At 52.1% G+C, this 47,451-nt stretch carries 36 protein-coding genes; 21 read left to right on the top strand and 15 right to left on the bottom strand.

The genetic code is table 11. From position 1 onward, the window contains the following. Positions 1–247: 247 nt before the first annotated feature. Together QME66_03050 and QME66_03045 are read right to left on the bottom strand one after the other, a co-directional pair. A complete protein-coding gene (locus QME66_03050) occupies positions 248–856 on the bottom strand; it encodes a hypothetical protein (protein ID MDI6807947.1) in 609 nt (202 codons plus the stop codon). A gap of 155 nt (positions 857–1,011) precedes the next feature. Continuing rightward, positions 1,012–3,531: a hypothetical protein gene (locus QME66_03045; GenBank protein ID MDI6807946.1), complete on the bottom strand. Its 2,520-nt coding sequence runs from the start codon at positions 3,529–3,531 to the stop codon at positions 1,012–1,014. 360 nt (positions 3,532–3,891) lie between these two features. Between QME66_03045 and QME66_03040 the strand changes: the two genes are divergently transcribed. From QME66_03040 to QME66_03020, 5 genes are all read left to right on the top strand, one after another. Next, entirely contained in the window at positions 3,892–5,931 is a 2,040-nt protein-coding gene (locus QME66_03040; GenBank protein ID MDI6807945.1) for a hypothetical protein, read from the top strand. A 13-nt stretch (positions 5,932–5,944) separates the two neighbouring features. Next, positions 5,945–9,484: a M6 family metalloprotease domain-containing protein gene (locus QME66_03035; protein ID MDI6807944.1), complete on the top strand. Its 3,540-nt coding sequence runs from the start codon at positions 5,945–5,947 to the stop codon at positions 9,482–9,484. Between the two features lie 35 nt (positions 9,485–9,519). Beyond that, positions 9,520–10,212 (top strand): DUF5668 domain-containing protein, encoded by a 693-nt coding sequence (locus QME66_03030; GenBank protein ID MDI6807943.1) that lies wholly within the window; start codon positions 9,520–9,522, stop codon positions 10,210–10,212. Between the two features lie 78 nt (positions 10,213–10,290). Next, on the top strand, positions 10,291–11,289 hold the full coding sequence (locus QME66_03025) for an efflux RND transporter periplasmic adaptor subunit (protein ID MDI6807942.1): 999 nt from the start codon (positions 10,291–10,293) through the stop codon (positions 11,287–11,289). A gap of 15 nt (positions 11,290–11,304) precedes the next feature. After that, positions 11,305–12,270, top strand: a complete 966-nt coding sequence (locus QME66_03020; GenBank protein MDI6807941.1) for an ABC transporter ATP-binding protein — start codon at positions 11,305–11,307, stop codon at positions 12,268–12,270. A gap of 75 nt (positions 12,271–12,345) precedes the next feature. On the opposite strand, the gene QME66_03015 is transcribed toward QME66_03020, so the two are convergent. The 4 genes from QME66_03015 to QME66_03000 are packed head-to-tail and all read right to left on the bottom strand — an operon-like array spanning position 12,346 to position 18,316. After that, complete coding sequence (locus QME66_03015; GenBank protein MDI6807940.1) at positions 12,346–13,659, bottom strand: TolC family protein; 1,314 nt, start codon at positions 13,657–13,659, stop codon at positions 12,346–12,348. Positions 13,660–13,674: 15 nt separating this feature from the next. After that, on the bottom strand, positions 13,675–16,743 hold the full coding sequence (locus tag QME66_03010) for an efflux RND transporter permease subunit (protein ID MDI6807939.1): 3,069 nt from the start codon (positions 16,741–16,743) through the stop codon (positions 13,675–13,677). Further along, on the bottom strand, positions 16,743–17,669 hold the full coding sequence (locus QME66_03005) for an efflux RND transporter periplasmic adaptor subunit (protein ID MDI6807938.1): 927 nt from the start codon (positions 17,667–17,669) through the stop codon (positions 16,743–16,745). The genes QME66_03010 and QME66_03005 overlap by 1 nt, the downstream gene beginning before the upstream one ends. After that, complete coding sequence (locus QME66_03000) at positions 17,666–18,316, bottom strand: TetR/AcrR family transcriptional regulator (protein MDI6807937.1); 651 nt, start codon at positions 18,314–18,316, stop codon at positions 17,666–17,668. The genes QME66_03005 and QME66_03000 overlap by 4 nt, the downstream gene beginning before the upstream one ends. A 251-nt stretch (positions 18,317–18,567) precedes the next feature. Here QME66_03000 and QME66_02995 point away from each other — a divergent pair, with 251 nt between their 5' ends. Genes QME66_02995 through QME66_02985 form a run of 3 tightly spaced genes read left to right on the top strand, consistent with a single transcriptional unit; the run spans position 18,568 to position 21,887 of the window. Next, positions 18,568–19,521, top strand: a complete 954-nt coding sequence (locus QME66_02995) for an ABC transporter ATP-binding protein (GenBank protein MDI6807936.1) — start codon at positions 18,568–18,570, stop codon at positions 19,519–19,521. A gap of 60 nt (positions 19,522–19,581) precedes the next feature. Then, entirely contained in the window at positions 19,582–20,712 is a 1,131-nt protein-coding gene (locus QME66_02990) for an ABC transporter permease (GenBank protein MDI6807935.1), read from the top strand. 32 nt (positions 20,713–20,744) lie between these two features. Then, complete coding sequence (locus tag QME66_02985; protein ID MDI6807934.1) at positions 20,745–21,887, top strand: ABC transporter permease; 1,143 nt, start codon at positions 20,745–20,747, stop codon at positions 21,885–21,887. Between the two features lie 64 nt (positions 21,888–21,951). On the opposite strand, the gene QME66_02980 is transcribed toward QME66_02985, so the two are convergent. The 3 genes from QME66_02980 to eno all read right to left on the bottom strand — a co-directional run bounded on the left by QME66_02980 (position 21,952) and on the right by eno (position 25,661). Continuing rightward, positions 21,952–23,502 (bottom strand): glycosyltransferase family 39 protein, encoded by a 1,551-nt coding sequence (locus QME66_02980; protein ID MDI6807933.1) that lies wholly within the window; start codon positions 23,500–23,502, stop codon positions 21,952–21,954. A 457-nt stretch (positions 23,503–23,959) separates the two neighbouring features. Beyond that, positions 23,960–24,304 carry a septum formation initiator family protein gene (locus QME66_02975; GenBank protein MDI6807932.1) on the bottom strand — a complete coding sequence of 115 codons (345 nt, stop codon included), beginning with the start codon at positions 24,302–24,304 and terminating at the stop codon, positions 23,960–23,962. 64 nt (positions 24,305–24,368) lie between these two features. Then, positions 24,369–25,661, bottom strand: a complete 1,293-nt coding sequence (eno, locus tag QME66_02970) for a phosphopyruvate hydratase (GenBank protein MDI6807931.1) — start codon at positions 25,659–25,661, stop codon at positions 24,369–24,371. 409 nt (positions 25,662–26,070) lie between these two features. Between eno and QME66_02965 the strand changes: the two genes are divergently transcribed. The 6 genes from QME66_02965 to QME66_02940 all read left to right on the top strand — a co-directional run bounded on the left by QME66_02965 (position 26,071) and on the right by QME66_02940 (position 32,191). Beyond that, positions 26,071–26,670: a sigma-70 family RNA polymerase sigma factor gene (locus QME66_02965; GenBank protein MDI6807930.1), complete on the top strand. Its 600-nt coding sequence runs from the start codon at positions 26,071–26,073 to the stop codon at positions 26,668–26,670. A gap of 225 nt (positions 26,671–26,895) precedes the next feature. Further along, entirely contained in the window at positions 26,896–27,981 is a 1,086-nt protein-coding gene (locus QME66_02960) for a DUF4097 family beta strand repeat-containing protein (protein MDI6807929.1), read from the top strand. A gap of 27 nt (positions 27,982–28,008) precedes the next feature. Beyond that, positions 28,009–28,635, top strand: a complete 627-nt coding sequence (locus QME66_02955; GenBank protein MDI6807928.1) for a zf-HC2 domain-containing protein — start codon at positions 28,009–28,011, stop codon at positions 28,633–28,635. Positions 28,636–28,699: 64 nt separating this feature from the next. Further along, complete coding sequence (locus QME66_02950) at positions 28,700–29,806, top strand: hypothetical protein (protein MDI6807927.1); 1,107 nt, start codon at positions 28,700–28,702, stop codon at positions 29,804–29,806. A gap of 83 nt (positions 29,807–29,889) precedes the next feature. Beyond that, entirely contained in the window at positions 29,890–31,281 is a 1,392-nt protein-coding gene (locus QME66_02945; GenBank protein ID MDI6807926.1) for a hypothetical protein, read from the top strand. Then, positions 31,190–32,191, top strand: a complete 1,002-nt coding sequence (locus tag QME66_02940; protein ID MDI6807925.1) for a T9SS type A sorting domain-containing protein — start codon at positions 31,190–31,192, stop codon at positions 32,189–32,191. Before QME66_02945 ends, QME66_02940 begins: the two co-directional genes overlap by 92 nt. A gap of 32 nt (positions 32,192–32,223) precedes the next feature. Here the strand turns inward: QME66_02940 and QME66_02935 are convergent, their stop codons facing one another. The 5 genes from QME66_02935 to rlmN form a co-directional block, all read right to left on the bottom strand. Beyond that, complete coding sequence (locus QME66_02935) at positions 32,224–32,889, bottom strand: DUF4390 domain-containing protein (GenBank protein ID MDI6807924.1); 666 nt, start codon at positions 32,887–32,889, stop codon at positions 32,224–32,226. Between the two features lie 19 nt (positions 32,890–32,908). Then, the gene (locus tag QME66_02930; protein ID MDI6807923.1) at positions 32,909–34,351 is read right to left on the bottom strand and encodes a BamA/TamA family outer membrane protein; all 1,443 of its coding nucleotides are present in this window, start codon (positions 34,349–34,351) and stop codon (positions 32,909–32,911) included. A gap of 236 nt (positions 34,352–34,587) precedes the next feature. Next, complete coding sequence (locus QME66_02925; GenBank protein MDI6807922.1) at positions 34,588–35,922, bottom strand: sigma-54 dependent transcriptional regulator; 1,335 nt, start codon at positions 35,920–35,922, stop codon at positions 34,588–34,590. Then, positions 35,912–37,576 carry an ATP-binding protein gene (locus tag QME66_02920; protein MDI6807921.1) on the bottom strand — a complete coding sequence of 555 codons (1,665 nt, stop codon included), beginning with the start codon at positions 37,574–37,576 and terminating at the stop codon, positions 35,912–35,914. Before QME66_02920 ends, QME66_02925 begins: the two co-directional genes overlap by 11 nt. After that, a complete protein-coding gene (gene rlmN, locus QME66_02915) occupies positions 37,577–38,644 on the bottom strand; it encodes a 23S rRNA (adenine(2503)-C(2))-methyltransferase RlmN (protein ID MDI6807920.1) in 1,068 nt (355 codons plus the stop codon). Positions 38,645–38,985: 341 nt separating this feature from the next. On the opposite strand from rlmN, the gene QME66_02910 reads away from it, so the two are divergent. The 6 genes from QME66_02910 to QME66_02885 all read left to right on the top strand — a co-directional run bounded on the left by QME66_02910 (position 38,986) and on the right by QME66_02885 (position 46,092). After that, positions 38,986–39,447, top strand: coding sequence for a metalloregulator ArsR/SmtB family transcription factor (locus QME66_02910; GenBank protein MDI6807919.1), 462 nt, complete (start codon positions 38,986–38,988; stop codon positions 39,445–39,447). Positions 39,448–39,479: 32 nt separating this feature from the next. Continuing rightward, positions 39,480–40,430, top strand: a complete 951-nt coding sequence (locus QME66_02905; GenBank protein MDI6807918.1) for a Ppx/GppA phosphatase family protein — start codon at positions 39,480–39,482, stop codon at positions 40,428–40,430. A gap of 244 nt (positions 40,431–40,674) precedes the next feature. Next, positions 40,675–41,055 carry a hypothetical protein gene (locus tag QME66_02900; protein MDI6807917.1) on the top strand — a complete coding sequence of 127 codons (381 nt, stop codon included), beginning with the start codon at positions 40,675–40,677 and terminating at the stop codon, positions 41,053–41,055. A gap of 54 nt (positions 41,056–41,109) precedes the next feature. After that, entirely contained in the window at positions 41,110–44,211 is a 3,102-nt protein-coding gene (locus QME66_02895; GenBank protein MDI6807916.1) for a sigma 54-interacting transcriptional regulator, read from the top strand. Positions 44,212–44,365: 154 nt separating this feature from the next. Continuing rightward, a complete protein-coding gene (locus QME66_02890) occupies positions 44,366–44,518 on the top strand; it encodes a hypothetical protein (GenBank protein ID MDI6807915.1) in 153 nt (50 codons plus the stop codon). A 644-nt stretch (positions 44,519–45,162) separates the two neighbouring features. Then, a complete protein-coding gene (locus tag QME66_02885) occupies positions 45,163–46,092 on the top strand; it encodes a PorV/PorQ family protein (protein ID MDI6807914.1) in 930 nt (309 codons plus the stop codon). Between the two features lie 6 nt (positions 46,093–46,098). Here the strand turns inward: QME66_02885 and QME66_02880 are convergent, their stop codons facing one another. After that, entirely contained in the window at positions 46,099–46,869 is a 771-nt protein-coding gene (locus tag QME66_02880) for a UDP-2,3-diacylglucosamine diphosphatase (GenBank protein MDI6807913.1), read from the bottom strand. 187 nt (positions 46,870–47,056) lie between these two features. Between QME66_02880 and QME66_02875 the strand changes: the two genes are divergently transcribed. After that, positions 47,057–47,377, top strand: coding sequence for a hypothetical protein (locus QME66_02875; GenBank protein MDI6807912.1), 321 nt, complete (start codon positions 47,057–47,059; stop codon positions 47,375–47,377). The last annotated feature ends 74 nt before the right edge of the window (positions 47,378–47,451 follow it).

Here is a 47,451-nt window from a genome sequence, read left to right as displayed (position 1 = left end):
GGCGAGAAGCCCCTATGAAAGTGTCGTGTCCGGGGACAAAGACATAGACAAGGAACTTCCGGGACACGACACTAGACTCTTCTAAGCTTTTCCCTTGTGCCTTCGAAAAGACGGACCCCGCCCCTCCGGCAAAAGAGCAAAGAATTCCCCCTTAGGCCGTTTCCATCAATTGAAACGGCCGGGCGGAACTGCTCAACATCTATTTTTGTTCTACGTCCTCACGAATCCAAAAATCAGAACTGCTCAATCATCTGTATAGAGCTTTCACCACTCCCCATGTCGGAGCTTCAGCAGAGACGGGACCTACGTACGTTAGCTTTACCGCATCTGCAACCACAAACTGGGCTGGACACACCGTGCAACGGGAACGCGTGTAACACTTGCCGTTCGAAGTGTTTGAAACCTTGATGTAGCCTGAAGTGCCTGCATAGAACTCCATCCGGCAAAGGAAAACCCACTGGTTACAGTTCTTGGGTGTACACTTGGATGTCTTCTGATCCGAAACAAACGTGACATCGCTCATCCCGTGTACCTTGAAAGTAACGTTTAGTGCGTTGGCGCCCAACCCGTTTGGGCCATCCTTCCAATCACCCCAAGCCGCATACACGTCGTAGATGCCTTCAGATGGAATATTAGGTCTGAAAGTGGCGTAGGCACTGGGGTCATCGGTAACTCTTGAACCGCTGGCACAGGTGGTGAGAACTGTCTTGGAGACACTTTGCTGCCAGAGTCCGGATTCCTGGTAGACTGTGGGGTCGCAGCCGGCATTGATGATGATGTCAGTGGCCGCCTCCACGCCAGAAACTGAAAAAAGCACGAACAGCAATAAAAAAAGAGCCTTCTTGAAGAGAAACATATTCTCTCCTTTCCCCCCAAAGGCCCTATGCGTACGCGGAAAATAATAGCGCACTTCCCCTTCAAAGTCAAGGAAAAGCTAGCTGGTCGAGAATTGTCGAGTAGGAGTCTAGGCTAGGCGCCCCCTTTCGGTTACCAGCAACTCTTTGATAGACATTACCTTACAAGTACGAACTTTTCGGTCTTGTGGCCGAAATCCGTCTCCAATTCTGCAAAATATACACCGCTGGGAAGCCTTCGCCCTTCGACAAACCTCGTGTCGAGCTTGTAGATGGCGACACCAGCAACTAAGGTGCCTTCTTCAAGCTTTCCGAGGCTCCTTCCCATCGAGTCAAAAAGACGGACAGTGAACTTTTTGCCTTGAAGGGGGGCTCCGTTCAGACGAGCAGGTGCCCGGATCTCAAGGTGAATCTCGCCGCCGGACACTGAGGGCCAAAGTCTGAGGGACAGTCCCCGGCTGTAACCGAGATTCCCTTTCAGATCGATAACGAGAGCCGCCGACATTGACTCGTTGCCCGCCGCATCGACCAGGGCGAGTCGGTATTCCAGAAGCCCGCCCTCTCCCTCAATCTCGTCAAGATATTCATATTCCTTTGAGTTTTTTCCGACGCGTGCCACCTGCCTGAACGCAATGTCGCCCGCCCCCTTTCTGTAAAGATTGAAACAAACAAGGTTGTCGAGCGAATTCACCCTCCATTTGAGCAGCGTCCCTTTCTCATCGCGCTCAGCGACGAAATGTACAAGATTCACCGGTGATGTGTCGCTGAGAAGCAAGGTCGCGTCATCATGATCTCCGACGAACACGTTTCTTCCTGGTCCGCTGGAAAGGTACGCGGCCCATCCCGGTGTATCAAACCTTGCAGTCAGGGAAGGCGACCGAGGCAGAGACAGACTGTACTCGCACACTCCGTCGGTGCCTCCGGCAACATATAGAAAAGAATCTTTGACCAGGACATCCAGAGCTTCTTGCACGTCAAGCAGAGTTCCGGCTAAACTTGGAGACGCGGGGTTCGCAACATTGATGATTAGAACGCCCCCTGCACCGTTTGCAAGATATGCAAAGCTGTCAACCACCGCTACTCCCTGCGTTGTCTCCCAATCCTTTCTGAATCTGCCGACAATCGTTGGATTGAGTGAATCGGCGATATCGAGAACAGTCAAGGTGCTGTCTCCACAGGCAAGGTAGGCGAAGTGCCCTGAGATACTCATGCTGTAAACGGATCCGGGGATGTTCACCCTCTTCAGAACGCTGGGGGAGGATGGATCTTCAACGCTCACAACTGCCACCCCGCTGTCGCCAAGCGCGATGAAGGCAAGCTTGCGGAGCAGCGCTATCTGCTGAGCAGGTCTTCCCGCAAGAATTCTTGCCGAAGGAGTGGGGGATGAAGGAGTAGTAATATCCACCGAATAGACACCGCTGTCCCCGCAGGCCGCAAGGGCGAAGTTAGTGGCAATCCCGGAGGCCGAAAGACCGAAACCACCAAGAATTCTTGTGTGAAAAGTTGTTCCGGGAAGGCTCAGCGAGCCGATGACTTGCGGCTGGGCGGGCGAACCGACTCCGCAAAGCTTCAAGCCGCCTTGCCCATAAGCTGCACACAGCATATCTCCGGACCAGTCGGCCGAGTGAACTTTCCCGGTCACCGCGTACCTCCCGGTTTGAGCCGGAAGCGAGGGGTCCGAGACATCGAAGACATACAAGCCGTCTTCTCCGTCCGCCAGTATGACTTTCTGGGGAAACAGAGCAACCGAATAAGCCCGGCCGGCAGTTGAGGCCTCACCCAACTTAGAGAGCGACGAGGGATTCTCCCCGGATATGACCTTGAGCCCGCCCCCTTGTCCGCATGCGGCAAAGGCCTTTCTCCCCATGAGCCTAAGATTAACAACATTTCCGAGAGATCCAAGAGTGTCCTGGGACAGAATCAGTTGGGGGTTACTCACGTTGACAACCTCTACGCCGGCATATCCATTTGCAAGAAAAGCGTAGCCGTCAACTATGTCAACGCACCATGTGAAGTAGGATGGGGTGGACGGGACGTATTTCCCGAGAAAAGCCGGGTCCGCCGGATTTGACACATTCATTACCCAGAGCCCGCCGGTTCCACAGGCGAGAAAAACTTTCCCCGGCGCCGGCCTCACAGAGCTCACGAAGCTCACTCCATCGTTTGCCCTCGGATTATAGATTCCCCTGAAGATAGGCGGGCCGGACGGCATGATCTTGGCGATCTCAAATCCTTTCTCGCCGAGCGAAAGAAAAAGTACGCTGTCGAGGACGGCTACTGAAAAGATTCTTCCCGCCGCCGCATAGGCCGTCAGCTCCAAGGGATTCTGCGGATCACTTACATCTTCTATCTTGAGTAGACTATCCCCATCCGCAACGTAGGCCAAATTGCCGAAGATGCAAACTGACGATGCGGTGCCTCGCGTAGGAAACCCGCCGAGAAAAACGGGGTCCCCGGAAAGGGGAACTGAAAAGATGAGAACTCCCCACCCATTCGCAACATAGATTTTTCCTGCAAGTGAGTCACCCTGAACATCGACGCAGTCGCCAGATACAAGGAAGCTGGAGCTCATAGAAAGCCCGCTAATGGTGGGCGGCAAGTGACGGTACGATGTCTGGGAAAAGGAAAGAGAGGGAAGAATGATGAATGCCAGAATGGCTGCACATTTCTTTTTCATTTCAAGAGTCCTCCATCATATGAATTTCAGGAAGAAACGCCAAATCACTTCCCACACATTGGTCCAGCGGGAGCTTCACGTTCCCGCAATCAGGCAGTGCTGCCTGAAAGATTAGCATAATTGTCTCACACCCAGGGCTCTACTGCAATTCCGAAGAAGGCCTTACGATGTACAAGACATCTGTCCTCGCTCTTACAGGGAGGTGGATTCATGCCGGGCGGATCCACAGGCCGCCCATTCACAGCTTGCTTTTCCGTGACGTTGTTCATAAGATTGTGCAACTACTTTTGCGGCAGGACGGATCTAATTGGCATATACAATGCCGGCAGGCGGGTCTGCCAAGGAAGGCTTAGCTGAGAAATGATTGAACGAAGATCAAGTCTCTTCCGGTACTTCTCGCTTATTATATTCTCCATCCCCTTTTCCATCCTCGTATCATCTCCCCGGGCGTTCCCTCAGGAACCTCACCGCTCCGGTGGACTGTTCATTCAAGGGGAAGATAGTTCAATCCTCGCCCGGCTAAGCGGTCTTCTGGCGGATTCGATATTCCAGGAGGATAGAACCACCTCTCTTTCAAGTGTTGGACTCCGGGTGACCAACTTCGGTATATTCGGCAACAACTTGGCGACGAGAGCCCCTTCAATGGAATATCCTCTCGGTTCGGGAATAGAACATCTTGTAAGAGCCGGCCTCTGGGTCGGCGGTTTCAACACCGATATCGGAGAGACTCTCGTTACTGCCGGGACATTCGATGGCTACTGGCTCGGACCTCTGAATTCAACCACAGAGTTCACCCCTGTCCCGCACACGACGCTCCTCGAAAGATCCACTCTTCCGGGCAGCAAGTATTACGATCCCGTCCACGCGATTTCTGAGCAGGATTTTGTGGCAAGGTACAGCGATTCTCCCAGTTTCGTGAAAAGCGTCGGCGAAGCCCACCGGTCTCTTGGTATTGAGGTTACCCAGGAAACCTATGCCTGGAGTTTTGAACCGTCGGATGCCTTTATCATGGTGAGATTCTTCATAAAGAATGTCTGTGGCCCGGGATGCTATCTGAAGAACGTCTATGTTGGGCTTTATTCTCAATTCGCTTCAGGGTGGAAAGGAGCCTTTCCGACCTGGCCGCCGTCGGGTTGGTTCAGGAAGACAGACATCGACTACCTCGCCGAGAGAAATCTGTTTATGGAACATCATTACCTTTCTGAAAGAGGAGATGCCGCCACAAGCTGGGCGGGGCTGCAGCTTCTGACGCGGACGTCGAGTCCCACTTCAGACACGACGCAGCAGGTTTCATTCAACTGGTGGCAATGGGATCCCAACGGGGCAGTGATCATGCCCGACAGGCAAAGATACAGCCTCATATCCAATGGTGAAATCGACGGAACGACCGGCGTTGAGGCTCAAATGCTCGGACCTGACGGAAACCAGTATTCCCCATGCGGGGTCCTGACAGTTGGTCCGTTTCAGGAGATAGCGCCTGATTCAATGATTGTTCTGAGCTTCGCATTCGTCGCGGGCGACAACAATGATGATCTTATCAAAAACGCAAAATGGGCGCTTGAGGTGGCAAGATCCGGGTTCGTCACTTATACGCCGCCGCCTTCTCCACGCATGAAAGTTATTCCTCAGAAAGGACAGGTAACGGTCAGATGGGACGATTCGCCTGAGAGTTACGTCGATCCGAAATCCCACAGGACTGATTTTGAGGGTTACAGGATTTACATAAGCGAGGATAATCTGAATTTCAATCTCGTAAAGGAACTGGATATCGCAGCCGACACGATCGGGTACAACTCTGGATTGCTTGAGGCCGAAGGTGACCCCGTCGTGATCGACGGTGTGCCCTACAAATACCGGCTTGTTCTAACGAATCTCAAGGATGGGTTCAAGTACTGGGTGGGCACAACCGCTTTTGACACCGGCGAGGTTGACAGCTCGGGCAAACAAATGGTCGAAAGCAAAGAGAGCGGGCTTGCATTCAACAGGACAATGGTTATTCCCGGCCCGCCGGAAAGACTGTCACGCGTATCCGTTTTCCCCAATCCATACCGGGGCAGGGCGGTCTGGGATGGCTCTCTTTCGAGGGATAAGTACATTTGGTTTGTGAATGTCCCAAGGAGGGCGCTCATAAACATCTACAGCCTGGCGGGAGACCTTATCGATACGATTGATTTCGATTCCGGAAGTTACGCAGCCGGTAACGCAAGGGGAGTAATAAATCCGGGTGGGGAAGTTCCGCGGGCCGGTGAGGCGGGCGCCCCCGAGCTTTCCGGAACCATGTGTGCCTGGGACCTCATCACCAAGCACGATCAAGCTGTCGCTTCCGGACTCTACATATTCTCGGTGAAAAATCTTGAGACAGGTGAGGTCGAAATGGGGAAGTTTCTTGTCATAAAATAAGGAGGAGAAAGTAATGCTCTCGGCTAAGGAGGCAGACTCCTTTGGAAGCAGTTTGCGTGTACCGCCTCACAGAACGCTTTTCTCGACACCGTTAGCTGTTCTTGTTTTCCTGACTCTGATCCTCAATGCGAGTATCCCCGTTTTCGCTCCGGGACGATGTGAATCAGCCCCGGACAAACACAAACTAATGCCTCTGAATCCTGATGTCGTCGAATACTATTCGAGTCGCGGTCTCAAGGTCCCCTACGCGCAGACAGAGGCCTCTTTCACCTTGGCTCCGGGTTCCCGCGTAAACCGGATGGAGAGGCCGACCCGGCTTAACAAATCAGGTTCTACTACACTCAAAGCACTCGTCATCCTTGTCGAGTTTTTGTCGGCCCCGCCCGGAGGTCCGACCAGCCGGTACTCACCCGGGGTCTTCGACAGCATGCTCTTCGGCACGACCTACATACGTGGAGGAGCTGACACCACCATAAATCGCACACTGAAGAACTTCTACCAAGAGGTCTCCTACGGCACGGTTGATATAGTCACGCTGAATGCTCCCAGCACTGTCGGATGGATCACAGTATCGAATCCGTACACTTACTACTGTGAGGCTGACGGTACGCACGACCATGGTTTTGGACCCGAAGCAAGAAGCGTCCGAGGGCTTGTAGCCGATGCGTGCACTGCTGCCGATTCGTACGTGGATTTCTCAAAATATGCAGTCGGCGGGGTTGTGGAGAATCTCTTCATAGTTCATGCAGGGACTGGTGCAGAATGGAGTGGTGACCCTGCCGTCATCTGGTCCCACCAGTGGAATATTGGTGATTGGGGCGGGACCGGCCTGTACCTGGATGGAGTCAGGATAGACAGCTATTCTATGGAGCCTGAGTGTGGTGGTAACACGACCGGCTATGGTGGTCCTGTCAGCGGCCCCTTTCTTCCGACCGTGGGTGTGTACGCCCACGAGTTTGGCCACGTGCTCGGCCTCCCTGATGAGTATGACTACGGATCTGAATCGTGGGGCACTGGCCGCTTCAGTCTCATGGCAGGAGGAAGCTGGAATCGCAGTCCAGATCTTCTGGAGTGCAATGGAAATTCGCCGGCTCACCCCAGTGCCTGGGGAGTTGCGAGGCTCGGACTCGTTACACCGACAACCGTGACCGGCGCAGAAAACGGTTTTCGACTTCCGCCAATCGAAACCAACGGTACGATGCTGAAAGTAGAACAGTACGGTTCAGGAGGAAAGGAATACTGGCTCTTCGAGAATCGTCAGCAGATCGGATTCGATGAGGGATTCACAATGATGACTCAGGATGCTCACGGGCTTCTCATCTACCACGTGGACGAGAACATTCTCGGCAGATTCTACTGGCGTCCGAACGAGGCAGAATGCGTATTGGGCGGCCAGTATTACGGGAACATGAACTGCAACTGTGCCACTCTTCCGCCAAATCCTTCGACCGGGGAAAAGTGGTATGGAATCTCAGTCGAGCAGGCAGACGGCCTGTACGAGCTTGAGCTCAAGACCTCGAGGGGAAATGCGGGAGACTTCTACTCCTCGGTGACCGGTAAAACCGTTTTTGATCCCTCATCAACTCCAAACACGAGTTCCTACTATGGGTGCACCAAACTCATTGCCGCACGGAACATCTCAGAAGCTGGCGACACGATAACGCTCGATGTCACTGCCGATGTCGTTCCGCCATCGGTTACAGTGACAATCCCTAATGGCGGCGAGACGTGGATCAGAGGGAGCTATCAGGACATTGCATGGAATGCTACGGACAACATAAGCATCCGCTCGGTAAACATCCTGGTTTCCACCGACGGGGGAGCGACCTATCCCGACACCGTTGTTTCAAATCAGCCCAATGACGGGATCTACTCGTGGCTGGTCCCGGACCTGCCGTCTGAGCAGTGCCGGATAAAAGTCATTGCCTTGGATGCCGGTTTGAACACGACGGAAGATGCAAGTGACTCGGTATTCCGGATAAACCCGCAGGACCAAAGTTCATTTGTCAAGGCACTGGGAGGCAGCGACGACGACTTGGGGTTCTCAATCATCCAGGCATCCAATGGGGGACTCGTTGTGACAGGCGAGACCAAAAGTTATGGAGCAGGCGGCAATGACCTTCTGCTCATGAAGCTTGATTCTTCCGGTAATCATCTCTGGACGAGTGTCCTTGGCGGAAGCAGCGAGGATTATGGCTCTTCAGTCACTCAGACATCCGATGGCGGGTTCGCGGTCACGGGAGGAACCAACAGCCTCGGATCCGGCGACTACGATGTTCTCATTGCGAAGTTCGATTCTGCCGGTACCCATCTCTGGACCCAGACCCTTGGCGATATGTATGAGGACTATGGGTCCTGCATCATTGAGACATCCGACAGCTGCCTGGTCGTGACAGGAACGACCGGCGGCTACGGGGCAAGCAGCAATGACCTCTTGCTTGTGAAGCTTGATTCCTTGGGCAATATTCTTTGGACGAGGGTGCTTGGCGGAAATACTGAGGATTATGGCTTCTCTGTAGTTGAGACATCCGACAAGGGATTTGTCGTGACCGGAAAGACCAACAGCTTCGGCGCCGGCGGCAGCGACATCCTCCTCACAAAGTTCGATTCTGCAGGTAATCATCTCTGGACAAAAGTGTTCGGCGGGAGTTACGACGAATATGGTTCTTCTCTCGTCAAGGCGTCTGATGAAGGGTTCGTTGTAACCGGAAGGACCAATAGTTACGGAGACGGTGATTATGATCTCCTTGTGGCGAGTTTCGATTCGACCGGTAGTCATTCCTGGACGAGAACAGTTGGCGGTGTTTATGAAGATTATGGTTCCTCTGTGGTTGTGGCCTCCGGCGGGCTGGTGATGGCAGGCGGGACGTACAGCTACGGCGTCGGCTACCGTGATCTCCTGCTTACGAAATTTGATTTGGACGGCAATCACGTTTGGACGAGGGCGCTCGGCGGTACGAGCGAGGACTTCGGCTCTTCCCTGGCTGCGATGACCGATGACGGATTTGCCGTGGCAGGAGGAACTGGAAGCTACGGGACTGGCGGCTCCAACGTGCTTCTCCCAAAGTTTGATGGTCAGGGGACAAGCTGCAGCGGCGTCACACTGATATCTCCCAGCATCACGTCTCCAACACCAACGACAAGTTCTCCACCAGTGAGCGTCAATACCGGTTCGCTGACTCTGGCAGTTCAGACTCCAGCCGTTCTGTCTCCGACGCCAACGACGACGACTGTATGCGAAACTGAGACCGGGATTGAAAAAAGGCGGGACCTTGTTATTCAGCATCCAATACTTCCCTTCCACGCCAGGGTATCAAACCCTGCCTCATCCAGTATTCGGGCCCTTCTCACCGTGCCCAAGACAACAGTGCTCAAAATCGCCGTCTATGATGCGGCAGGCCGGAAGATTGGCCGGAGCCTTGTGTTTAATGACGTGAGAGCGGGGACTCATACCTTCCAGATACCTTCTTCCCGCCTTAAGAGCGGCGTGTATTTTGTCCTGTTTGAGGCAGGCGGCGCCAAAGAAGTTGTGAAGGTGGTCAAGATCAAGTAAGGTAAAGGCGCATCGCATAACCAGGAGGTGTTGTAATGGAATTTCATTGTCGCCGGAGGATATTCTTTCCTCTTTTCTTGGTATTGTTGGGTTTGCTTCTACTTCTTGACAATCTGGGGACACTTGATTTTGGGAACGTTGTCTCCACCTGGTGGCCCAGCATTCTAATCCTGATAGGCCTGAGCAAGTTGTTTGGCGACCGGTCTCGCGGTTCGAGTTTTGCCATCATCCTTATTCTTCTCGGGCTTTTTCTCCAGCTTGATCAATTTGGAGTCGTGAATTTGAGTTCAGTCTATCATCTCTGGCCCATTATTCTTATAGTGCTTGGCATCACCATGCTGTACAGGCGTCTGGGCGGAAGACACGGGAATACGGGCTCCTCATTCAGTTCGGATGTAATTGGTGTTACAGCATTTTTCGGTGGAGTGGAAGGCAGTGTCACTTCCACAGAGTTTAAAGGTGGCGATATTACGGCAATGTTTGGCGGAGCAAAACTCGATCTCACGAAGGCCCAGCTTGCCCAGGATGCGCATCTTGATGTCACGACGTGTTGTGGAGGTGTTGAACTCTTCATCCCTGAAGACTGGAATCTGATTGTCAAGGTAACGCCCCTCCTTGGCAGTGTGTCGGACAAGAGAAGAAAAAGCGGTTCAGCCGGGACTTCCGGGCAGAAAACTCTCAAAATTTCCGGGACAGTGATTATGGGCGGCATCGATATCAAGAGCTGATGCCGTACACGGGAATGAAGATATCAGACACCACTCTGTGTTCGACGAACATACAAAACTAATGAACAAAATGGTCTCATGAGGTTCACAATCTCATCATTTTGCCAACTCATTTTTCTGTCATTCATTCTGGTCCTTATCTCATCTTGCGGGCGGACCGGAAATCGCGGAGCGATAAAAGCATCCGGTACAATTGAGGCCACTGAGGTGAATGTGGCCTCCAAAGTTGGCGCTCAGGTGAACGAGTTTCGCCTCGAAGAGGGAAGTGCAGTCAAAGAGGGCGATACACTTGCCGTCATTGACCACTCAACGCTTGATTTCCAACTCAGGCAGGCTGAGGCGAACGCCGACGTTGCCGATGCACAGCTCAAGCTCCTTGTCAGCGGGTCGCGGTCCGAAGACATCGAGCAGGCCCAGGAGAATCTCAAGCAGGCAGAAGCAAATCTTGGGATTGCTAAAGATGATCTGGACCGGGTGCACGAACTGTTCGAGACGAAAGTTGCCACACAGAGAGAAAAAGACAATGCAGAAGCGCGCTACACAGTTGCTCTTGCTCAATACAATTCCTCAAGGCATGGTTTGAGGAAGGTGAAACAGTTGGCGCGGCCCGAGGAAATCCGTGCAGCGGAAGCCCGGCTCGCTCAGGCAAGGGCCTCGGCTGACCTTCTTAAGAAAACTATTTCAGACTGTCACATCACTGCGCCGGTCCCCGGTATTCTCATCCACAAAGCCGTTGAGGTGGGCGAGCTCGTGGGGCAAGGAGCGACTGTCGCGACGATTTCGAAGCTCAGCAACGTGGACTTGATGATTTATGTGAACGAAACCGAACTCGGTAGGGTGAAACTGGGCAGTGAAGCGCAGGTACGGACTGACACTGACCCCAAAAGGATATTCCGTGGGAAAGTTGTTTACATTTCTCCGGTTGCCGAGTTCACGCCGAAGAACGTGCAGACGAAGGAAGACAGAGTGAAGCTTGTTTTTGGCGTGAAGATTGCAATAGACAATCCGGACGGCGCACTCAAACCCGGCATGCCCGCAGATGCCGCCATCAAGGTAGTCAAGATCTCCTCGCACTGAGGAAAAGTATGTGTCTTGATTCTCTCCGCCCTGCTTTTCCCATCAAAACGAAAAGTCCAGATGACTGATGTCGTGATTGAAATCGAAGGCCTCACAAAACGGCTTGGTGAGATTGAGGCGGTCAATAATCTGAACCTGACCGTGAACCGTGGGGAGATGTTTTCAATTGTAGGTCCGGACGGTGCCGGTAAGACGACGACGATGCGGATGCTCTGCGGGATTGCCCGGCCGACTTCCGGCAACGTGAAGATACTCGGATACGACTTACGCAAGGATTTGGAAGAAATCAAGAAACACATCGGCTATCTTTCGCAGAGATTCAGTCTCTACGGTGACCTGACGATCGATGAGAACATCGAGTTCTTTGCTGAAATCCATGAAGTCGGGGACTACAAGAGGCGCCGCGAGGAGTTGCTTGAGTTCACCCGGCTTACTCCGTTTCGCACGCGGCTCAGCGACAAGCTCTCCGGCGGAATGAAACAGAAACTTGCGCTTGCTTGCACGCTCATACACACGCCCCAGATCATCTTCCTGGATGAACCGACGACCGGCGTTGATCCGGTTTCCCGCCGGGACTTCTGGAAGATTCTCTCGAACCTGCTGAAGACCGGGATAACGATTGTGATGACGACACCGTATCTTGATGAGGCCGAGCGGTGCACGCGAGTCGGACTGATGAACAAGGGAAGTCTGATGATGGCTGACACGCCGCACAACATAAAGAAGTTGATGAAAGGAACAATTATCGAGGTCGTGTGCAGCGAAATCAGGAGAGCGTCTGCGGCAATCAAGCAACTGCCGGGAGCAAGCGAAGTTCAGGTCTTTGGCGACAGGCTGAATGTTGTCGTTCAGGACAAGGACCGGGACCTTCCTGTGATGCTGGACAAGCTGAGAAACGAAGGCATCGAGATAACTAACTGGCGCGTCATCCAACCGTCACTGGAAAATATCTTCATCTCGCTGCTGAAAAATAGAAAATAGTGACAGGCACCTATTTTGGCACCTATTTTCGTGTGCAATTTTTTCCTTTTTTGAAAATAGGTGACTGTCACTATTTTATTCTGCTCCGAGGGCTTTTTTGTACTTTGCCTGCGCGATGAGATGATCGGCCAGCGCCTGGAGGTAGCTGATCCGGGCATACGTCAGGGCCAGTTCCGCATCCATCTCCTCGAGGCTCGTGATCATTCCCTGCAAATACTGGATCTTGGCTATCCGCAGACCCTCTTTTGATTGCTTGATGTTCTCTTCCTGCGAAAGAATTCTCTCCGTGGCAAGATCTAGGCTGTTCACAGCGTCCCTCACCTCCAACTTTATCGCCTCTGTCAGGTCCTTTCTGCCAAGCTCGAGCTGTCTTAAACCTGATTGTGCCTGGCTGACCTGAGATTTCGTGGTGAAGCCGTCAAAGAGAGGCAGGTTCAGGGCGATAGTGAAGTTCCAGTCTGTATCCCATCTTTGCACGCCGTAGAACGGGTTCTCGTAAGCATAGTTGATCAGGCCCACCAGAGCGGGCTTGTTCCCTGCCTTGGCGATTGACAATCCTGAGCGGGTTATGTTCTCTTGAATCGCCAGCGATCTAAGTTCGGGTCTCCTGGAAAGGACTTCCTGGGTTGCGGTTTCCACATCTGTTTCCATGGGCTTGAATGAAAGTTCGCCTTCGAGCTCAACCTCGGTCTCTTGCGTCAGACCCAGGACTAGCTTGAAGGCGCGAAGAGCCATATCGTATGTCTGTTTTGCCTCAAGAACAGTAGGTTTTGCGTTAGCCAGTTGAACCTTCGCCCTCAGCAGATCAAACTCCGAGGCCTCTCCTGCCTTGTACCTCAACTCCACCGCCCTGAGATGCTCTTCGATATTCTTCAGAGACTCTTCTCTGACACTGATAAGTTCTCTTCCCAGGAGAACCGAGTAGAAGGAGCTCGTCACATCGACGGTTATCCTCTGCTTGTCTTTCCTGTAACTCTCCTCCTCCAGTTCAAGATTCCGCTTGGAAATGGAGTAGGCATTGCGAAGGCGGCCCCAGGTGAAGATGGGCTGCTGAAGAACAAGCTTGAAATTATAGTTGTCTTGAAATCCCATTGGGATTGTTCTCGTCCCAAGACCCGGCATGGAAAAGACGAAACTCGGCACTACGCCCAAATAAGTGTAACTCCCCTGCAACGAAAGTCTCGGGTAGAAACCTGCCCTGGCCTCAGATATCTTGAACTGTGAAGTCAAGATCTTCTCCTTCTGCGCCAAACGGCCCCTGTTGTTCTTGTACGCAGTGTCGAGACTCTTTTCGAGGTTAAGAGTGAGTTTCTCCTGGGAGAAAGCAGGAGAAACCATCAAGGCGAAAAGAAGAGAAAAAAGCACAAGCCTTAAACGGCTCCTAAACATAGTTCCTCCGAGATTCTATCCTCCGATTTTTATGTTTCGCTTCAAGAATTCGCCAAAGTCGTCCACTATCACATAAGTTACCGGGACCACGATCAGAGTCAGAAGCGTCGAAGTGATAAGTCCACCTATGACGGCAATTCCCAATCCCTGTCTCCATTCTGCTCCCTCGCCCATTCCCAGTGCTGTGGGGAACATTCCCATGATCATGGCCGCCGAAGTCATAAGAATCGGACGCAGTCTGACCGGTCCTGCTTTGAGAATCGCTTCCTCCCTCGGAAGTCCTCTCTTCCTCAGTGTAATGGCGTAGTCAACGAGCAGAATTGAATTCTTCGTCACGATTCCCATCAAGAGAATCATTCCCACCATTGTCATCATGTTTATTGACTTGCCGGTCAGGTATGTTGCCAGCAGGGCACCGACAATTGCCAGAGGCAAGGCAAGCATGATCGTGAACGGGTGCAGAAAGGAGTTAAACTGAGAGCCGAGCACTATGAATATGAAGACGACTCCCAGAATCATGACCAGAATCATGTTGGTGAACATGTCCCCCATCATCTCAGCCTCACCTCTTTGTTCAATCTCGTAACCCGTAGGAAGGGAAAGGTCAGCCAGCTTCCTGTTCAAGTCCCGCGTTATTTCGCTCAGGGGACGTCCGGCGATATTTGCAGTCACTGTAGCCATTCTCTGTCTATTCTGTCTTGTGATCTGGGTCGGCCCGCTTCCTTCACTCAAGGTAGTTATGCTCTTAATAGGAACGGTCACCCCCAGCTGACTTGGAATGTCAATTGAGGATATGTCCAAAGGGTTATTCTTCTGTTCAGGCGGCATGATCACTCTTACGTCGATCTCCTTTTCACCCTGCCTGAATTTTGTGGCGACGTTTCCGTCAACCAGGGCGCGTAGGGTCGAAGCAACCTGCATTGTTGAGATGCCTAAACGGCTCGCTTTCTCTCGATTCACGACCACTCTCATCTCGGGCTTGCCTTCACGAACCGAGCGGTCAGGATCGACAATGCCCGGGATTCCTTCGACGATGTCCAAAAGTTCTGCTGAGAGTCTGTCCAGGACCCGAATCTCAGGACCCTTTATGTAAAGCTCAATCTCGTACCCGACTTCGCCCTCGAACATCCCGATCAACTGAATCTTGGATTTCAGACCCGGTAGTTCTGCCAGTCTTTCACGCACTGCGTTCTCGACTTCTGCGGTCTCTCTCTTTCTCAGGGCCAACGGAACCAGTTCAACTCTGATGCTTCCTTTGTTGGATGCGCCCACGTCTGTCCCGATTGTCGTAAAGAGAGAGTGAACTTCGGGATACGTGCGGAGAATCTTCTCGACCTCACTCACGGCTTTTTCCGTGGCCTGAATGGAGGTGCCGATCGGAGTCTCTACGCCGACCCTGAACTCCCCTCTGTCACCGGTTGGCATGAACTCTTTCCCGAGGAAGGAGGTCAAGCTGATGCTCAGCACGAAGAGCACTGTGGCGGAGAAGATTATCAGAAACTTGTGATGCAAGGACCACGCAAGAGTCTTTCCGTAAGCTTTGTTGAGATTTTGAAAAAACCGGCCCAGAGGGGCAAACAACTTATCGAGAAATGTCTTCTTCTCAGTTTTCTTTTTTGCCAGAACTTTTGCTGAAAGCATGGGAGCCATCGTGAAGGAGTCCCACAGAGAATACAGGACTGCAAAAACCACGGTGAAGGAAAAGGCTCTGAAGAACTTCCCGACGATTCCGCCCATGTAGGCCACCGGCACGAAAACCGCAATAATGGTGAAGGTGCACGCCATAACTGCCAGCCCCACCTCCTCGGTGCCGAATTTGGAAGCCTCCTCGGGGTCCATCCCCTCCTCCACATGCCTGAAGATATTCTCCCGGACGACAATCGCATCATCAATTAAGATGCCCACGCACAAAGACAGACCCATGAGGGTCATCATGTTTATTGTGTAGCCAAACGCCTGCATCAGGATGAATGTGGCGAGTATTGAGGTGGGTATGGCCAGGGCGGCGATTATTGTACTTCTGATATTCCCAAGAAAGATGAATATGACCAGTGTGGCGAAGAGAGCGCCGAGATAGAGCGTCCACATCGTATCGGTCACTGCCCTGCGGATGTACTTGGACTGATCAGAGGCGACTTGGATGGTGATGCCGGCGGGCAGCTCTTTCCCCAGTTTTTCTATCGTTTTCTTGAGCCGGGAGCACACTTTGACCGTGTTCCCGCCTGACTGCTTGTACACGATGAACGAGACTGAGGGTTTTCCATCAAGCTTCGTAATTTCTCTCAATTCTTTGAACGTATCCTTTACAGTGGCGACATCTTTAAGGTGAAGCGAAGTTCCTCCGCCATTAGCCAGGGGAATTTCGCCGATCTCCGGCACATTCTGGAACTCGCCGGTAAACCTCAAGACAAGCTCCTGGGGCTGAATCTCCACTCGACCGCCCGGGAGGTTGAGGTTTTCGCCGGCCAGAGCCCCGATTATTTGCTGAACTGAAAGGTGGTACGCACTGAGTTTCCTTCTATCTACCTCTACTCTAATTTCTCTTTCAAGCCCCCCAACCAAGCTTACTTGAGCTACTTCTTCTGTTTGCTGGATTCGGTTCTTGACCTTGTCCTCGGCCAGAGTTCTTAGTTCGTCGAGAGGAAGATCGCCTCCCAGCGAGAAAATCATGACGGGAGTAGCCGAGACATCAAACTTTGCTATTGTCGGTTCCTCCATGTCGCGGGGAAGCTGCGAGCGCATCTCTGCTATTTTCTCCCTTACATCAGAGTCGGCATCCCTGACCTTTACTCCTATTTCAAACTCAAGAACAATCTGGGAGAAACCCTCGGCACTTGTCGAGTACATGTTCTTCAGTCTGTTGAGGGAGCTCATCGCCTCTTCAATCGGTTTCGTAACCTGGTTTTCAATTTCCTGAGCCCCTGCTCCGGGATAAACGGCGGTAATTGCTATGTAAGGGAACTCGACGTTTGGCAACAAATCGATGCCGATTCGGGAGTAGGAGACCAATCCCAGGACCAGAATTGCAAGAACCTGCATCACTATGAATACAGGTCTGCGAATAGCCAGATTAGGCAGGAACATTAGCTTCCCTCTCCTTTGACAACTCTTACTTTGTCCCCCGGCTTGAGTTGAGACTGCCCTGAAGTAACCAGACTGTCCTTCGGACTCACCCCGCTCTTTATGTAAGTCAGATTCCTATCGGTGAAACCGGTTTCGAGCTGCCTCTCCTGCGCTTTGCCATTCACAACTACGTAGACCTTCTGCTTATTTCCTTCGGTCAGGATGGTGTACCTGGGGATGAACACAAGATTCTGAGTTTCGCCGAGAATGAGGTCGATATCCGGAAACATCCCTGGTCTCAAAAGATGATTCCGGTTCGGCATGGTTATCTCGGCGCTTGCAGTCCGTGTTAGATTATTCAATGTGGGACTCACGAGAGTAACAGCTCCATAGAACTCCCTATCCGGATAGGCATCCACCCGGATCCTGGCTTTCTGACCCAACCTGATCCTTGGAAGGTCCTGTTCCAGAACTTGGATCACAATCTTCACCGAGTCCATGTTCAGAATCTGCGCCAACGGAGTGCCCATCGCCGGGCCTTGTGATGCGGAGCCGACCTCTGCTCCCTTGTCCACAAGCACCTTCCCGACTACTCCATCCACGGGAGATATTGTTTCGGCCAATTCGAATTCCAGACCGGGTATGTCCCGGTCGATCAAGGCGACCACTTGATTCTTCCTTACCATCGACCCTTCCCGTATCTTCATTTCTGCGACCTTGCCCGATACCCTTGGATAGATCAGCACCTCCTCGATACTCTTGATCTCGCCCGTGTAGTTAAGGACCGGGGTGTAGGGCGATCGCTGCACAAGCTGCACTTCCACGGGAATGACTCTCTCGGTCACCTGGGTGACTGGAGCTTTCTTATGTCTGAAAGCCATCATCATGACGAACACGACTAGTGCGATGACCAGGATGACTACCAGGACTCCGACTAATTTTTTCATCTTCTCTCCTTACATCTTTTCTTTGTCGCTTGCGCGGCCTGCGGAACCGACAGGATCCCGCTAAGAAAGATTTCCTCTATTACAGAAACTTCTTTTCTGATAGGATATCTTTTTCTGGACGTAAGCCATTTGTATAGAAGCGAGTTTATGATGCCGAATAGTGCATGAGCTGCACTTTCCACATCGATCTTCTTGAAGTACCCATCCCTGATTCCTTTCTCCAGGACATCAGTCAAATGATTGATGAGGGACATATGTTTCTTCATCAACCGGTGAGGCGAGGACTTGATCTCTGTCCGCATCCTGTCCTGGACGATGATCCTGTAGAAATCCCGGTGTTTTTCAAAGAACAGTAGATAGGTCACGAGAGCAGTCTTGACCTTGTCCACGTAGCCGTGAGCGGCGGATACCGCCTCATTCATTTCATCTGCGAGACTGGTCAGTCCCCATTCAAGCGTGGAAAAGAACAAGTTTTCTTTGCTCCCGAAGTGACGATAAACAGTCCCTTTTCCGAGGCCGGCCAGCCTGGCAATATCCTCAACCTCGGTGTCTTGATAGCCATATTTCGAGAAAACCCTCATCGACGCTGCGAGGATCTTCTTTTTTCTTTCGGCAGCGAGCCTGGCCTTGCCTTGCCTCTTGAACATTCAGCGTCTCCTCAATTATGAGATTGGACGGACTAGTCCGTCCATAATACTGCAACAAAAACATCTTGTCAAGGATTTTCTAAAGCTCTAACTTAGGTACACCAAATAGAATTCGGGGACACATCACCTAATTCAATTTGCTCTAGACCCCTTTCGGGGACGATTCTGAGTTGCAGGCGGATCCAGAGATGTTCTTGAACGGACATCTCGAAGAGCAGCTCGCCGGGGAGCACCGGAGGCCCGAGGAACGCATGGCCGAGAACGCTATCGAAGCCGAGAACCTGACGAGGAAGTTCGGCAGATTTACCGCAGTTGACAACATCAGTTTCAACGTCGAGGTGGGCCAGATCTTCGGCTTTCTTGGCGCAAACGGTGCGGGCAAGTCAACTACTATCAGGATGCTTTGCGGCCTTCTCAATTCCACTTCCGGGACTGCCCGGGTCGCCGGATATGACATCAATACTAATCCCGAGGAAGTGAAGAGAAACATCGGCTATATGTCCCAGAGGTTCTCCCTCTATGAAGATCTGACGGTGAGGGAAAACATCACATTTTTTGGGGGTGTGTATGGTCTGTCCGGAGATCAAATCAAAGAACGGGCGGAATGGGTGCTCGAAATGGCCGGATTGAGAGGAAGAGAAGAAAGTCTCGGCAAAGAGCTCGCCGTCGGCTGGAAACAGCGCCTCGGATTGGGCTGCGCCATCCTGCACAGGCCCAGGATCATTTTTCTTGATGAGCCCACGGGCGGCGTCGATCCCATCTCGCGCCGGAACTTCTGGGAGCTGATCAACGAACTCTCCCAAGGCGGGGCAACGGTCTTCGTCACCACGCACTACCTGGATGAAGCAGAGTATTGCAACAAGATTATGCTAATCCACTCCGGGAGGCTTGTTGCGGGCGGGACTCCACAGGAACTCAAAATAAAGCATATCCGGAACCCGATACTGGAAGTTGAATGCGACAGAATAATCGAGGCAATGGAGATTCTTCAAAAAGAGACGTGGGTGCTAGAGACATCTGTGTTCTCAACATATCTCCATGTGAGCGTGGAAGACGAAGAAAGCGGAAGAGCCAACACGCAGCGACTCCTTTCCGGAAACAATATCGCTGTGAAACGAATTGATAGGATCGTTCCCTCGCTTGAAGACGTGTTCATACATCTGATCGAGGGCGCAGGAGACCTATCCTCTTTGGGGAGAGGGTAGGGTGAGGGGGCGGTATTCCTCCTCTCCCCCAGGGGAGAGGATTGAGGTGAGGGGCCAAACATGTTCAGGCGAATAAAGCCCATAGTAGTAAAGGAATTCAGGCAGGTGGCTCGGGACAAACGGACGCTTGGGGTCCTATTGTTCATTCCCGCCTTCATGCTTGTGATGTTTGGTTATGCCCTGAATTTCGATGTCAAACACATACCGATGGCCGTGTACGACGAAGACAGAAGCAAGACCAGCCGTGACTTTGCGAGCAGCTTCGTCCACTCGGAGTACTTTGATCTCAAGTACCATCTGAAGAGTACGCGGGAAATTGATGACCTCATGGGGGACGAGAAGATCAAGGTGGCCCTTGTGATCCCGCGGGATTTCTCAAAGCAGCTGCTTGCAGGCAGGGATGCCGTTGTCCAGGTCATAATTGATGGCGCCAACTCGAACACGGCAAGTACTGCCGTAGGGTACGTCAGTGCCGTTGTACAGAGCTACTCAACTAACATTTTGACATCTTCGCTGTTGCGCATTGGACATGCCGGGTTCTCCATGCCGATAGATTACCGGCCCAGAGTCTGGTATAACCCCGAGCTCAAGAGCGAGAAATTCCTTGTTCCGGGATTGATCGCATTCATTTTGATGGTGATCGCCGTCATTTCGACCTCGCTCTCTGTTGTTCGGGAGACAGAGAGAGGCACCATGGAGCAGATCGTCGTCTCTCCAATAAAGCCGACTGAGTTCATTATTGGAAAAACAATCCCGTACGTAGTGATTTCCCTGCTCGCAACAGTCGCAATCCTTGCCGCCGGTTCAGTCCTCTTCGGCGTCAGTGTCAAGGGAAGCTACATTCTGCTCTTTGTCGTGACGCTAGTCTTCCTGATGGCAGGCCTCGGACTTGGACTTCTTATTTCAACAATCGCGGAAACACAGCAGTTGGCTTTTATGCTTGCCGTCATAATGACCATGCTTCCAACGTTCATCCTGTCGGGGTTCGTCTTCCCCATAAGAAACATGCCAATTCCCATTCAAGCCATAACCTATCTGGTACCTGCAAGATATTTCCTGGCTGCATTGAGAGGTATCGTATTGAAAGGCGTTGGACTACCAGAGTTGTGGTCCCAACTTGTCTTTCTGTTGGTATTTGCAGCGCTGGCGATTGGCGCAAGCTCGGTCAGGATGAGGAGAGTAAGAGTTTAGGTGAGCGGCAGGACGAGAGCCCGGATGCCTGGGTGCCGAAGCTTATGAAGACTATTCGTCACATAATCAGGAAGGAGTTCATACAACTGCGGCGTGACCGGCGCATGTTTTTTGTTGTCTTCTTCGCACCCGTCTTTCAGCTCTTCATACTCGGCTACGCAGTGAACCTTGATGTCAGGGATATCCCGACGCTCGTCTGTGACAACGACAATACTAAGACAAGCAGGGGGTTCCTTTCGGAGTTCAGTAACTCCGGGTACTTCAGGCTGACCGCCTACGTGAACAGGATTGAGGATATCGACCGCTATCTGGACAACGGGAAAGCATCGGTAGCAATAGTCATTCCGCGTGGCTTTGGCGATAAGGTAATTGCCGGGAAGCCGGCACAGGTCCAGGTCATCGCGGATGGTTCAGAGACCACCACCGGGACAATTGGCTTGAGCTATGCTTCGATGATTGTGGCGGGATATTCGCGGGACATCGTGAGTCAACAGTTTGAATGGCTCAGGGGGCGCGGACAGAAGCTTTCTGCAATAAGCCCCGAATTGCGCATCTGGTACAACCCTGAATTGCGGAGCCGGAATTTTATGATTCCCGGAGTTCTTGCCCTGATTCTCATGGTAATGACAATGATGCTGACCTCTCTCGCCGTTGTCAAAGAAAAGGAAACCGGGACAATGGAGCAATTGATTGTGACGCCAATCAGACCCCGGGAATTAATAATAGGAAAGCTTGCGCCGTTCACGATCATTGGATTCATTGACGTTATTCTGGTGGTGCTCGTGACTACCTTCTGGTTCCATATCCCGATCAAAGGAAGCGTACCTTTACTCTTCGGTCTATGCGCCATCTTCCTGATGACGACGCTTGGTCTGGGCCTTCTCGTGTCAACGGTTTCTAGGACCCAGCAGCAGGCAATGATGACAGCAATTTTCTTCGTCATGCTGCCAATGATGTTTCTTTCGGGATTCGTCTTCCCCATCGAAAACATGCCCAGGATTATTCAGTTTATTACATACCTGCTTCCGCTCAGGTATTTCTTTGTGATCATAAGAGGGCTCTTCTTAAAAGGCGTCGGCATCGTGGAGCTCTGGGATGAAGCCGTTGCTCTTCTCATCCTGGGGACAATTATTTTTTCCATGAGCGTCCTGAGATTCAGGAAAAAGTTGGGGTAAGGGGCTACCTGGGGCTGCACACTGCTGTCGCGGGCGGAAAGAAGAGCGGACGGGACTTGCTCTCCTAAGTGGCTTCAGCTACGAGAAGTTTCTTCTCAAACAGGAAGAGCTGAATGCCTTCGAAGAAAGATTCTTCCTTAAGAACAAAAAGCTCTCTGAACAGTGTCTCTATTCTCCTGTCCGGGTCGCAGGTCCAAAGCCGTGATGTCACCAGCCAAATCCGTTTCTTGCCCGCGGTTCTTTCCTCAATAAGACCCATGAGTCTCTTCTGATCACTCATCACTTCCGGGTAAATCGGAGACAAAGGGAAGCCGGATCCGCAATAGTAGATAAGCGGCTCGAATGTACCTTCGGCAAAGACGATATCGTCCGGATGAAAATCAGCTTTGAGCTTGTTGGCCGCGGATCTGAAATCTTCTTTGCCGTGGCGGGGAACCTGGTAGTAGTTCCAAAGGGAAAGGCCCATTGTGGCGGCAATCAGGACCGCCAGAATGGGGCGGATGAAAAGAGGTTTTATCCTGCGAACACCTTCTGCAACTAATGCGAGATAGGCAGGGAATGCCACCATCACATACCTGGGATTGAATGGCTTGAAGTTCTTTATTGCGAAGAATGAGACAAAAACAGCGGGCACTAGAATCCACAGGAGAAGGGCAAGCAGAAGCCGCCTTCGCTTTCTCAAAGACACGATCCCGGCCACTGATGCAACCGAAAAACCCAGTGCGGCTGCAAGCAAGACAGGAAGGTAGTGCCTGAATGCTGAGAAGCCAACAGACTCGTGCAGCTCCCTCAGTGAAGGCCCGAGGGTGTAACCAATCGAAAAATTGTAGAAAGTGTAGGGAATTGCAAGCGGTGTAAAAGTGGTCTCGCCCCGCAGCATCTCGCTTTCCAAATAGGGCGCGGTTCTGACCAGTCTATGAAATTCCACTCTCCCGATCATTCCCCAAATCCATGGAATGAGAAGAAGCGCTATGAACACGTTGGCGAAAACAAGATTCCGGAAAGAGAGTTTTCTCGGCAGCAGAAAGAACAGGATATTTTCCACAATAAGAAGAAACGTCGTGCTCATATTCGAGAGGAATGCCGCAAAAGTGAATAGAACATACTTCGCGAAAGTGCCTTTTCCGGGTTCCTGGAGCAGAGAAAGAAAACTGTCAACGGACAGTGTTGAGAAGAAAATGAGCATGCTGTAATTGCGCACTTCCTGCCCGTACCAGATGTGAAACGGGGAAATGACAAGTATCGTGAGAGCGACTAGAGCTGTTTCCCTGCCGACGAGCTTCAGGAGAAGTCTGTAGATTGCGAATATGGAAAGGACGCTGAAGACTGCCGACGGCAGCCGGAGAGCGAATTCGCTTGTTCCGGCGATCCTTGTCCACAGGAAAAGGACTACTGAATGAAGCGCACCATGCACGTTGTCAAAGATGTCGATGAGGTGAAGTGGAAATGTGATTCCGCTTGCATGAAGCGTGAGCATCTCGTCAACCCAGATACTTTGGCTTGAGATGCGATAGAGTCTAAGGAGAAGAGCGAGAAGAAGAGCAGCTGCGATGTACCCCCAATGAGGAGACTTTTCCTCGCAGGGCGCGGTTAGATTGGAATCAAGATTGCGCATCTTGGAAGGTTGGTAGCGGGGGCTGGATTTGAACCAGCGACCTTTGGGTTATGCTTGCCACTACAGCTTTCGCTGTCTGGGCGAACCAGTTTGTGGTCTGGACTTTCCCTTCACCCTCGGCCGTTGACGTCGCCGATAGGGTGCCTGCCGTCAAGTCTCTACACCTTCTCCGTTGGTCTTACGACTTTCAGAGCTTGGCTCGGGGTTACCCCGCCAGGGGCTTCCCCGACTTTGACAGGTCGTCGCGCACGAGTTTCTTCGCGCGCAGCCCATGCAGAGTCAGATTCAACGTATCACGCTGATTGGCGGAAAGCGAATTCACAGCTGACTCTGCGGATTGAGCCCAACGAGCTACCAGACTGCTCCACCCCGCACCGATAGTTAAGCTAGCATCTGTGCGATACCGGTGTCAACCTGAAAAGACAGCGGGAGTTTGCTGGACAAGAAAGAGGGGTGCCTACTTGCTGTTCTGCATTCTGTAGATTATCTCGCCCTTTTTGGCGAGTCCGAAGTCTTCCCTTGCTACTTTTTCGATGTAAAAGGGGTCCTTCTGCATGAGCTTTGACTGGAGCTCAAGCTCCTTGAGTTTCCCTCTCAACTCCGCTTCTCTCTTTTCGAGCCGGGCTTTTTCTCTGTGGAGGGTGATGATCTTTATGATTCCGTGGCGGCCTCCGATAAAAATGTAGCCGACCCAGAGTACGAGAAAAATAATAATAAGCCTTCGCGCTCGTGACTGACCAGGATACGTCGGTTTCCTGTAGCGATAGAGCTTTCTTGAGGCGATTCTCTCAGCGGTGCTCATTGGAACTCTCTGTGCCCCATCACCATCTACCCTCTCCCCCAGGGGAGAGGAGAAATAGGGGCAGCTATTTTGCGGGACGCCTTCCCCTCTTCAGCGCATCCCAGCCCCTGTATTCCGCGACTTCGCCAAGCTCTTCCTCGATCCTCAAGAGTCTGTTGTACTTCGCAGTCCTGTCCGTTCTCGAAGCTGAGCCCGTCTTTATGAGACCGGCATTCACAGCGACCGCGACATCGGCAAGCGTGGTATCTTCTGTCTCCCCTGAGCGATGTGAAATTACAGTCGTATATCCTGCCCGTTTCGCTATCTCGATAACGTCAAGCGTTTCCGTGAGAGTGCCGATCTGATTGAGCTTGATGAGAATCGAGTTTGCAACGCCCTGCTTGATTCCCTTCTTCAGCCGCTCGGGGTTGGTCACGAAAATATCATCGCCAACTATCTGGACTCTCTTGCCGAGCCTCTCATTCATCTTCTCCCATCCGCTCCAGTCATCTTCTGCAAGCCCATCCTCGATAGACACAATTGGAAATTTGTTTATGAGCTTTTCATAGAAATCAATGAGGCCCTCGGAACTGAACGTCTTCTTTTCTCCGGGGAAGATATACCTGGGCTTTCTGTACAGTGCGCTTGGCGCAACATCCAGTCCAAGTGCCACTTCGTCACCGGTCTTGTAACCGGCCTTGTCAATCGCATCGCATATAAGATAAAGGACTTCCTCGGTATTCTTAAGTCGCGGAGCGAATCCGCCTTCATCTCCGACCGATGTCACATATCCCTTTTTCTTGAGGATTGTCTTGAGGGAATGAAAGGTTTCAACTCCTGCCCTCAAACCCTCCGAGAAGGTTTTGAAACCCAGCGGAACGATCATGAACTCCTGAACATCCAGCTTACTGTCTGCATGTGCTCCACCATTCACTATGTTCATCATCGGGACAGGAAGGACCTTCGCATTCACTCCGCCGATGTACTGATAAAGTGGAAGCTCAAGAACGTTCGCACAGGCCTTGGCAGTAGCGAGGGAGACGGCAAGTATTGCGTTTGCGCCAAGGTTTCTCTTTGATGGTGTGCCGTCCAGCTCAATCATCAGCTTGTCAATGAGATTCTGCTGAATTGCATCTTCTCCTATGAGCTGGGGTGCGATTTTTTCGATGACATTCTTGACTGCCTTGAGAACACCCTTTCCGCCGAAACGCTTGCCTCCATCGCGGAGTTCCAGCGCCTCATATTTTCCAGTCGATGCGCCTGAGGGAACAGCGGCCCTACCAGTAACACCGCCCGAGAGAGTCACTTCAACTTCAATAGTCGGATTTCCTCTAGAATCGAGAATCTCTCTGGCAAATATGAATTCAATCGTGGTCACGCTTCACCCCCGCGAAATTGGTTCAAAGAATTAAGGAAGATCGCTGAAAGAAGTATTTCTGCCGAGTCAGTCAGGGTAACGCTACTATGCTCACTGATCAGACGAATTGGATTATTGAAAAAGACCGCGGTGGAAGTCAAGGCAATTATAGGTTTGAACCCCCTCACGCTACCCTCTCCCCGGAGGGGAGAGGATGATCGGGAGTCTCACCTGTGCCCCCAGAAGGGAGAGGATGATGAGAAGATATTGTTGACCCCTCACCCTACCCTCTCCCCCACGGGGAGAGGTTAATAAAGGACCTCGCCCGTGCCTTTTATGTTGAAATAGCGAAACATGCGAAATAGGATACGGAAAGAAAGCGCAACCAGTTCTATCAGATATTCGTACATGAGGTTACGGAGAGGAGAACTTGCCCAGAGAGGATAGCGAAATCATCGAAGGTTGTCTTAAGGGTGAGGAGGCGGCGTTCAGAGCTCTTCTCCAGAAGTACCGGGCACGGGTTTTCTCGATCGCCCTGAGGATTGTTTCGAATGATGAAGACGCCAGAGACATCGCACAAGAGACTTTTGTCAGAGTGTTCAAATCGCTCTCGCAGTTTGACCAAGAAAGGTCCTTTCAGAACTGGCTTTTCAGGATAGCCGTGAATCTTTCGATAGATTTGATGAGAAAAAGGAAGTTCGCATTCTTCTCGCTTTCGGGAAACAAGGAAGATGGCACAAAGGACCACGACATTGAAGACCAGTCTCCCACACCTGATGTCAGCTATGAAAGCAAGGCCGGAGCAGAGAGGTTTGAGTCTCTCATCGAGTCTCTTCCGGTCAAGTACAAGACTCTTCTCGTGCTCAGGTACAAGGAAGAGCTTTCTTACCAGGAAATGGCCGAGGTTATGGGAATTCCAATGGGAACGATAAAGGCAAGACTGCACAGGGGGCACCGTATCCTCCGGCGGAAGCTGGAGACCAAGAAGGCCAGAGCCGGCACAGGTCTCAGGGCGCGGGTTGTTTTCTAGCTGTCGTACCCTCACCTCAGTCCTCTCCCACAAGTGGGAGAGGAAGAATAAGGAGGGGATTCTTGCTGACCTCACCTCAGTCCTCTCCCGTAAACGGGAGAGGAAGACCAAAGGAAAGGTTAGCGCAGAGATTGTTCGGGTCGGATAAATAGGGCCGCTACTAGTGAACTCGGAGAGAAAGACAATGGGAAGCAAGGCGATATTCCTTGAAGAGAGGTGCACACCATGACGACCAAACATGTTGCTATGCCAACAGTTCTCCTTGTTCTGCTCGGGGCATTCTTGGCTGCGTCTGCCACGGCCAGGGAGAAGTACTCCGAGACCGTTGAATTTTCCCTTGTCCTGAAAGGTGAGAAAACCCTTTCGGTCTCAAGCACAAGCGGGAAGATAGAGATCAGGCCGGGGGTTGGAAACGAAGTCAGATTGAAAGCTATCAAGATATGTTCGGGCAGGAACAAAACGGAAGCAGAAGACGTTCTGAAGGGCATTGAGGTGAAGATGGAAAGGGATGGCGACCAGATAAGAGTTTACTCCGAATACAAAGGGGGCAAGGTGAACCTTGGCTTCGGAAAGATAGAGGTCATAAGGGGCTTCAGAACCCTCAGGGTAGATTTCTATCTCGTCGCACCGCCGGAAATGGCGGTCGGTTTGAACTCAACCAGTGGCGACATAGATGTCAAGGGAATGAAGGCAGGAGCTGACATAAACGTCACGAGCGGGGACTGCGTGCTTTCCGGAATTGGCGGGAGTGTCCGCCTGAGCGCTACAAGTGGAGATGCTATAATCGACGACGTTGACGGTTCAGTTGAAGTCAATAGCACAAGCGGCGACTTGGTCATCAGAACCGCAAAGGGCGATGTTGATGCCAACGTGACAAGTGGAGACGTGAGTGTGAAACAAGTCGGCGGTCGGTGCAGAATCGAGTCCGTGAGCGGGGACATCGATGTTACGGGGTGCCGTAAGTCCGTTGCAGCGCGGTCGTCAAGCGGTGACATCACGGTGACTGATTGTTATGGCGCCGTGAATGTTGAGACAAGCAGCGGTGATGTTGTGCTGACGAGCGGGAACACGATTCGGGGAACGCACTTCTTGAGGGCGTCAAGCGGAGAAGTGACTTTCATGTTGAGGAAGGGCGCGGGGTGTATAATAGATGTGTCAACAGCTAGCGGCGGCATCTACGGAAGGATTCCGATAAATATTGAGTCCGCCACAAGACACAGATTGAAGGGGACTATCGGAAAAGGCGGAGACAAAGTTGAGATAGAGACTGCCTCCGGTGACGTAAGGCTTGTCCTGGAAGGACAGCAGTAGGCTCAGTTTTCTAAGAAGGATGCCTGTATGAAAATCTTCGGATGCTCGAAGTTTGAGAAGAAAATAGATGAATACTTCTCCGGCTCGCTTGGAGAGAAGGAAGCCCAGGAAATGCTGGCCCATATTGAGACGTGCGCCGGGTGCAAGCAAGTATTCAGATTGACGGAAGAGGCGATTCTTAGTGTGAAAAGAATGCCCTTGGTTGAGCCGCCCAAGGGTTTTGACGATCGCGTCCTGTCCCTGGTTTTTGCTCAAGAAGGTTCAAGACTTCCCGCGGAGAAGGGACGCGTCATAGGGCTTTCCAGAAAAGGAAAGCGGATCTGGGCCTTTGCATTCTCATACGTCATAGCATTCGGCTTGGTAATTACCTCGGCGTTCTATCTATACTTCCGGACGAGAGGAACTGTCGGGAAAGGCATTGCCTCGCTTGGCTCGGATTTTCTGGATGGACTGGTTGCGAGAGCCTCAGAGCTGTCGCGGACGCTCGAATATGTCGGCAGCGTCCTGAGGTCCCTTGAAGCGCTCGAGAAATTGACGGGCAATCTGCCGGGACTAGTGCCTAGCTACATGATACTTCTTTTTCTTGTGCCGGTTCCGATTGGCCTAATTGCATTTTTGAGAGAGATACTTGTTGTTCATGAGAGAAGGAAGTAGGGTTTCGGGCAGGATTTTGGCGGCAAAAGTTCATGATCAGAAAACTATCACAGGAGGAGCTTCGATGAAAACCAGAACTGGGTTCGCGTTCATTCTGATTGCAATCGTATCGCTTTCACTGGCTGTGCCTGATCTTCTTCTTGGGAAGACAAAATCCGCTCCCGACAGCGGCGCTGTCGCAACTGAGTTTTCGATCGATGAAGGCGGAATAAAAATCAAGACGAAGGGGAATGCTCTTCACGGAGAGGAAGGCGAGGTTTCCATCGAGATTGGAGAGGGGCATGATGTTGTAAGGATAGGGCACAGCATCATCGTACCGCGCGGGAAAAAGATACGGGGCAGCGTTGTCTCGATCGGCGGTTCGATCTCCGTGTTTGGAGAGGTCCTGGGAGATGCGGTCTCGATCGGCGGCACTGTCAACGTAGATTCCGGGGGAATCGTCAATGGAGACGCGGTTTCCATAGGCGGCAGCGTAATGGAGGGGATCGGGGGCAACATCAGGGGAGAGAACGTGAGTCTTGGATTCCTCCCTTCAGCAATGTTGAAAGGTGGAGGCGCTAAATGGATTTGCGGGTTTCTCCCTTTCGTTAGTGATGCTGCTTGTTTCATCGGGCCGGGATGGGTTATAGGTACACGACTTGCCAAGCTTTTTGTTTTTCTTCTGTTTGGTGCCGTCATGGTCCTTCTCTTCAGAGACCGGATCGGAAGGATTGCATCAACATTCTCATCCAGGTTCGTTCAGTCTTTTGCAGTCGGCTTCACAATTATGATCCTGCTGCTTCCGATATTCCTGATCACGTTTATTCTTCTCTGCATCAGCATAATCGGGATTCCGCTCGCAATTGCCTATCCGTTCATTGTTATGGTCCTCCTCTTCATAGGTTACGTGGCCGGGGCTCTTGTCATAGGGCGAAGAGTGCGCCCGGGACTCGGGCCTGTTCAAGCGGCCCTTCTCGGAATCTTCCTCATTCATCTCATCGGCATAGTCGGCGCGTTGATTTCGCTGCCCGGCGGATTCCTGTGGGGGCTGGGGTTTAGCATCCGGATACTTGGCATAGTGGTCGGAGCTTTTGTCACGACTGCAGGAATTGGAGCCGTTGCGCTGAGCAAGCTGGGGAAAGCCGAAAAGCGAACCGAGGAAAAGGACCCGGCACAAGCAGTAACTGTTTGACAATCTCTGCGTTTCCCGATAGAATATAGCTCTGGAGTCACGCTACATTTCCCGGGAAACGTCCCCCCTATTCGCTGACTACCATGACGCGGAAAGCCATTCCTCTACTGATTCTTGTCTGTCTCTCTGTCTCTTGTGAGAAGCCGCCCACCTCAGTCGATAGCGAGGCCTTGTCTTGCACTGAACAACCATGGCTGGTCAAGAAGCTTGACCCCTCAGGCTATTTGGGAAATCCGGTTTGGGTTCCAGGAGGCAGCCTCATAGGTTTTGAATCCAACAAGGATGACGGAAATACGAACATCTGGAAAGTTGACTACCACAAGCCGGGGGACATTGAAGCCGAAACCGCCATGAAGTTCATTGATCTCGGCGATAATGTCCACGACATCGAATGGTCATATGACGGAATGCAGGTTGTCTATGCTCTCGGGTGGGGAATCGCCAGAGGAGAATTACCAAAGATCTACGTTGCAAACGGGGTGACCGGAAGAGATGCGCGGCCCGTCGCATATGGCTACGCTCCAACCTGGTCACCGGATAACAGGACGATCGCATTCACTACTTTTGATGCCGTGACCGGATATCCGGCGCTCCATATTCTGAATACTTCGCACCTTGCACTTCCGGTGACGCTCCACAGTTCACCTCTCACTATGTCCAACCCATCCTGGTCTCCTGATACATCCAGGATTGCTTTCTCCATGGAGAATTCTGATCTGTGGGGCCGGTCACTGGCCGGCAGATCAATCTGGGTCTATGACTTCAAAAAAGGGACCGCAGAGCAAGTAACGCCCCAAGATAAAGTCTGGATATACGATTACTACGACGACTATCCTTCATGGGCTCCGGATGGAAGAAGAATAATCTACGAAACAAAGAACGACGGTGAAGGCACCTCTTTCGATCTCTGCATCACAGACATAACACAGCAGTTCCCGAAGAGAGTTCGGATAACCTCTACCGACGATCAGGATCACACTCCAAACTGGAGAAGAACGACCGCCAGGGACGAAATAGTCTTCCTCGGGAATGGAAGAATAATGAGAATGTATCTCTGCGAAGGTAGCGGGCGGCATTCCGGAAAGCTTGTGTCAGGACCCAGGACCTGTCTCCGCCCTCCGTGTGAAATCCCCCAGCTCTTTGCGGAATATTTCCCAGAAAGATTCCGAATTACCGATGCGCAGCTCTCTCTTTGTTCCAAGCGCATCTCCCGCCGGCTTTTCTCGAAGCCTCAAACCCAACCTCTAACATTTTTGATTTCAAAGAGTTACAGCAAGTGCCCCGGGACTCCCGCCTCCAAGCTGTGCCGGACCTCGAAATTCCTGGCCCGCCAATATTTCTGGCACATAACCTGCTTCAGTCTGTTGCCGGAGGAGCACTTCAATGAGAAACCCAAGAAAAACAGCTTTGTACATTGTCATAATACTTCTTGCGATCTTCCTCCGCCCTACTCCTGTTTTCCCTTCGACGGTTGACCCTTACAACAGAATTGCGATACATACCCCGGACGAGATACTCAATGGAATGACCGCCAGTGAGGACGGAGTTCTTTACCTCACCAGAAATCTGAGAAAGTGGGAGCTCATCACTGATGTTATGGACGCGAGAATCCCCAACAAAGGTGATGGAGCATTCCATACGATGAACGTTTCCCGGGTTGTTGATGCCCTTAGGAAAATCAGGTTCCCACTCGAAGGCGTTTCAGTTGACATATTCATCCTCCCTTACCCCAGAGCGGAAACGCAAGGCTCCTCCGCCACAGGCAATGCCATCTTCCTTTCCCCTGGGGTAAGGGAATACTCGCAGGAGACGATTGAGTATGTTGCCTCGCACGAAATGGGACACATAGTTCAAAGACAGTACATGCCGGAGACAAGAAAAGATCTTTGGGCCCAATACAAGGCCTTGAGACAAATATCGGATGAAAGCGAATACAACGAGAATTCTGCGCACGACAACCGGCCGCGAGAAGTGTTTGCGGAGGATTTCAGGATGCTCTTCTCGGATGCGACAAGCGAAGGTGAACTCGCGCTGAACGGATCGGTCCCCCCGCCCGAAGACGTGGCCGGGCTCAAGAGCTTTTTCCTTTCTCTCGTTAGCAATAATGACGAGCAGCTTTCGCTGAAGTTGAGTCCAAACCCCGTGAAGGACGGCACCACATTCACTTTTGAAACAAAGTCATCTCGGGATGTGAGTGTAAGGATTTTCGATGTAAGTGGAAGGTTGGTCAAAACGCTTGTCGAAAACCAGAGGGCCAACCGGCAGATGAGAGTGTTCTGGGATGGAAATGACTCAAACGGCCGGGCTCTTCCTGCAGGTATCTACTTTGCCAGACTCTCCACTCCTCAGTCGTACAAAGTAGAGCGAGTGCTTCTAGTCAGGTGAAGGCGGAGTCAATCGGGATTAGCTTCCTTCTCCTACTGCGGTCTTAGGTCTGACAGACTGAACCCCCCTGTCCTCGCCAGCACAGACTTGTCTCCCAGTCCCGCGATATTAACCACGAGGCCGAGAAGATATCTGGGAATTCCACCGCCCGTCTGCTCGCCTCTGTGCCTAAGCTCTCCGCTCAGCCATCCCTGCATCTGAGTGATCTCCTCCAAGCTCAAAGGCTTGAAGGTAGCATTGATTATGAGAAAATACCTGCTCCCTTTCTCAAGCTCCGCCAGAGGGACGATGGAGAACTTCTTACCGAGACAACATTCCGTTTCAACTTGGGGGATGTCCTGAAACCTCTTTGGGGAAGCCCCTTCTGTCTCAACGAGAAACGCATTCTGCCACACGTCATAGTTAACTCTATACTGGCACGACTTTGAAGTAACAAGCCTGTCAAACCATCCCGCCCTTGTTTTCCAGAGCTCAATTCTGTAAGTGAGTGTGGCAGGCATGCCTCTCCCGAGCATCTCCCGCGTCCTTCCCGAAAGCATGCCTTTCAGAGAGAACTCGGCAATAAGAGTCCCGTCAACGTCCCGCACACCTTGTATCTCTATCACTGAAGAAGCCAGTGCCGCGCCGGGCAGGAATGACATGAGCAGGATTGAGAGACTCAGAGCCGCAACGAAGAGGCCCTTAACTCTGTGCGTCATTTCTCTCCTTGTGTCTGACCTAGAAAGTACGGTTGAATCTGAAGCTCACGACAATCGGAGAATTTTCAACTCTCAGGTTCTTTGCGAAATAGACGCCGGTGTGCCCCTTGAGAAGGCCTATTCCGGCGTCAAGGGCGAGTTTCTGATTCCGGAAATCATTTCGGCCCGTCCACGATTTACCCGTGTCGACAAAGAACAGGGCCAGGAACGATGACACATCTATCGCATACTCCGCGTTGAAGAGGAGCATCTCGTTTCCCCTGTATTCCTTGAGACTATGCGCCCTGAGTGTCCCTATCCCGCCGACAAAAAATTGTTTCTGGAGGGGAAGGTTGCCCCTTGGATTTCCTCCAATCTCCGCCCTGAGAAGAAACGATTGGCTCGGGCTCAGGCGAAGATATGTCCTCAGGTCCGCCAGGTATCTCTCAAAACCAAAATCTCCTCCAAAGCGATCTCCCGCCCTCTCCCACTCAACTCTATACCAGTAGCCTGGGCCTCTTCTGTCTTCGTCTCTATACAAGTAGCCCGGACCTTTTCTGTCTTCGTCCAGCATTTCCGGCCATCCGTACTCCCAGGAGACGACCAGGCTTTTCATTGTTCCCTCATCAATCGCAAACGTAGTGTCCCCGATCTCCCAGTTTTGTCTGAAATTGATTCTGCGGCGGAAGAGACTCCAGTCGGTTACTTTGAGAAGCGGATTATAAGAGTCGTTCCTGTACTCGCAGGTGATTGTATTGTGAAAAGCAGAAATCTTGGCGAACGTCGAATACCCGTCCAGGAGAAAGTAATCCCTGAAATCCTTTTTTACGCATATTGCATAGAACATGTTCTCGTCATCCGGAATCATGTCATCAAAGGTCTCAGTCTTTCTGTACATCTTTCCGCCCATAGAGATGACCCGCCCGGGTGTCAGCGGCTGCTCGAGGCCGACGTTGTACTCCCACGCGTCCCTACCAAAACTGTATCCCGCCTGGAGGTCAACGAAAGGATAGAATTCGGCCTTCGGATTGTAATCACCCTTCATATAGAGAAGCCACCCGTTCACCCTCTCAAAGCTCAGATCCAAATCGCTGTCGAACTTGGCTTTCCTCACTACGTGCTTTTCACGCGCGACACGTACGTGTCTGCGTGGTTCTGAGGCGTCAGGAGCATTCTCGTATTCGGCAGATTCTTCTTTTTGGGGCACATACTCGCTGACGACAACACCGTTATCATCTATGTTGATTTCCACGACTTTCTCAGTCTCCACGGTATAGCTTGTGTCCGACGCCCGGCTCTCGACGGGGCTTTCAGTTTCCATTGAGCGAGTAGTGTCCGGCGCTGGAGCTTCCTCCTCCACTGCCAGAGAAAAGAGGTCATATCTGACAGCTCCAAGTGAAGCTCCGGCCGTCAAGGCAACCGTCATCAAGATAAGAGAACCAAGGAATAATGTTGCCCGGAGATCAAACGTTTTCTGTTTCATGGTGCCTCGCATTCTTTTCTCAACGATCCCGATTTCATTCCCGAAAACCCCGATCTGAACTCGAAAAAAGTTCTGCGATAGCCAGTTTTGCATGGGGCGTGCCAGTCGGGATCACCTTGAGGCAAGGTCTGAAACTTGTTCAGGTGCAACGTATTGGTCAGAACTCATGAAATGTATGTGCCGGTTGGAGACTTGTTTTCCGATGCGCAATTGCGACACTGTGTGGAGCTCCTGCCTCACTTGTCGTGCTTCTTGGTTACGCCGTACTTCCTCATTTTCCTGTGGAGGCTTGTTCTGTCTATGCCCAACTTTGAGGCGGCAAGCGAGACATTCCAGTCTGCGCTTTTGAGGTAGTTGAGAATCACCTCTTTCTCTCTTGACGCAAGCTCCGAATTCAATGGCGGAGTTCTCCGGTCTGCCTCTTTCCCGGGAAGGAGCCTTTCGACGTCCCCGGTGGTGATTGTGTCCGAATCGGTCATTATCATTAGTCTCTCAATGAAGTTCTTCAACTCCCTGACATTCCCCGGCCAGAGGCATGAGCACAGAAGGTCCAAAGCCCCCGGCTCGATGGACTTCCTTTTCTTCTCGTTTGTCCTTGCGAACTCCTCAAGGAAGTGCTCCACAAAAAGTGGGATATCGTCCTTTCTGTCCCTCAACGGAGGAACGTGGATCGGAACGACATTCAACCTGAAATAAAGATCTTCCCTGAAGTTTCCCTTTTCTATTTCCTTCGTCAGATTCTTGTTCGAGGCAGAAAGGAGTCTGACATCGAATTCAACAGTCTTCGTCCCCCCGACTCTTTCCAGTTCTCCGGATTCGATGACTCTCAGGAGTTTTGCCTGTGCCTGCAAGCTCATATCCCCTACTTCATCGAGCAGGAGTGTGCCCGAAGTTGCCACCTCGAGCTTTCCTTTTTTCTGCGCAACGGCGCCGGTGAAGGCGCCCCTCTCGTGCCCAAAAAGCTCGCTCTCGACAAGGTGCTCCGGAATGGCGGCACAGTTGAGTTTCACAAAAGGGCCATCTCTCCGTCTGCTATGCTCGTGGATGGTCCTTGCGATAACTTCCTTTCCGGTGCCATTTTCGCCTGTAATGAGAACCTTGCTTTCGGTCGGCCCTACCTTCTTCACGAACTCAAGCAATTCAAGCATGGGGTTTGATTTCCCGATGAGCTCTGGCCGTTTCTCTTTCCTGAAATAAAAAAGCTCCAGGGCGTTTGAAATCGCCACAAGGAGCCGTTCCGGGTGAATGGGTTTCTCCAGAAAATCATATGCGCCCAACTTTATCGCGCTCACCGCAAGATCGATTGTGCCGTGACCGGAAATCATGACCACGGGGATTTCCCTCTGCCTCTTTATCATCGTGAGAAGATCAATTCCGTCTGCGTCGGGGAGTTTCACGTCCAGGAGTATACAGTCAGGGGACCACTCTTCGAGGGCTCTCAGGCCGTCTTTGCCCGTCTTTGAGACGACCGAGAGACATCCTCTGTCCCCGAGGAAACGTGATATTGCTTCGCCCACTTCCCTTTCATCATCGATGATCAGAATCTTCCTGGAATCGAGCTCAAACTCCATTTTCCATCCTGCCTGTCTCCGCAAGGGGCAGCAGGACCAGAACGGCAGTCCCTTCTCCCACCTTGCTCGTAATCTCCATTCGACCGCGGTGCTCCCCGACTATCTTGAGGCAAATGGAAAGTCCAAGTCCAGTCCCGTCTGTCTTGGTCGTGAAGTATGGATTCCAGATCTTCTCGAGAATTTCGTCAGGGATTCCCTTTCCCGTGTCAGTAAACCTGATTGCCAGGTATCCTTCTCCATCCTGGCCGCCCTTTCCCCCGACGACTTCGGTTGCGACGTTGAGCTTGCCTCCTTCCGGCATGGCTTCGTGGGCATTCTTCACTATGTTGTTGAAGACGACCCTCATGAGAGTCGGGTCAACATTGATGGCCGGCAGGGCCGCCGGGCCCTCGTACTCGACACGGACATCCTGCTTCTCCGCCGCCTTGAGAATGTCCACAAGCAAGGACTCAATCTGGAATGGCTCAAGTTTAGGTTCGGGAAGCTTCGCAAAACTCGAAAAGCTTGATGCCATGGATTCAAGAGTCACAAGCTGACCGAGAATTGCCTGGACTTCCTTTCCGATTTCTGAGCTTTCCTTCTTGTCCGGCAGGTCAGCCCTCGACGCTATGCGCTGAAGAGAAAATCTGATCGGCGTGAGCGGATTCTTTATTTCGTGCGCAATCCTTCTTGCCACGTCTTTCCAGGCTGCGATTCTCTCCGTTCGTTTCAGGTCGCGTTCGTATTGCCTGAGATCTTTCGCCATTTTGTTGAAGCTTTGAACGAGCTCCCCGACCTCATCGCGGCTGGTTATTGCCATCTCCCCGGTGAAGCTTCCACTTCCGACCCTCCTCATCTCGGCAGAGAGTAGTCTCAGCGGCCCGGTCAATCTTCCCGAGACATGGCTTCCGATAAGAGCTGCCAGCAGCAAAGCAAGGACCGCGGATAACGCAAAGAATATCCAGACTACTCTCTTGGAAAGCTCTTTATATATATTCAGCTGGTCATAGACACGGATGGCGGCTACAAGGTTCTTTGCCCTCAATATGTCGGCATCATCGAGGAATCTCCCTGCAATGACGGCCCTACCTCGATCCCTCCCCGGGCCGGGCTCGAGTCTCGCGGCCATGACCGTTGAGTCGCTTGCTATTGCCGGGATTTTCCCTGAGAGAAGCGAATCAATCTCGACTCCGGCGATCTGCGGCTGCTTTCCTGTTCCTTTCTGCCACAGCCCAAGGGGCTCCCAGCTCCCACGGTTGTTTCTGCCGTACACCCCGGCGAAGTCAAACTTTCCAGAGGCCCGCAAGCTCTCAACAATTCTCCCCCCCCGGGCTGACCGCAGCGCCTTCTCCGCGTCAGATCCTGACCACCACTTCCGAAATTCAAGCTCAAGCGCAGCCTGTTTATCCTCAATGCTCTGCCTCGCGATGTCCAGGGAGCTCCTCAATCCTTGTCCCACGCCGGGAGTCTCCCACATGTTGACACTTCTTGTGAGCTCCCGCGACAGCAGAAAGGCAAGAGAGAGGTACGGGAAGAGCGCAACTATGGCGACGACGAGCGTGAGCTTTATCCGGAAAGGCATTCTGAGGGCGGAGACGATCCATCCGGCGAAGATAAGCAGAACGGCAACTCCGAGACTCAAGAAGATAAGATTGACAGGAGAAAGCGACAGCATCTAGGGCCTTCCCTTTTGATACGAGCTGCCCAGTTGGCCACAGGCCGCGCCGATGTCTGCGCCTTTGCTTCTTCTGAGGGTCACTGCGCGCCTGGAGGTAAGCAGGACCTTCAAGAATCTGTCAACCTCCAGTTCACCCGGCGGCTCAAACGTCGTGAAGCTGTTTGTATTATAGAGAATTACATTTATCTTGCATTGAAGGCTGTCAGCAAGACTTCTAAGTCTCATTGCATCTTCGATTGAATCGTTCACGTCCCGGATCAGAACGTACTCAAGTGTAACCTTCCTCTTTGTCTCCCCGGTGTAAACCTTGAGGGCAGAGACAAGCTGCTCCAGAGGGTACTTCCTGTTGACACGCATGAGTCTTTCCCGCAAGGAGTCGGTTGCCGCGTTTAGTGAAACCGAAAGCCCGACCCTGAGTTTCTCACGTGCCAGCTTCAGGATTCCAGGGACGATCCCGCAGGTCGAGACAGTGACCCTCCTCGGCGAGATACAGAAACCCTCTTCCGCCATCATGATCCTTATGGCACGAATAGTTGAATCGTAGTTCTGGAGCGGTTCCCCCATTCCCATGAACACAACATTAAACCTTTCGGGCCCCTCAGCGGTTTCTTTTCTCATCCCAAGGAGTTGGCCGACGATTTCTCCCGGAGTCAAGTTCCGTCCCCGGCCAAGCTTTGAAGTAGCGCAGAATGTGCAGCCGAATGAACATCCTGTCTGAGTGGAAAGGCAGTAGGTGGAGCCTTCGCCGGAGGGAATGGCAACCGACTCAACCACAGAGCCGTCTCTCAGACGAAAGACGAACTTGCAGGTTCCGTCAAGACTCGACGTGAGAGTTGCAGCGAGCCCCGTTGCTGCGATTGAAAATCCGTCCCTAATGAAATCTCTTAAGGTCGGCGGCAAGTTCAGAAACCTGTCTGGCGAGGTGATGCCCCTTCTATAGATCCAGTGGAAAATCTGTCTGGCGCGGTACCGCTCGAAGCCGCGGGACTCAAGGAGATTCTCGAGCTCCTTGACAGTGAGGTCAAGGATGTCCGTATTCGCCTGCGCTGTCCGATCCGGTTTCATGCTTGATTGCGAAAGGTTCCCCTGCTGTTTCCGGGGACGCACCCCGATCCGTGCCAGCCCCGGCCAGAGCTTTTTGATTTACATAACCCGACCTTTATGCTAGCATGCGAACAGAAAGAGTGTCAACGCGTCGAGGCCGCGAATTCTCCTGGAAAGTGAAGCTTGGACGGTGCAGGTTCGTGATGGGAGTTCGACAATATATCCCGCTTTTAGACGGAACGAAGAGCTCCAGAAGCAACGCGAGACGCTCAGACACATGTAATTATTGGCATATTAGTGGAACAAAGTGGGTTTTCGACAATGTCGGGTCATCATAAATCAATACATATGGATATGAGCATATGATAAAGAAAGCTATCAGCGCCTTTAAGGCCTTGTCGGATCCCAGCCGGGCACGGATCTTTGAAGTGCTTCTTGAGGGGGAGAAGAATGTCACCGAGATAATTCGTGCGATCGGACTATCTCAGCCAAGAGTTTCAAGACACCTTAGAATTCTCAAGGAAGCCGGCCTAGTCCGGCCGAGAAGAAGCGGGAAGTGGGTTTCGTATCAGGTCGGAGGCGGCGGAGTTAGGCTTCTCCGCATGGGTCTTGAAGCGTTGAGTCAGGTTGAGGGCAGAAGTGTTGACCTGGCACACGATAAGAAAACCGTGGCAGCGCGGAGAGCGGGAGAAAAGGACGCTGGAGTAGGCGTCGTAATCAGGGAACGGGAGGGCGAGAGAAAGGTTTCGCCGCGTCGCTCGAGAGAAGACAATGGCCGCAGAATCCCGGGAGAGAAGAAGGAGATTGAGGACTTTCTGCTTTGAGGTCAGGGACCGATCGGGAGTCGGGAGATCCGGTGGAAGATAGACAGCCCGGAAACTCAGGACGCAGGAATGCAAAGCGTATTGCCACGCTCGACATCGGAACCAACTCCGTGAGACTTCTTGTTGCTGACATAGATAGGAGCGGGAGAATAGTCGTGTCAATGAGAAGAGGAGAAGTAACGCGGCTTGGAGAAGGGCTCGAAAGGAACGGCGAAATCTCCATTGCTGCACGCGACCGGACCGGCGCCGTTGTCGCGAGCTTCGTGGAGGAGGCAAGGAAGTGGGGCGCTTCCGACATTGTTGTTGCGGGGACTGGCGCCCTGCGAAGTGCCCCCAACGGAGCAAACATCGCTGAACATTTCTCGAGGCTCGCAAACCTGCCCGTACGAATTCTCTCCGGTGAGGAGGAAGCAAAGCTGGTCTTCGATGCGGTGAGCTGTCCGCCTTGGAAACAGGCGTCGCGATGCATCGTTCTGGACATAGGCGGCGGAAGTACCGAGATCATCAGCGGCTCTTCCGGCAAAATAGATGATTGGAACAGCGTTGAGATCGGATGCGTTCGACTTACCGAAAGAACGATATCTCATGATCCCCCGCTGCATGAGGAACTTGGCAAAGCGCGGGATGAAGTCGCGAGGGCGCTGCGCGCGGTCGAGGTACCTGAACCGGGAGGTCACCTTCACTGTGTGGGCGGGACAGTCACCACGTTCGCAAGTATCGACAAGAAGCTAACGAAGCACGAGCCCCACAAGATAGAAGGAGTTAAGATGAGCAGGGAAAGTGTCGAAAGCATTGAGAGAGAGCTCTCGGCGCTGCGCCTGGAGGAGAGGATGAAGATTCCGGGGCTCTCTCCGGGCAGGGCTGACATAATTATCGCAGGCGGCGTTATTCTCTCTGAAACACTTAACCATTTGAAATTCAAGGAGTTCATTGTTTCAACAAGGGGCTTGAGATACGGGCTCCTGGGGACCGCCGGGAAGTAGACGGCACGCCGGGGTGCAGGCTGGGTTGTGGAGCCTCAGCAGTTGGGGAGCTTCGGGAAGGAAGGGCGGCAGAGATTCCTGGTTTTGCCGCAGGATTTTGGAATTGACAGGTGTACCCCGAAGCTATATAATTATGATGTGAGCGGTAACAGTCGCTCTCAACCGTTTTCTACTTGCAACAGGCCACGTCGTGGTAGGCGGAAGGCCACCGGCGACCTTGTGTCGCTTCGGAAGGAGTTGGTGCATGTCCGGACGCAGGTACTTTTGTTCCTTCTGTCTGGTTATTGCCCTCACGGGTTTTCTTGCGCTTTTTGCGGGAAAGTTCGACTCCACTGAGCCCGGGAATATCCGGCACCTGAGCTTCGTTCGAGTCTGTGAAGCACAGACGACTCCAAACGCGTGCACTGGTGATCCGGATGACCTGCTTAGCTGGTGGGGTAAGGTCGACAGTTTGCAGGGGCGCAATGCTACTGATCCCGCAGCTCGTACGACCGGTACGACGGGAATACAGGCAAGCAACTCTGTAAGCAGCCTGTCCCTGCAAGCATTGCTGAAGAGGGCAGCAGAAATATTCTTGCTCTTGACTGGACGGAATCCTGATTGGCTCTGGCTAATTATCAAGTGACCTTTTTCTTTTCCAGTAGGCAGTAAAACGTAAGATTTCGGAGTGAGTCCCCCGATGGAAGAGAACTGGAAAAAGAGAAGTTTGCCTCATGTTGATCCCGCGGCGAATGAAGCGGTCCGTGAGACACCAGGTGACGCCTTTGAGGGAGTTGCAGAAGTCCACCTGGCGGCGGACAACACAGCTCTTGCCATAGAGTATTTCGAAAAAGCACTCGGCTCGCTGGATTCGCTCCACTTATATCCTCAGAGAGCTTCAAACATCCTGCACAGGCTTGCCTTCTGTTACAGAAAAAAGGGTGACTATTCGAGAGCCCTCTCCTATTTGAGACGGGGCAGGTCTCTCTTGCGCTCCGACAGGGGGCCGGACCTTGGCAAGCTCTTCGCACTTCAGGGTTCGGTCTATTCCGAGATGGGGCAGTATTCAAGAAGCTTGAGGGCGTTGAACCTAGCTTATGCCCTGCTCAAAGGTACTAGCGAAAACGAAGAGATTGGAAACGTCGAGCTCTATCTTGGCAACATTCACACAAGAATGGGTCAGCTCCCGAAGGCAAGAGAATACTACGAAAATGCACTCTCTACCTTCCGCAGGATTGATGACAACGAGGGAATAGCAAGGGCTCTCAATAATCTCGGCGTCGTTCACAAGAACCTGGGTGAACTCAGACAGGCAGTAGGTTTCCTCGAGAAAGCCATGCGTCTGAGCGAGCGGACCGGAGACTACTCAAAAGTTGCCTCGCACTCGCTCAACCTGGGAATCGTTCATTTGAAACTCGGCTCCTGGGACCTCGCGAGAGAGTACCTTGATAGAAGCGTGAGGATCTTCACCGATATCGGAGGCAAGGCCGGCGTTGTAAAGGCACAGGTTGCAGCTTCCCTGATCCTCATCAGAGAAAGACAGTTTGACAGAGCTCTTTCAGTTCTTGGTGAGACTCTTGCGAAATCTATCGAGAATGGATACAGGAGAGAAGAGGTTCTTTCCCTGGAGTTTGCCGGAGAGGTTGAGCTTGAGAGAAAGAATCTTGCCGAAGCTGAGGCCAAGCTGGAGTGCGCGCTCGAACTGGCCAACGAGATTGCCCCCAAGGGAGATCTCGTGGGAGAAGTGGGCAGGAGATTGGCTGAGGTCAAGCTTGCCAAGGGCGAGCTCGACGAAGCATTCTCTTGTGCCGACTATTCGCTCTCAGCTACGAGAGAGTCCGCAAATTATGGTGAAGAGGGAACTTGTCTGAGAGTCATGGGTCTGGCACTGGGCAGAAAGGGAGCGTGGGATGGTTGTGAAGAGCTCCTGGGTAAGGCGGCCGTACTCCTCGAGGGACACGGCGACAGGTTCGAATTAGCGAAAACCTTTCTTCTTTCCGGAAGGCTGTATCTTGACTCGCTGACTGGAGACAACGCCGACGCAGGGAATGGCGAGAGGGCGAGGACATACCTTGAGAAAGCACTGTCAATGCTCAAGGGACTTGGCCTTCGAGGGTGGATTGGGGAGACCCTTGTTTCGCTTGCGAGACTAGACCTCATCAGGGGCCTTAACGACGAGGCGCTTACCGAGCTCGAGCACGCAGAAAGACTTCTCACTTCCGGTGAGGATGAACTGAAGAAAGAAGTCGGCCTCGTCAGGAAAGCCATTGAGTCGAACTACGTCAAACATATCGACACGGAAAAAGACGAGCTTCGCCTCGTCGAGGAAATGAACAGACTGTTCGGAGGCGGAGGATCGCCGGAATCTCTTGTTTCCGGAATTCTCGCCACAGCCGTTGGAAAGACGGCGGCGGATAGAGGATTCCTTGCAGGCCGCTCCGATGGAAAGGGTTGGGTAGTCCTGGCGACAAAGGGCATGAGCGTGGCTGAGTCGGAGAGGGTGCTCTCGCTCATAAGCATCCCTTCTGAGGGCGATGGAAAACCTAAACCGCGCATTTCGACCAGAGCTTTCGAAGACAACCGGTTCTTGAATGGTGACCACAAGCTCTCCAGTACTCTGAGTTTCATCGCTTTTCCAATAGGTCTTCTCTCCGGTCCGAACGGTATCATCTATGTTGACAGGTCAAGGAACTCCGGCAGGGGAATATTCGGGAAAAGCGAGATAGATATTCTTACGTGCATATCAACGATTGCAGTTGTTGCCCTCGTCGAACAGGAAAAGGCGAGCCTTCTCAGGGAGAACCAGGCTCTTAAAGAGAAACTTTACCCCAGCGCGCACTTCGACAGAGTTGTGACCCAGGATGCAGAGATGCTCAAAGTCCTGAACATGATGGAAAAAGTCAGTGCGAGCTCTGCGACGATCCTGCTTGAGGGTGAAACCGGAACCGGAAAAGGCCTAATAGCCCAGGTTGTGCATGAGGCAAGCCCCAGGAGAGAGAAAAAATTCGTTCAGATAAACTGCGCTGCCTTGCCCGAGCCTCTTCTTGAAAGCGAGCTCTTCGGACATGTCCATGGAGCATTCACCGGGGCCACGAGAACCAAGGTCGGCCTTTTGGAAGAAGCAGATCAAGGGACCGTATTCCTTGATGAAATCGAGAAGATAACTCCTGCGGTACAGAGCAAACTTCTTCATTTCCTCGATAAGCAGGAGATGAGGCCGGTCGGCGGCGTGAAATGGAAGAAGGTTGACGTGAGAGTGATTTGCGCAACCAACACCGATCTCCCAGACAAAATCAGGGCCGGCGGGTTTCTGGAAGATCTCTTCTACCGGCTGAATGACATATCGGTCAGAGTACCTCCTTTGAGGGAACGCAAAGAGGACATCCCCCTACTTGCGAACCATTTCCTGAAGCTCCACGCGGTTCAACTTGGAAAGAAAGTTGGCGGAATCTCGCGTGAGCTGATGGCGAGGATGGTTGATCATGAGTGGCGTGGAAATGTGAGAGAGCTTGAGAAGACGGTCAAGAGAATGATCGTCCTGGCTGAGGAGGGAGAAGAGCTTACGAGTAGGCTTCTTCCTCACGACGTTGGCGAAAAGCACGAGGAGCCCACGCCGAATGGGAATGGGAGTGAACTGAAAACCGAGGTTGAGAAAACCGAGCGCCGTGTGATACTCGACGCGCTGCGAAAGAGCAACTGGAATAAGTCCAAGGCAGCCAGGACTCTCGAAATCAGCTATCCAACCCTCCTCTCAAAGATAAAAGTCCTTGGGATAGACCGCAGAAAAAAGCAGAGGCGGTAGTCTTTCCTCTTTCTGTCAGCCCAGTGTTCCAGTCTCTTGACTCTTGAATAGTATCCCTTCTTTGTCATTGGTTGATGCCTCGTAGTGGTCGCCTCCTGCCGTGTAAGTACACGTAAAATCAACGAGTCACGGACGACTTGAGAGGGCTGGAACGATGAAAGAACGGGATTGTAAAATCTCTTTACAGGCTAACTCCTTATCCTGTTTTGAACTAACCTGTCCCGGAAAACAGACAGGAAAAGTTTACAAAAACAGCCTTAAGTCCGGTGGAAAGAAGACCGTGCCCGAGAGGCTCAAAACAGGGTGATAACCCAATGGCAGTCAGATAGTTAACTTTCTGTTGGAGAAAAAGATGAACCTCTGGCACAGGACTTGCGACTAGAATACGGTCGGAGGGGGGACCTCCGAAAAGTCAGAGCCAGCGGAGGCTATATGGGCTGTCCAAAATGCTCACCACCCCACAGGCCGATGCAAATTAATAGTCCATCTCCGCTGGCTCGGACAAGAAAGAATTGGCCCTTCGCAATGATTCTCTTAAATCCCGAGCGTAGTTGCTAGCCATAGCGGAGGGCCTTCAGATAGAGGCACCGGGCGGCTTAGACCGAAAACGGGGGATGTCCAGGCTAGCGCCGCATTTAGATCCGGTGCTTCCTTTTTTGTGTCTGGAACCTCACATGCTTCACGCAGACCAAAAGCTGGGCTCGCAGACTATCAAACTTCCTTGAGGGAACCGGATACGCAGCATCCGCGCACGTGAAAACTGCCCTCGAGTCATTGAGATTGACCGCACACTCAGATTCCTCTAGGATTTCCTGCATCAGGTTCTCGATTCTTTGTTGTCCGTTGGTGAATTATCGCTTTGTCCTTCAGTGCTGTTGTGATACAGTCATACGCAGGAGTGTTGATCCTCTTTTGCGGAAAGTGGGAATCAAGAGATAAGGCGGCGAGAAAATGAAGAACTTGATTAGAGCCCGTTCAGCAGAATTCTTCTTGATCTTACTGGTGACCCTCCTCTGCCTGAGGCCCGGTTGCTCGCTCCTCGCTGCCCCAGGCCAGACAGGGGTTTCTTTCCTCACGCTCGGAGTCGGCGCAAGGGCAGCGGCGATGGCCAATGCGCACGTGGCGGTTGCCACTGATGCGACAGCCCTCTATTGGAATCCGGCAGGGTTGGCAGAGGTCAAAACAAGAGAAATCGCCGTTTCCCACAGCGAGTGGTTTCAGGGTATAAGATACGAGTTCGCGGGGCTCGCATTCGATGTGGGCAAGAGCGCGGTCGCGCTCGGATTTCAATGGCTCTACTCGGTAGACAAGATAGACGGGCGAGACGAAAATGGAAATCCAAATGGCGATTTCGGCTATTACGACCTCACATACTCCCTATCCCTTGCACGAAAATTCGAAGGCGGGCTTTCCCTGGGCCTGACGTACAAACGTATCACTGAGATGATTGATGATAATCATGCAAACGGCGAGGCCCTCGACGCCGGCTTGAGAATTCCGACTCCCTTGCGCGGGGTCGTGCTGGCTGGAGGCGTGCAAAACATTGGCAGAAATATGCATTTCAAAAGAGAGGATTTTGAACTTCCCAGAACGGTAGTGGGTGGAATAGGGCTTGAGAGAAACCTTCCCGGCGGGACTCTTGTCCTCGCGAGTGACTTGAGGGCGCCGAGAGGAGAAGACTACAAGATTCACGCCGGGGGTGAGTTCACATTACACAGAGGTCTATCTCTTGCTGCCGGGTACAAGATTGGCTATGAAAATGAGAATATCAGTTTCGGAATGGGATATGCTGCCGGACCGCTAAAGATAAATTATTCGTTTACGCCCTTCTACTCAGACCTGGGAAACGTGCAGAGAATTTCTCTTTACAGAAGTTTCTAGGTTCGGCTAAGTCTTTCCGGAATATTCCACTTTTTCAAGTCTTACGCACTTGCCTTCTTCCCACTTCTCAAGCGTAAATAGGCCACCTTCAAGCCGCGCAAAAGAAAAATTCTTGATCCAGTCTCCGAGGACTATCGCTTCCTTTCCTTGCCAGGTGAAATGAATTGGATGGTGAATGTGGCCGAGGACAATTGAGTCAATTCCCTGATTGAATCTTGGTTCACAAATTTCGTGAATCAATTCCGCGTCAGTCGGCCTCCTCCCTTCCGTGTATTTTCGGCTCAGAGTCGATGAGAGTTTGGCTATCTGGAAGCCGATATCAGGATGAATGAGTTTGTAGGCGAAGATGGACACCGGATTTCTCAGAATAGTCTTCAGAAAACGGTACCCAACATCGGTTCGCGTGAACCCGTCTCCATGTGCGACAAGGACTCTTCTTCCCTGAAGCGAGACTTCCTTGCTGCCCGAGGCCACCTCAATGCCGAGTTCCCTCTTCAAGAATTCGCCTATCCAGAAATCGTGGTTTCCCCCCACGTAGGTGAGCCGCATGCCTGAGGATGAAAGCTCCATGAGCTTTGCCAGAATCGGAAAGCCGGTCTTCGGGATGGCAAATCTGTACTCAAACCAGAAATCGAACAAATCGCCAAGAATAAGAAGCTCTCCAGCAACTCTCTTGGCATAGTCAAGAAACGAAAGGAGCCGGGCGGTCCTCACCCTGTCTTCTTTCGGAGTGAACCCTATGTGGGCATCAGAGACAAAAAGTGCAGTGGTCTTCATGATGTGCTGCCTTCTCGGGCGAGGAACGTTTCACCGGAACGACAGGAGTGACGCGACATTTGCACGGCCTCAGTATAACAATCGCCGCATAAGAGTGTCAAAGCGGCAGCAGTGGTTTGCTTGACACATCGTATGCATCGACCGTAATCTAGGAGTTATTCAAGTCTTCTATCCCCGGGAGGTTAAAATGGGAACGTTCGAAGATATGAAGAAGGGTGTAGTCAATTTCTATGTGGGTCTGGCTGGCAAGAGCTCTGAGACAGCCAAAATCGGCATGAAAAAGCTCGATATCGTGGGCGTAAGGCGGAGCATTGCAGATGAGGAAAGGGCTCTGGGGAAAAAGGTCAAGGAGTTGATTGCAGACAATAGCCCCGAATCCATAACGGCAAACAAAGAAGTCCTTGCCTTTGTTGAGAAAATAAGAAAGTTGGAGCAGGATATCTTGTCCAAGGAAGCTGAGATTGAGGAGATCAGAAAGGCTAAGAAACCCCAGGCGCCTGCCGGCTAGTGTGCCGTCCCAGAAATAGCTTTACGAAATGCGGGGCGTTTCATAAGGCACACTGCCAGGGGGTATGAGGGGGT

It is taken from the genome of Candidatus Eisenbacteria bacterium (assembly GCA_030017955.1).
GTDB lineage: Bacteria > Eisenbacteria > RBG-16-71-46 > JASEGR01 > JASEGR01 > JASEGR01.
This window is presented reverse-complemented; position numbering and strand designations above follow the sequence as displayed.

Bases quoted from the DNA above. Each gene is read 5' to 3' on its own strand.
- QME66_02875 (MDI6807912.1), top strand. From the start codon at position 47,057: ATGGGAACGTTCGAAGATATGAAGAAGGGTGTAGTCAATTTCTATGTG.
- QME66_03000 (MDI6807937.1), bottom strand. From the start codon at position 18,316: ATGTTCAAGAGGCAAGGCAAGGCCAGGCTCGCTGCCGAAAGAAAAAAG.
- QME66_02910 (MDI6807919.1), top strand. From the start codon at position 38,986: ATGATAAAGAAAGCTATCAGCGCCTTTAAGGCCTTGTCGGATCCCAGC.
- QME66_02930 (MDI6807923.1), bottom strand. From the start codon at position 34,351: ATGAAACAGAAAACGTTTGATCTCCGGGCAACATTATTCCTTGGTTCT.
- QME66_03040 (MDI6807945.1), top strand. From the start codon at position 3,892: ATGATTGAACGAAGATCAAGTCTCTTCCGGTACTTCTCGCTTATTATA.
- QME66_02890 (MDI6807915.1), top strand. From the start codon at position 44,366: ATGAAAGAACGGGATTGTAAAATCTCTTTACAGGCTAACTCCTTATCC.
- QME66_03050 (MDI6807947.1), bottom strand. From the start codon at position 856: ATGTTTCTCTTCAAGAAGGCTCTTTTTTTATTGCTGTTCGTGCTTTTT.
- QME66_02895 (MDI6807916.1), top strand. From the start codon at position 41,110: ATGGAAGAGAACTGGAAAAAGAGAAGTTTGCCTCATGTTGATCCCGCG.
- QME66_02880 (MDI6807913.1), bottom strand. From the start codon at position 46,869: ATGAAGACCACTGCACTTTTTGTCTCTGATGCCCACATAGGGTTCACT.
- QME66_02935 (MDI6807924.1), bottom strand. From the start codon at position 32,889: ATGACGCACAGAGTTAAGGGCCTCTTCGTTGCGGCTCTGAGTCTCTCA.
- rlmN (MDI6807920.1), bottom strand. From the start codon at position 38,644: ATGAAACCGGATCGGACAGCGCAGGCGAATACGGACATCCTTGACCTC.
- QME66_02925 (MDI6807922.1), bottom strand. From the start codon at position 35,922: ATGGAGTTTGAGCTCGATTCCAGGAAGATTCTGATCATCGATGATGAA.
- QME66_02975 (MDI6807932.1), bottom strand. From the start codon at position 24,304: ATGAGCACCGCTGAGAGAATCGCCTCAAGAAAGCTCTATCGCTACAGG.
- QME66_03005 (MDI6807938.1), bottom strand. From the start codon at position 17,669: ATGAAAAAATTAGTCGGAGTCCTGGTAGTCATCCTGGTCATCGCACTA.
- QME66_02995 (MDI6807936.1), top strand. From the start codon at position 18,568: ATGGCCGAGAACGCTATCGAAGCCGAGAACCTGACGAGGAAGTTCGGC.
- QME66_02980 (MDI6807933.1), bottom strand. From the start codon at position 23,502: ATGCGCAATCTTGATTCCAATCTAACCGCGCCCTGCGAGGAAAAGTCT.
- QME66_03030 (MDI6807943.1), top strand. From the start codon at position 9,520: ATGGAATTTCATTGTCGCCGGAGGATATTCTTTCCTCTTTTCTTGGTA.
- QME66_03015 (MDI6807940.1), bottom strand. From the start codon at position 13,659: ATGTTTAGGAGCCGTTTAAGGCTTGTGCTTTTTTCTCTTCTTTTCGCC.
- QME66_02940 (MDI6807925.1), top strand. From the start codon at position 31,190: ATGAGAAACCCAAGAAAAACAGCTTTGTACATTGTCATAATACTTCTT.
- QME66_02960 (MDI6807929.1), top strand. From the start codon at position 26,896: ATGACGACCAAACATGTTGCTATGCCAACAGTTCTCCTTGTTCTGCTC.
- QME66_03035 (MDI6807944.1), top strand. From the start codon at position 5,945: ATGCTCTCGGCTAAGGAGGCAGACTCCTTTGGAAGCAGTTTGCGTGTA.
- QME66_02990 (MDI6807935.1), top strand. From the start codon at position 19,582: ATGTTCAGGCGAATAAAGCCCATAGTAGTAAAGGAATTCAGGCAGGTG.
- QME66_03010 (MDI6807939.1), bottom strand. From the start codon at position 16,743: ATGTTCCTGCCTAATCTGGCTATTCGCAGACCTGTATTCATAGTGATG.
- QME66_02950 (MDI6807927.1), top strand. From the start codon at position 28,700: ATGAAAACCAGAACTGGGTTCGCGTTCATTCTGATTGCAATCGTATCG.
- QME66_03045 (MDI6807946.1), bottom strand. From the start codon at position 3,531: ATGAAAAAGAAATGTGCAGCCATTCTGGCATTCATCATTCTTCCCTCT.
- QME66_03025 (MDI6807942.1), top strand. From the start codon at position 10,291: ATGAGGTTCACAATCTCATCATTTTGCCAACTCATTTTTCTGTCATTC.
- QME66_02955 (MDI6807928.1), top strand. From the start codon at position 28,009: ATGAAAATCTTCGGATGCTCGAAGTTTGAGAAGAAAATAGATGAATAC.
- QME66_02920 (MDI6807921.1), bottom strand. From the start codon at position 37,576: ATGCTGTCGCTTTCTCCTGTCAATCTTATCTTCTTGAGTCTCGGAGTT.
- QME66_02945 (MDI6807926.1), top strand. From the start codon at position 29,890: ATGACGCGGAAAGCCATTCCTCTACTGATTCTTGTCTGTCTCTCTGTC.
- QME66_02900 (MDI6807917.1), top strand. From the start codon at position 40,675: ATGTCCGGACGCAGGTACTTTTGTTCCTTCTGTCTGGTTATTGCCCTC.
- QME66_02885 (MDI6807914.1), top strand. From the start codon at position 45,163: ATGAAGAACTTGATTAGAGCCCGTTCAGCAGAATTCTTCTTGATCTTA.